Origin of the sequence: Micromonospora sp. NPDC049089, assembly GCF_040648775.1 — a bacterium.
In the GTDB taxonomy this organism is placed as follows: domain Bacteria; phylum Actinomycetota; class Actinomycetes; order Mycobacteriales; family Micromonosporaceae; genus Micromonospora.
In genome coordinates this window covers 1-41,889 of sequence record NZ_JBEZEH010000032.1, presented here as the reverse complement: position 1 = coordinate 41,889, position 41,889 = coordinate 1, and the positions used below count along the sequence as shown (strand labels likewise).

The window sequence follows — 41,889 nt, the reverse complement described above, 5'->3', positions numbered from 1 at the left end:
CGCGGTGCCGATCTTCGCCCTCTTCGCTGCCGGGGTCACACTGCGCGGCACCGACCTGGGCGCCCTGCTGAGCGACCCGATCGTGATCGCCATCGTCGCCGCCCTGGTGTTCGGCAAGAGCATCGGCATCTTCGGCTCGACCTACCTGCTGGCCCGGTTCACCCGCGCCGAACTGGACGAGGACATCACCTGGACCGACCTGCTCGGAATCGCCCTGCTGGCCGGCGTCGGCTTCACCGTCTCGCTGCTCATCGGCGACCTGGCGTTCGGGGCCGGAAGCACGGCCGACGACCGGGTCAAGGCCGCCGTGCTGCTCGGTTCGCTGATCTCCGCCGGGCTGGCCGCCACCGTGCTCAGCCGCCGAAACGCGGCGTACCGGAGGGTGGCGCAGCGGGAGCGGTTGGACGCCGACGGGGACGGCGTACCCGACGTCTACCAGCACCCCGACGCCCGCTGACCACGCCGGCGCTGCCCGACGGAACCATGGCGCCGAGGGGTGGCGCGGCGCGGGTTCGCCGTCGTGCCGCGCCGCCGCACCAACCGCGCGCGCTCGCGCTCAGTGGCGACGGTCGGCGGGCGGCAGGTCCTCGGTCTCCTCGACCAGTGCCTCGGCCGTCGGCCCGGTGAGGTCGTCGCCCGGCACCGCCACCGCCTCGACGCGATCCTGCTCGTCGGGCTTGCCGCCGCGCGGCGGCTCCGGGGCGGTGGCACCGCCGGCGTAGCCGTACTCGTTCGGTTCGTCGTGCCGGCTCATCTGGTCATCCTCCCGCTCTTCCCGTTTCACCTGTCGAGGCCAACGGTAGGTGGTGATCGTCCCCGGCGCAGCGCCCCGCTGATTGTCGACCGGACCACGGGGGTGAGCTGCCGAGCGCCGCCCCGAGCAGCTGACGCAGGGCGATGATCGCCACCGCGCCGGCCAGGCCGTTCCAACCCGGTTCGCCGGCGAGCCGGAGCAGGCCGGCCCCGACGAGCAGGTCCAGCAGTACCCGGACGCCGCTGCGCAGCGCCCCGGTGGTGAGCGTGGTGAGCACCCCGGCGACCAGCGCCAGGGCGGTGACCGTCGTGACCAGGGCGCCCATCACGCTCGACGCTCCCCCTCGGCCACCTGACGCTGCTCCTGACGGATCTCGCGGCCCAGGAAGTAGTTCAACGCCGTTCGGATCGTCGCGATGGCGGCCAGTTGGCCGATCTGCGTGAACGACGGGGACACCGCCGTACGCAGCACGTCGGCCGCCAACTGGAATTCCAGGCCGAGGGTCAGAAAGCGGCCCAGCGACAGCCGGATCGACGTGAAGCGGGCGGCGCTGCGGTGTCGCAGCCCTTCGACCACGAACCGCACCGCCGCCCACACCGCGCCAACGAAGATCACCAGCGCGCCGGCCACCTCGACCACGGCAACCAGCACCTGGTCGCCCTGACGCAACAACTCGGCCGGCTCCACCCCGGGCCGATACCCGCCCTCCGGGCAGCTAGTCGGCGCTCAGGTCAGCTCGTTCACCGCCTCCAGGATCAGCCAGAGACCCGAGATGGCGAAGAGGATCGCGGCACCGTACTTGATGGTCTTCTCCGGCAACCGCCGGCCGAGCATCCGGCCGACCAGGATGGCCAGCGCGTCCGCGGCCACCATGCCGATGGTGGAGCCGAGCCAGACGCCGAACCAGCCGTACTTGGTGGCGAGCGTGATCGTGGCGAGCATCGTCTTGTCGCCCAGCTCAGCGAGGAAGAACGCCACCGACACCGCCACCAGCGCGGTCTTGTTGGTCTTCTCCGCCTTGCGCTTCTCCTCCTCGGTGAGCTTGTCCCCGCGTAACGTCCACGCACCGAACCCGAGGAACGCCACGCCGGCGACCAGGGAGATCCACTCGGTCGGCAGCACCGCCCCGAGACCCGCGCCGATGGCGACCGACGCCAGGTGCACCACAGCGGTGGCGACCGTGATGCCGATCAGCACCGGAATCGGTTTGAACCGCGTGGCGAAGGTCAGCGCCATCAGCTGGGACTTGTCCCCCAGCTCGGCGACGAAGATGACGCCGAAGCTGACGACCAGCGCGGCGAAAAATCCCTCCATGACGTCCTTCCCGTTCACGCCGGGAGGAGGTACAGGGGCGCCCTCGACCCGGCTGCAACAGCCTGAGTCGAAGGTCTCGCCCGCCCCGAGAAAACCGGGGCCGCGTGGCCGGATGCGGAACGCACCAGTATGTCGACCACGACATTGGGGGCTACTCCCCTTCGCGCGTTCAGCCTATCGGATCACCCCCGGACCGGCCGAGCCGGGTGAACAGACTCACCGCGCCCGCGCCAGCGTGACACCGAAGAGCCCGTCCGGATCGGTCCAGAACTCCGCCGTGGCGAAGCCGGCCGCGGCCAGCTCCGCGGCGATCCCCTCCCGGTGGAACTTCGCCGAGACCTCGGTACGCAACTCCTCCCCCGCCGCGAAATCGACTGTCAGCCCCAGCACCCGCACGCTCATCGGCCGGGTCGCCCGCAACCGCATCTCGATCCACTCGTGGTCGGGATCCCACACGGCGACGTGCGCGAACGCGGCCGGGTCGAAATCGGCGCCCAACTCCCGATTGATCACGTGCAGCACGTTGCGGTTGAACTCGGCGGTGACCCCGGCGGCGTCGTCGTACGCCGGCACGATCACCGACGGGTCCTTCACCAGGTCCGTGCCGAGCAACAACCAGTCGCCGACCTCCAGAGCGGCGCGCATCGCCGTCAGGAACTCGGCCCGCTCGGCAGGCAACAGGTTGCCGATGGTGCCGCCGAGGAACACCACCAACCGCCGACCGCCGGTGGGCAGCCGGTCCAGTTGCCGGGTGAAGTCCCCCACGATGCCCCGCACCCGCAGGCGGGGATAGTCGGCCGCGATCTGGGCGGTGGACCCGCGCAGCGCACTGACCGACACGTCGAGGGGGACGAACGTGCCCAGCCCACCGCGGCGGGTGAAGGCGTCCAGCAGCAGCCGGGTCTTCTCCGACGAGCCGGAACCCAACTCGATGAGCGTCTTGGCCCCGGTCAGCGTCGCGATGTCGGGAGCGTGCACGGCCAGCACGGCCCGCTCGGCCCGGGTCGGGTAGTACTCGGGCAGTCGGGTGATCTCCTCGAAGAGTTCGCTGCCCCGGGCGTCGTAGAACCACTTCGGCGGCAGCCACTTCGGCTCGGCGCTCAGCCCGGCCCGGACGTCGTCGCGCAGGCCACGCTCCAGGTCGCCCTCTTCGAGGTAGATCTCCAGGGGTTCCGCTGTCATCGGTTCGCTCCTTTCGTTCGATCAGCCGTTTCGTGCCTGCCCGGCCCCGCTCACCGGGTCGGCAGTGGACGTACCCGCACCTCACCCGGGGTGGCGACGAGGAGGTGCCCCTCCGGCACCGACCGCCACCCGGGATCGTCGTCATGCGGTTCGGACGCGAGCAGCACCGAACCTGGCGACTCGCGCACCGACAACGCGTGCCCCGCCACGCTGGCCACCACCCGATGCCCGTCGGTGAGCAGCAGGTTGAGCCGCGACCCGGGGGCGGCGGCGGCGACCTCGGTCACCGTCCGCCCGAGCGCCTCTACCGGGTCGGCGCCGGCGCGCAACCGATGCCGCACCAGCGCCCAGAGCAGCGCCGAGTCGGTCGAGGCGTCCAGAGTGAGCAGGTCACGCACCGGCAGACCGGCGGCGAGCGGCACCACGGCGTCCGGCCAGCCGCGGACCACACCGTTGTGGCTGAACAGCCACCGCCCCTCCGCGAAGGGCGCCGCCGCACCGTCGAGCACCGCCATCCCGACCGTGGCCGAGCGCACCGCCGCCACCACCGCCGCGCTGCGGGTCACCGCCGCCAGTTGGGCGATGGTCGGGTCGCTCCAGATCGGCTGCGCCCGCCGGTACCGCACCGGCTCACCCTCACCCGGGTACCAGCCGACACCGAACCCGTCGGCATTGATCGTGCCGCCGCCACGCATGTCGCGAGGCGCCCAGGACTGCCGCACCAGCGAGTGCGGAGGGTCGAACAACAACTCGGCCAGGGTGACCGGCGGCCCCAGGTAGGCCAGGTGGCGACACATCAGCGCCCCCGGCCCGCCGCCGGGCCGCCGGTCGTGCGGCGACTCACCGGTACGACTCGTCCGGTCGCGCGTCCCGGGCGCAGCGGAAACCGCTGAAGATCTGCCGGCGGATCGGATAGTCCCAGTTACGGAAGGTGCCCCGGCAGGCAGAGCGGTCGGTGCCGAACGAACCACCACGCAGCACCCGGTGATCGCTGCCGAAGAAGACCTCCGAGTATTCCCGGTAGGGGAACGCGGCGAACCCCGGATGCCCGTCGAACGCTGTCGAGGTCCACTCCCAGACATCGCCGATGAGCTGGTGCACACCCAACGGCGAGGCGCCGCCCGGGTACGCGCCCACCGGCGCCGGCCACAGATGGCGTTGGTCGAGGTTGGCGTGCGCCTCGGTCGGGTCGTCGTCCCCCCAGGGGTAACGACGCGAGCGCCCGGTCGTCGGATCCCAGCGGGCCGCCTTCTCCCACTCCGCCTCGGTCGGCAGCCGCTTGCCCGCCCACGCCGCGTACGCCTGCGCCTCGTACCAGCACACATGAACCACCGGCTCGTCGGCGCGGACGCGCGCCCACTGACCGAAGCGCCGATACGACCAGTCGTCGCCGTCGGAACGCCAGTGCATCGGGGCGGTCAGCTGCTCCCGAACCCGATGCTCCCAGCCGGCATCGCTCCACCAGCGCTGTTCGGTGTAGCCGCCGTCGGCGATGAAGGCCGCGTACTGGCCGTTGGTCACCGGAGCGGCGTCGATGACGTACGCCGGGAGGTCGACCCGGTGCGCCGGACGTTCGTTGTCCAACGCCCACGGATCGGTGTCGGTGCCCATGGTGAACTCGCCGGCCGGCACCAGCACCTCCGCGCCGACCCGGACCGACGGCTCGGGCGGCGCCGGGGCGCGCAGCACCGCCGGCCCCGAACGCAGCTGGTGGGTGGCGAGCATGGTCTCGTCGTGCTGCTGCTCGTGCTGCACGATCATGCCGAAGGCGAACCCGTCGGCGACCAGCGGCCGCTCGGTGAAGGTCACCGCGTCGAGCAGGTCGTGCACCTTGTCCCGAACGGTGGCCAGGTAGGCGCGCGCCTCCGCGGGCGGCAAGAGGGGCAGCGCGGGGCGGTCCCGGCGCGGCTGCTTGAACGCGTCGTACAACTCGTCGATGTCGCACCGGACCGGCTCCCGGCCCCCGACGTCCCGGACCAGCCAGAGCTCCTCCTGGTTACCGACATGGGCGAGGTCCCAGACCAACGGCGACATCAGCGGTGAGTGCTGGCGCATCAGGTCGGCGTCGTCGACCGCCTCGGTCAGCACCGCGGTGCGGGCGCGGGCCCGCGCCAACTCCACAGCGATGTGGTCGCGCAACCGCTCGCCGTCGACCCGGCCCGCCTGCGGGCCTCGCACCACCGGCTCACTCCTCGCGCTCACTGGTGTCTCCTCTCCGCGGCGGCCAGCCGCTGGCGTAGCCCTCGCCGGATCTCGTCGTGGGTGCTGGCCGGCAGCTCCAGTCGTGGCATGGTGCTCACGGCCAGGTCGAGCAGGGCCGCCGCGGCAGCGGCCAGCGCCGGGTCGGCCAGGCCGTGTCGGGCGGCGGCCGACCAGCGGTGCGCCACCGGCGTGGCGATCGTGTACGCCTCGCGCACGGTGCCCGGGTCAGCGAACAGGGCGGTCAGCACCGCCAGTGGCAGCCGCCAGCCCCGATCGGGTTGGGCGTCGAGGTAGCGCAGCTCCAGGTAGCCGCGCGGCCGTACCGGCGGAAAAAGAGTGCTGACGTGGTAGTCGAGGTCATCGGTGGTGGGCGGTCGTGGCAGCGCGCCGTCGAGCCAGTCGGCGAAGGTCACCCCGGGCGGCGCGGCCCAGTCGGCGCCGTGTCGGCGCAGACAGAGCAGCGGCGCGGCGAGCACGTAGCTGATCCAGGAGTCGATCGGATCGTCCTCGGTTCGGAAGGGCGACCAGACCGGGCGGGTGCGAGCCGGGTCGATGGCCAGCCAGGCGGCCATCCGGGCGGAGGCCCAACCGGTGCGCCGCCCAGCGTGTCGGGTGGCGGAGGCGAACGCCGCGAGCAGTGGGGGCCCGACCGCGTGGGCCGCGGCCCACCGGGCAGGGACCTGGTCCGGCTCACCGGCGTCGAGGCAGATCTGCAGGCCGGCGGTGCTGTACATCATCGTGCGGCCGGCCGGGCCGTGGCGGTCGAAGGCTCCGCGCATCGCGCGGTAACGGGGAGTTTCCACCACCGGGCGGGGCCGTCGGTGGGGGTCGATGCCGCTGCTGCCGAGGATCAGCCCGGCGGCGGCCAGCAGGTCGGTGACCTGGGCGATGTCGGCCTCGGTGGCGCGGATCAACACGGCGACCGAGGGGCGGGGCGGGGTGGAGATCTCCAACTGGCCACCCGGCTCCAGGGTGACCATGCCGCCGTGCCGCAGCGGCTCGGCTGGGCTGGTGGCATCCAGCGTGGCGGGGCTGTGCCGCCCCAGCGCCGCCCGCAGCCGCGTCGCGTCGACGGGGCGGGCGGGATCGGCGGCGTCGTGCACTGTCCATTCCAGTTCGACGCCGGTGTGGATGGGTGGGCCGGTCTTGAAGCAGATCCGGGCGAGGTGTCGGACTGCGGCTGCGGACTCGCGCAGGATGGCGCTGCGGTCCAGGTCGGATGACGTCACCAAGGGTCGGGCCCCCTCTCCGTGTGCCAGGTCCGGCACACTCTGCCACCGTAAACCCACCCACCGACACCGTCGGAGGCGTGCACGGTGCCACCAACCTCTGTCTAACAGACGAATTTCCGAAGCAGGGCGGAACCAAACCGCTCCCACCCCCGACTGGTCAGCCGTCGGCGCGGTGGCCCGGTCCCGGCGGTGACGGCGGGGCTTTCCCCGAAGGGGACGGCCTGCGCTTCGCCGACTCGGAGGGTGTGACCTTCGCCGGCTCGGACGGCTTCGTCTCGGGTACCAGCCGCTGGCAGTACGCCTCGACCTCGGCAGGGCCGCCGGCGGCGGTCACCAGCTTCTGGAAACCCGGCGTGCGCAGTGCCTTCTCCCGCTGCTCGGGCTTCTTCGCCCGCCACGCCCGGCACAGTCCGTGCACCTGGCCGGCGGTGGTGGGACCGGCCGGCGGCGTGGCGGTGACCGACGGCGACGCACCCGGCGGCGACGCGAGGCCGGGACCCACCGACCGATCGGGCTCGGCCGACCGGGACGTGCCCTGGTGCGGCGAGGGTGACGGGCGCGACGGTGCCGGTGCGACCGGGTCCGGCCCCCGCTCCTGGGTGACCGCGGCGAAGGCGGCTCCGGCGGTGGCGGTGGCTGCCACCGCGCCGATCCAGGCCACCGCGCCGGTGGTCATCCGGCGACGGCGTGGCCGCTGCGGCACGGCCGGCGGGTTGACCCGGGCGGCCCGGAACGCGGCCACCGCGGCGTCCTCCCCGGCCAGTTCGCCAGGGCGGACGGGGCCGGCCGCCGCGGCGAGCAGCGCGGCCACCGGCTCGGCTGGGGGCACGTCGCGGGCGCTCAGGTGCGCCTCAGGTGAGTTCGCGTCCACTGCGGCGCGGGGGCCCTGATCCAGCGTGGCGTCCGGCCGGGCAGAGGCCGCGTCGAGCAGCCGCTCGGTGTCGGCGTGGTCGGCCCGCCGGAACGGGTTCATCGGGAGTCCTCTCACGTCAGCCGTCCACCGGTTCGACGTGCGATGCCCGCACGGCGGGGTTGCTCCCCACCCGCTGCGGTGGCACCCCCTCGACCCCGAGCGACGACTCGGCCGGGCTCTGCCGCTCCAACAGGACCGCGAGCCGGCGTAGGCCACGGTGGGCGGCGGTCCGCACGGCGCCGGCCCGGCGGCCCAGCACACGGCCGGCGGATCCCGCGTCCAGCCCGATCACGGCCCGCAGCAGGACGGCTTCGGCCTCCCGGGGCGGGAGGGTGGCGATCAGCGCGAGGGCGGTCTCGGTGCCGAGCGTCTCGCTGGCTCGCTCGGCGGTGTCCGCGTCGCTGGCGAGCTCGGCGAGCGCCTGCACCGGGACCGGGAGCGAGGGGCGGCGGCGCATCCGGCGCAGGTGGTCCATCGCGCGGTTACGGGCGATGGTGACCGCCCAGGCCCGGAACTCGCCCCCGGTGAAGCCGGGCAGGTCCCGGGAGATCTGGAGCCAGGTCTCGCTGGCGACGTCCTCGGCGTCGGCCCCGACGAGCGCGGTCAGGTACCGCAGCAGCCCGGGCTGGAGGCTGCGATAGAGAAAGCGGAACGCTTCCTCGTCCCCGGCCTGCGCGGCGGTCACCACCTCCGACAGGTCGGCGGTCATGCGCGGTCCACGCATCGTTCGAGGCGTGTCGGCCCGACCAGCCGGGCTGGCGCGCACCACGAGGCACGAGTCGTCCGCCCGATCAGCACCGGTACCGCACCGCCCTCCACCGCTCTGATTGTGCCCGCGACCACGATTGTCGGGGCGGCGTGTCCGGGGGCCGACGCCAGGGTGGTCGGTCGGCGCGCTGCGCGCCGAGGTAGCCGGGAGGGCCCGAGCCGGGCTAACGCTAAAAGGGGGCTCACGACGCGACAAGTCGGCGTCGTGTCACGGAAGAGTGACAATTATCAACCCGACTCGACGGCGCGTCGTCGTAACGGGCAGTACGCGACGGACGCCAAGCACGCCTGGAGGCGGTTTCTTGCCACCATTGACGACCTGAGCGACGGAAATAGTCGCTTTTCGTGACAGTGCACATCCACACCGTCACGAAGGGCTGGCGTCCACACAGGTCAGGCCGGATCAGCCGGTCTGAACCAGCCGACCGGCGGCCCTGCCACGGTGCGCCGCCCCGCGCCACTCTAGGTACGGTAATGCGGTGTTGTCATCGGAGGTCGTACTCAGCGGTCGCTACCGCTTGGACGAACGTGTCGCCACGGGCGGCATGGGCGACGTTTGGCGTGCCTCCGACCTGATCCTCGGCCGGCAGGTGGCGGTCAAGGTTCTCCTGCCGGCGCTGGTCTCCGATCCCGATTTCATCGCCCGGTTCCGGGCCGAGGCCCGGATCATGGCGGCGCTGCGGCACCCCGGCATCGTGCAGGTCTTCGACTGCGGTGCGGACGACCTCCCCGACGGCGGGCGGGCGGACTACCTCGTCATGGAGTTCGTCGCCGGCGAGCCGCTGTCCAAGCGGATCGAGGCGGCCGGGCGGCTCGACGTGGCCGAGACGATGTCGATCGTGGCCCAGGCGGCCGCAGCGCTCAACGCTGCGCACCGCGGCGGCATCGTGCACCGCGACGTCAAGCCCAGCAACCTGCTGGTGCAGGAGGACGGCACTGTCGTCCTGGTGGACTTCGGCGTGGCCCGCTCCACCGACATCACCAGCATCACCAGCACCAACGCGGTGCCGGGCACCGCCCTCTACATGGCTCCCGAGCAGGCCGCCGGAAGGCCGGTCAGCGGCGCCACCGACATCTACGCCCTGGGCGCGGTCACCTACTGCTGCCTGACCGGCAGTCCGCCGTTCACCGGCGACAATCCACTCCAGGTCGCCGTGCGGCACCTGGACGACGAGCCGCCGGAGCTGCCGCACGACATTCCGGAGGCGGTCCGCGCCCTGGTGTCGCGGGCCCTGGCAAAGGATCCGCTGGAGCGGTTCACGAGCGGAGCGGCGATGGCCGAGGCCGCTCGGACGGCGGTCACCGGCGGCGAGCCGCCGACCGCGATGGCCGGGCCGGTCGCGCTGCGCGACGCTGGGCCGGGCACCCGGGACGGACGTGCCGGCCGGGGCGGCGGTGGCGGACGGGCGCCAGCGACGGCGGGGTCCGCTCGTCGGCGCGGCGGCGGCCATGCTGGTCGCGCTGGTCGGGCTCGGCGCGGCGCTGGCCGCGACGCGTGACGTCGGCGACAACCCGGCGGTCAATCTGCCGGCCACCTCGCCGACGGTGGCGCCGAGCGGCCCCGTCGACCTGCCCGCGGCGAACGAGCAGATCACCAGCGTCGAGCCGGGCCGGCCGGACCGGCCGCACGTCCCCGGCAACTCCCCGTCGGCGTCGGTCTCCGCCACGCCGACCCCGCAGCCGAGCCAGACCGTCAACTCGCCGACGCCGTCGGTGGGCGTCACCTCGGCACCGCCGCCCACCAGCGCGGCGCCGACGACGGCCGCGCCGCCGACGACCAGCGCGCCCGCTGATCCACCCGCCACCTCCAGTGCGCCGGTCGAACCGGAGGTGCCGGCGGGCGGTTGATCCGACCGCCGCGCCGACCCCCGCCAGTCCCATCAGCACCGATATCCCCAAAACGGACTTACGGCGCCGAAGACGCCTCTAGGCTCTCAGCAGGCTATTTACACCATCTGCCGCGGGAGCCTGGGTGAGCGCTGAAAAGCTGGTCGTGATCGGTCAGGGGTACGTCGGACTGCCGCTGGCCATGCGGGCCGTCGAGGCGGGCCTCGATGTTGTCGGTCTCGACGTCGACGCCGACCGGGTGAAGCGTCTCGCCTCCGGCGAGTCGTTCGTCGAGGACATTCCGGCCGACCGGCTGGGCCGCGCGTTGGGCAGCGGCCGCTACCACCCGAGCACCGAGTACACCGACGCCGCCGGGTTCGACATCTGCGTCATCACGGTGCCGACTCCGCTGCGCGACGGGACCCCGGACCTGAGCTTCGTCGAGCAGGCCGGCACCGGTATCGGCCCGTACGTACGCCCGGGCTGCACGGTGATCCTGGAGTCGACCACCTATCCGGGCACGACCGAGGAGTTGCTGCGCCCGCTGTTGGAGTCGGCGAGCGGCCTGACCAGCCCCGGTGACTTCCACCTCGGCTACAGCCCTGAGCGGATCGACCCGGGCAACCCGACCTGGCGCCTGGAGAACACCCCGAAGGTGGTCTCCGGTGTGGATGCGGCGGCGCTGGCCCGGGTGGACGCGTTCTACCAGCGCCTCGTGGAACGCACCGTAGCGGTGGACTCCACCCGCGTCGCCGAGCTGACCAAGTTGATCGAGAACACCTTCCGCCAGGTCAACATCGCGCTGATCAACGAGCTGACCATGCTCTCGCACCACCTCGACATCGACGTCTGGCAGGCGATCGACGCCGCCTCGACCAAGCCGTTCGGCTTCATGCCGTTCCGACCCGGCCCCGGCGTCGGCGGGCACTGCCTACCGATCGACCCGTGCTACCTGTCCTGGCAGGTCAAGCGCCGTCTCGGGCGGCAGTTCCGGTTCATCGAGCTGGCCAACGACGTCAACCACGAGATGCCCGAACACGTCGCACAGCGAATCATGGGAGGGCTGAACCGGGACGGCCGGGCCGTCAGCGGCGCCCGGCTGCTGCTGCTCGGTCTGGCGTACAAGAAGAACACCGGCGACATGCGCGACTCCCCCGCTGCGGACGTGGCCCGTCGCCTGCAGTCTCTCGGCGCCGAGGTGCACGCCGTCGAGCCGTACGCCGAGGCGCACCAGATCCCGGCCGGGATCACAGTGGTCAAGCTCAGCGAGCGTGAGGTGCGCGCGGCCGACGCGGTGGTGGTGGTCACCGACCATGACACCTTCGACTACGACCTCGTGGTCAGGCACGCGCGCTACGTCTTCGACACCCGCAACCGGTGCGTCGGCCCGACGGTCGAGCGCCTGTAGACCCGGCACCGCTGGCCGGTCCCGCCGCCGGGGAAGATGGCGGGACCGGCCGGCGGATGTCCGTCCGGTCCCTGGGCTCTGACCCGGCCGGTCCGGACCCCGGCGACCGGGTCACTGGTCGGCGAGCGCCTCGACGACCGGGCGGGACAGCGCCCGGCGGGCCGGCAGCACCGAGGCGAGCAGGGCGGCGAGCACCGCGACACCGAGGATCAGCCCGAGCTGGCCGAGCGGCAGCACCACGTGGAAGTCACCGCCGAGGCGGTCCAGCAGGGCCATCGCGGAGGCGCTGACTCCGGTGCCGAGTCCGACTCCGAGCACCGCGCCGACCAGCGCCATCAGCACCGCCTCGACGGCGAGCACCGCCCGCATCCGCCCCCGGGTGAGCCCGACCGCCCGCAGCACGGCGTTCTCCCTGGTCCGTTCGACCACGGACAGGCTCAGGGTGTTCGCCACGCCGACCAGAGCGATCACGACGGCCAGACCGAGCAGCGCGGTGACGAAGGCGAGCAGCATGTCCACAGTCCCGGTGAGCATCTTCTTGTAGGCGCCCTGGTCCATCAGGTTCACGGTGGGGTAGCGGCCCAGCACCACAGTGATCGCGTCGCGGGCCCGCTCGGCGCTCACCCCGGCGGCGGGGTCGATCTCGGCCAGGTAGCCGCGTCGGGCGGGGAAGAGCGCGGCGAAGTCCTGGTCGGACAGGTCGATGACGTGACCCGCTGGCACCTCACCGTCCGGGGTGTCGTCGGTGACCACGGCGGCCACCCGGAACGCTTTCCCCCTGACTGTCACCGAGGAGCCCACCTCCCAGCCGCGGGCCCGCGCCAACTCGCGGTGCACCAGCACCTGCCCCGGCCCGACCCGCTCGGCGTCGCCGGCCAGCACCCCGCTCAGGGTCCGGCCCACCAGCGCCGGGTGGGCCGCGCGGATCTCGACGTCGTCGGCGACAGTGCTGCGCTGCTCGTGCACCACACCCAGTTCGGGACGGGAGGCCAGCTCACCGACGAGCGCGGCCGGCAGGTCCTGACCGATTCCGCTGACCACGAAGTCCGTTCCGATCTGGGCGTCCACGCTGCGCTCGATGCCGTCCTTGGTGCTGCGCGCACCGACCATGAACGCCGAGACCAGTCCAATGCCGATCACCAGCGCGGTGGCGGTCGCGGCGACCCGCCGTGGGTTGCGCACCGTGTTGCTGACCGCCAGTTCGCCGACGGCGCCGAGCACTCGTCGGACCGGCCAGCCGAACACCCGGGCCAGCGCGGGGACGAGCACCGGCCCGAACAGCACGATCCCGAAGAAGGTGAGCACCCCACCGACGGCCACCAGGAGCAGCTGACCGGCGCTGGCGGCGCCCGCGAGGGCGGCCACACCGACGGCGAGGACCACCGCGCCGATGCTCAGCCGCGCCCGGCCGGCACCCCGGCTGGGCTGTACCGCGGCGTCGGTGAGCGCGGCCACCGGGGCGATCCGCGTCCCCCGCCAGGCCGGCAGGAGGGCGGCGCACACGGTGATCCCGGTGCCCAGCAGCAGGCCGGTGAGCACTGTCGAACCGGTCACGGTCAGCCCACCGGTGACCGGCACGTCCAGGTGGGACAGCACCAGCCGCAACCCGGCGGCGAGGGCCACCCCGAGCAGCACCCCGAGCGCGGAGGCGACCAGCCCCAGCACCGCCGACTCCAGCAGTGTGGACCGGAAGACCTGTCCCCGGGTGGCACCGATCAGGCGCAGCAGCGCGGTCCGTCGGGTGCGCTGGGCCAGCACGATCGCGAAGGTGTTGGCGATCACGAAGCCGGCCACCACTATCGCGACCCCTACGAAGATCAACAGCAGCATGCGGAACTGGTCCACGTTGCGCACCGCGTCCTCCACTGCCTCGTCGAGGATCTGCTGGCGGCTCTTCACAGTGGCTTCGGCGCCGGACACGGCGCGTACCTTCTCGGCGAGCGCGGCGACGTCGGCGCCCGGTCGGGCCGCCACCATGATCCGGCCGTAGCCCCGCTCGCCGGTGAGGGTCAACGCGTCCGGCCCGACCAGGCCGACGAACGGACCGCCGACGTCGCGGGCGGTGCCGGCCACGTCGACGGTGCCCACCAGGGTGTACGGGCGGGCCGCCCCACCGGTGGCGCCGATCCGGACCGCCGCGCCGAGCCCGAAGCCCTGCTCGGCCGCCGTCGGCGCGTCGAGCACCACCTCCCCGGCCCGGTCGGGCAACCGGCCGGCCACCACGTCGTACGAGCGCAGCGCGTCCTCGGTCGGGATCGCGACGAGCATGGTGAAGCCGAGCACCGGCCGACCGTCGGCGCCGACGATCCCGGCGGTGTTGGTCAGCTCACCGGCGGCGGCGGCCACCCCGTCGACCGCCCGCACCCGGTCGACCAGCGCCGGGGGCAGCACCTCGCGGCCCGCCGAGTAGACCCCCAGGTCGGTGTGGCGGTCGAAGGTGCCGGCCCGCTCGTACGCCCCGGTCCGCATCCCGTCGACGAAGATCATCGTGCCGGCGACGAACGCGACGCCGAGCACGACGGCGAGCGCCGAGAGCAGCATGCGCAGCGCCTCGGCGCGCAGCGAACGCAGGGTCAGGCGGATCATGCGGGGCTCCCGGTGCAGGTGGCGGATCGGACCCCTCCGACGCTATGGCCGGTACCGGTCTGTCGATCTCCACCTGTGCGCTCGACCTGCGTGCGCCCCGGGTCGCGGTGCGAACGCCGGCCGCTACGACCCAGGTCGTACGCGGAGTCATCCGCCGGGCGTGACCAGCCCGCTCTCGTACGCCAGGACCACCGCCTGGACCCGGTCGCGCAGCTGGAGTTTGCCCAGGATCCGCCCGACGTGGGTCTTCACCGTCGCCTCGGCCACGTGCACCCGGGCGGCGATCTCCGCGTTGGACAGCCCTTGGGCGACCAGCAGCAGCACCTCCCGTTCCCGTTCGGTGAGCTGCGCGAGTCGAGGGTCGGCGCTGGGGGCGGCGCCGAGCTGCCCGGCGAACCGGTCCAGCAGGCGACGGGTGATCGACGGAGCCACCACCGAGTCACCCTGGGCCACCACCCGGATCGCGGCCAGCAGCTCCTCCGGCGGGACGTTCTTGAGCAGGAAGCCACTCGCCCCGGCCTGGAGCGCCGCGAACGCGTCCGCCTCGGTGTCGAAGGTGGTCAGCACCAGCACCCGAGGGCCACCCGCTGGCCGCTCGGCGCAGAGTCGACGGGTCGCCTCCACCCCGTCCATCGTGGGCATCCGGATGTCCATCACGACCACGTCGGCCTCGGTGCGGGCGAGCACCCGCAGGGCGTCCGCACCGTCGATGGCCTCCCCGACGACCTCCAGGTCGGGCTGGGATTCCAGCACCATCCGGAACCCGGCGCGGACCAGCGCCTGGTCGTCCACGATCACTACCCGGACCGTCATGCCGCGATCACCTCCGTTGCCCTCTCTGACGGTAGCGGCAGCCGGACCTCGACCTGCCAGCCCCCGGTCGGCCGGGGACCGGCGGTGAGGCTGCCGTCGTACACCGTCACCCGCTCCCGCATGCCGAGCAGGCCGTGACCGCCGGACGGCGCCGGGCTGACCAGCGGGCGGCCGCGACCGTCGTCGACCACCCGGACCACGACGGCCTCGGCGGTGTACGACAGGACGACCTCGACGCCGGCGCCGACGCCGGCGTGCTTGAGCGCGTTGGTCAGCGCCTCCTGCACCACCCGGTAGACGGTCAGCTCCAGGCCCGGTGGCAGGGCCGGTGGCACACCGGTGACGGTGCTGCGGACGTGCAGACCGGCGTCGTCGAACCGGGCCAGCAGGTCGGGCAGCTCGGCCAGCGCGAGGCGTCGGTGCTCGGGGTCGGCCGCCACAGCGAGCCCGTCGGTCCCGTCCGCGCCGGCGGGGCCGGCGTCGCGGAGTACGCCGACCAGGCGGCGCATCTCTTCGAGGGCCTGCCGGCCGGTGTCCGCTACCACCTTCACGGCGGTGCGCGCCTGGGCGGGGTCACGGTCGAGCATGAACCGGGCCCCGTCCGCCTGGACGATCATCACGGCCATGCTGTGGGCGACCACGTCGTGCAGCTCACGGGCTATCCGGGTGCGTTCCTCGGCGACCGCCGCCCGGGACTCGGCCTCCCGCTCGCGTTCCAGGGTGGTGGCCCGCTCCTCCAGGCTGAGCACGTAGAGCCGGCGGGTCCGCACGTTCAGCGCGACCAACCACACCGCGCCGGTGACCAGCGCGTACCACAGCGCGGTCACCCACCACTGGATGACGTTGGGGGTCTGCGCGGCGGCCAGCAGCACCCCGACGGCCGCGACAGCGCCGGCCAACACGCCGTCGCGCAGCCGCCGGCCGTACTTCACCACGCTGTAGAGCGCGATCAGGACGGCCACGTCGTAGATGAGTGGACCCCAGCGGGCGATGACCTGGATCAGCGCGAGCGCCGCGACCGCCACCGTCACCGCGCTCGGGTGGGTGCGGCGGAACAGCAACGCGACCGCCATCCCCAGGCCGACCGCCGTGGCCGCCCAACCGCCCGGCTGGTTCACCGCCGCGGCCAGGGAGACGAGGACCACCAGCGCGGCCACGGCCACGTCGAAGGCGACGCCGCGCAGCGGGCGACCGAACAGGGTGCGTGTCACGGTCACCCAGCGTACGTGCCGGGGCGCTAGGACTCAGCCGCCGAGGACCTCGCGCATGCGGTCGATCTCGACGGTCTGCTCGGTGGCGACGGAGTTGGCGAACTCGTTGAGCGTCAGGTCGGAGCCGACAGTGAGCAGGTTGGTGGCCATCTCGATGGCGCCCTGGTGGTGCTCGGTCATCATCCGGACGAAGAGCGTGTCGAAGTCAGCGCCACGGGCCGCCGCGAGCTGCCGCATCGCCTCTGGCGACTGCATGCCGCGCATGGTGCCGTGGTCGTGTCCCTGCACCTCCGCCGGGAGGCCACGGGTCTGCAGCCAGCCGCGCATCATGCCCATCTCCGGCCCCTGGCTGGCCCGGATGCGCTCGGCGATCGCCCGGACGTCGGGGTCGGCGGCCCGGTCGGGGGCGAGCTCCGCCATCGCCAGGGCCTGCGCGTGGTGCGGGATCATCATCCGGACGAACCAGACGTCCAGCGAGTTGTGCGGGGCGGGACCGGCGTCGCGGACCTCGTGCGCCGGGCGGGTGGCCGCCGTCTCGCCTGGACGGCCGGGCGCGATGACGGTCAGGTCGGTGGGGACGGGGCTGGCCGGGGGCGACGCGGCGGAGGTGGCAGGGGCGGAGACCGGCCGCGGTGCGCTCGTACCGGTGTCGCCGTCGAGGCGGATCACCATGAACACCACCAGCGGCAACACGAGAGCCAATGTGACGACGGCCAGGATGCGTGCGCGCCGGTTGGTCATGGGCCACTCCCTGCAGTCGAGGTCACCGCGATGCTATCCATTGAAGAACCCGCTTTCATGTGATCCAGCTCACATCGACGATCTTCGTCGGACGGTAACGTGTCAACCATCGTCTCCCCCTTGCGAAGGGCCCCGCCGATGATCAGATTCCACAAGCCACGGTTACGACAACTGCGTGTCGTGGCGCTCGCCACGACCGGCCTCCTCGTCGCCAGCGCCCTCGTCGCCCCGGCGAGCAGCGCCCAGACGGTGCCGCAGGCGGCCCCGGCTCCCGCGCTCACCAACACGATCCCCGGCGTCGACGAGATCGTCAGCAGCCCCAACCTGCGCCAGATCGCCAACCTGCCCAAGGTCGCCCCACTGGACGCGACGAACAGCGACATCGCCTTCCAGGGCAAGTACGCGTTCGCCGGCAACTACAACGGCTTCGTCATCTACGACATCTCGCGGCCCAGCGCGCCGACGGTCAAGGCCCGGGTGCTCTGCCCGGGGTCGCAGAACGACATCTCCGTCCACGGTGACCTGCTCTTCCTCTCCACCGACTCGTCGCGCAGCGACGACTCCTGCAACAGCACCACGCAGGGAGCGGACGTGAAGGGCTCGTGGGAGGGCATCAAGGTCTTCGACATCAAGGACAAGGCCAACCCGCGCTACATCAAGTCCGTCGAGACCGCCTGTGGCTCCCACACCCACACCCTGGTGCCGGGCAAGGACCGCAAGGCCGTCTACCTGTACGTCTCGTCGTACAGCCCGCGGGCCGAATTCCCGGACTGCCAGCCGCCGCACGACTCCATCTCCATCGTCAAGGTGCCGCTGAAGAAGCCGACCGACGCGGCAGTGGTCGCGACGCCGAACCTCTTCCCGGACGGTGGCTTCCCCGGCAGCCCGACCGGCTCGGCGACCACCGGTTGCCACGACATCACCGCCTACCCGTCGAAGGACCTGGCCGCCGGCGCCTGCATGGGTGACGGCATCCTGCTCGACATCAAGAACCGCGAGGCCCCCCGGGTCATCAACCGGGTCCGGGACGAGACCAACTTCGCGTTCTGGCACTCGGCCACCTTCAACAACTCCGGCACCAAGGTGATCTTCACCGACGAGCTGGGTGGTGGCGGGGCGGCGACCTGCAACGAGGCCGTCGGCCCGAACCGCGGGGCGGACGCCATCTACGACATCGCCGGCCGCGGCAACGCCCGGACGATGACCTTCCGCAGCTACTACAAGATCCCCCGGGCGAACGCCGACACCGAGAACTGCGTGGCGCACAACGGCTCGCTCATCCCGGTGCTCGGCAAGGACATCATGGTCCAGGCGTGGTACCAGGGTGGCATCTCGGTGTTCGACTTCACCGACTCGGCCAACCCGAAGGAGATCGCCTTCTGGGAGCGCGGCCCGCTGTCGGCCGACACCTTCGTCGGCGGCGGCACCTGGTCCGCGTACTACTACAACGGCCACATCTACTCGAACGACATGGTGAAGGGCCTGGACGTCCTGGAGCTGAACGACTGGCGTACCTGGTCGGCCAAGCTGACCCGTTACCAGGAGCTCAACGTGCAGACCCAGCCCAGCTACCTGGGCTGGTAGGCACCGCGCACCACACCGGGCCCGGTCCCCGATCGTCGGGGGCCGGGCCCGGCCCGTGTCCGGCGGCAGGTCGCCACGGTGGGGCTGGTCACCAGGGCGTGGGGTTGCCGGGCACCTGGTCAGACCCTGTGTCAACGTGAACAGTTGTGACAGTCGCAGCCCCGCCCGAACCGACCACGCGTTGGCGGCCCCACCCGCTGGACGTGGTGGCGGCCGTCCTCGCCGTCGTCGGGGCGGCCTGCGCGCTGAGCGGGCTACTCCCCCGGGCGGAGACCACCGCCACCCTGCACCGGATCCTGCCGCTGCTGCTGTTCCTCGGCACCGTGATCGTGCTCGCCGAGCTGACCGCGGTGGCCGGTGTCTTCGACGTGCTGGCCAGCCGACTGGCCATCGCCTCCCGGGGCAGGTGGGCCGCGCTGTTCCTGCTCTGCGGCGGTCTCGCCACGCTGACCACCCTCGTACTCAACCTCGACACCACAGCCGTACTGCTCACCCCGGTGCTGCTCGCGCTGGCCCGCAACCTGCGGATCCCCGCCGCCCCGCTCGCCGTCACCACGGTCTGGCTGGCGAACACCGCGAGCCTGCTGCTTCCGGTGTCCAACCTGACCAACCTGCTCGCCGCCGACCGGGTCGGGCTGGCACCGCTGACGTACGCGGCTCGGATGGCGTTGCCGCAGCTCGCCGCCGTGGCGGTCACCATGGCCCTGCTCTGGGTCCTGTGGTGGCGGCGGGAGCGGCCAGCCGGTGGGCGCTTCGTCCCGCCGACCCGGCACGTACCGGCCGACCCGGTGCTGCACCGTACGGCGCTCGCCGGTTGCCTGATCTTCGTCGCCGGCATCCTCGCCGGCGTGGAGATCGAGATCGCCTCCACCGTCGGGCTCGCGCTGGTGCTGGTCGGGTTCCTGGTCCGCTCCCCCGCCACGCTGCGCCCGGGGCTGGTCCCCGTGCGCCTGCTGTTCTTCGTCACCGGCCTGTTCCTGGTGGTGCAGACCCTCGGCCGGCACGGGCTGGACGACCTGGTCGGCACCCTGGTCGGCGCCGACGGCGGCGCCCTGGGCGCCCTGCGCGCCGGTGGCACCGGAGCGCTGCTCGCCAACGCCGTGAACAACCTGCCCGCCTACCTGGCCGGCGAGTCGGTGCTGCCGGCCGGTGACCACACCCGCCTGCTGGCCCTGCTGATCGGCACCAACGTCGGCCCGCTGGCCGCCCCCTGGGCGTCACTGGCCACCCTGCTGTGGTTCGAGCGCTGCCGGGCGGCCCGGGTCGCGGTGCCGGTGACCCGCTTCGTGCTGACCAGCACCCTGCTCGCGGTCACCGCGACGCTCGCCGCGGTCGGCGCGCTGCTGCTGGTGAGCTGAGCGCTCAGTCGCGGTACACGGCGACCTGAAGCTCGGTGACGCCCTTCTCCGGGGTGTCCGGGCAGTAGTCGAGGTAGACCTCCCGGGCGAAGCCGTCGGTGCGGTAGCCGTTCGCCTCGATCCACCGGGCGAGCGCCTGCATGCTCGGCTCGACGTCGTCCATCGCCCCGTGATGGATGGTCGTCGCGGCGGTGCGCAGCTCCGGCAGGTCACGCACCGTGACGTCGGGCGCCGCGGACGGCTCGACGTCGACGAGCACACCGGCGTGGACGACGACAGCGTCGCCGCCCGGGTCGACGGGCTCGTACCAGGCGATGCTCGGCCCCGTCGGGGTGATCCCGGCGGCGGTCAGCCGACGGAACAACTCCGGGTAGAGCGGCTGGATCACCGGGCCGATGTCCTCACCCTGGTAACTAGGCGCGACGGCGATCAGCTCCGCCACGCGGACCGGCGCGATCTCCTTGAGGACGACGTCCTGGGCGGTCATCCGACCCTCCGACTCGATCATCCGAAGCCTCGCCTCGACGGCCGTGAGCCGGGCCGTGTCGGCGGCCAACTGTTCCGCCAGCTGGCTCCGGCGCAGCCGCAGCATGCCGCGCAGCTCGGCCACGTCGACGGCGTCGTCGACGATGGAGCGCACCTGTTCGAGGGTGAGGCCCAGCTCCTTGAGGGCGATCACCCGGTTGAGCCGGCGCAGCTGGTCGGCGCGGTAGAAGCGGTAGCCGGTGTGCGGGTCGACGCTGGCGGGGGGCAGCAGGCCGATGCTGTCGTAGTGGCGCAGCATCCGCACCGACACCCGGCCGAGTCTGGCGAAGTCTCCGATGGTGAACATGGCCCCCTCACACTCGTCCCTGACACCGTGTCAGAGTCAAGCGTGGCGTGCGGGGCAGCCGTCAGTGGCGGGCGGGGCGCGGGCCGACCAGCCGGCGGACCATCGGAGCGGCGTTCCACTTGGCCGCGCCGACCAGGTCGCGGGCGTGCTCCAGGACCGTGTAGTCGGGTCGGGTCAGCCCGTCGGCGATGGCCCGGTCCAGGTCGTTGCCGCAGCGGCTCAGCACGGTGTCGAAGTCCCGGCGGACCGGCTCCTGCAGGTCGTAGCCGAAGGAGCGGTGCAGCCGGGCGAAGAGCGGCTTGTACAGCCGGACCCGCTCGTGCAACCCCGACGAGTACGACATCGGGTTCTTCGGACGGCGGAGGATGTAGTCCGGCAGCACGTCGGCGAACGCCCGCCGGACGATCCACTTCTCCTGCCCGTGGCGCAGCTTCAGATCCACCGGCAACCGCATCGCCAGCTCCACCACGCTGAGGTCGAGGAACGGCACCCGGGCCTCCACGCCGTACGCCATCGCGGCCCGGTCGACGCGCTGCAACTCGGTGCGGCACAGGTTGCGGATCCGGTGCAGGAACAGTCGGCGGGCCGCCGCCGGGGCGACCTGGTGATACATCGGGTACCCGCCGAACAGCTCGTCGGAGCCGTCGCCGGTCAGCACCACCTTGATGCCCAGATCGCGGAGCCGCCGGAAGATCGGCACCGAGACGACCGCGTTGATGATGTCGCCGTACTCGGTCAGCTCGGAGATCCGGACGGCCTCGCGGACGTCGGCGAGCCGGATGTCGCGCGGGCGCAGTTCGACCACCACGTGTGGCACGTCGAGGTCGGCGGCCAGCCGCCGGGCGTACGCCACGTCGGGGCTGTCCGCGACGCCGACTGTCACCGCGACGCAGTCCGGGTGAATGTCGCGGACCTGCCGCAGGGTCAGCGAGCTGTCCAGGCCACCGGAGAGCACCACCCCGACGGTCAGGTCGGTCTCCACCCGCATCCGGATCGAGTCGCTGAGCGCGGCGCGGACCAGCAGCGCGGCCTCGTCCGGGTCGTCGATGACCGGCAGGCCGTCGGCGATGGTGAGCAGGTCGACGTACGGGCTCAGTCGCACGTGCCCGTCCGCCTCCGCCCAGCCGTGGTGCCCGGGCGGCACCTCGGCGATCGGGGTGCCGTGCCCGACGAGTGCCTTGACCTCGGAGGCGAGGTGCAGGCAGCCGGGTCGACGGGACCAGTACAGCGGCTTGACCCCGAGCGGGTCGCGGGCCAGGTACGCGCGGCCGGTGGCCCGTTCGACGACCGCGAAGGCGTACTCGCCGCGGAGTCGGGTTGCCGCCGCCTCGCCCCACTGCTGGAACGCGGCGAGCAGCACCTCGGTGTCGCTCTCGGTGCGGAAGGTCTGCCCCAGGCGGGTCAGCTGCGCCCGCAACTCCCGGTGGTTGAAGATTTCGCCGTTGAAGCAGAGCAGCCACCGCTCGTCGGTCGACGTCCACGGCTGCACCGCCCGGTCCCGGTCGACGATCCGCAGCCGCCGGGTGCCGGCGAGCAGCCCGCTCTCGGACCGGGTCTCGGTGACCTCACCACGCGGGGCCAGGGCGGCGAGCATCCGCCGGAAGGTCGCCGGGTCGGCCTCGGGGCCGATACTCAACGCGATGCCGCACACCGGCTCAGACCCCCATCTCAGCCTCGTAGGACCGGCGTAGACGACGCCGGGCGGTGGGCGCGAGACAGAGGTGCCAGGCCTGCCCCTCGTCGATCACGTTCAGCTCACCGGCCTCCTGCCGGCTCAGCAGCAGTTCCGCCAGGGCCTCGCGCGCGCCGAAACGCTCGAACCAGGCCAACTCGACGTCGGCCGAGTAGCCGAGGCAGTGCCCGCTGGGCAGCATCGCCGCGTAGCCCAGACGGCGCAGCCGGTACTGGTGTTCTGCGCTGCGGACCAGGCTGGTCACCCAGAGCGGCGGGGTGGCCGGCGGCGCGACGGCGGAGAACTCCCGTCCGATGTCGTTGAGCAGCGCCACCACCTCGCGCCGGGCGCGGCGGAACAGCAGCCCCGCGGTGCGCGGGGTGGCGTCGGGTCGCAGCCGGCGACGCAGCCCGCGGGCGGCCCGGCCCAGTATCGTGGCGGGCTGCTCCTGGTAACGGAAGCGCAGCAGGTCGCGGCGGCGCAACCATTCCAGGTCGACCAGCTCGGGACTGCCGTTGACCTGGTCGTCGGTGACGAAGGTCGGCGCGTCCTGCCACCACAGCACGTCGATGCGGGAGAGCAGGTAGATCCGGACCAGCGCGCTGAGGTCGGTCGCCGACGTGCGCTCGTTCGGTTGGTAGCGGGCCATCTCCAGCAGCAACGTCTCGCGCGCGCCGATCAGCCCCTGCGGGGTGGCGTCGAGGACGGCGGCGAGCGCCGGTTCCCGCAGCCGCTCGTCGATGAGCACCTGCCGGGCCCGGGTGCTCGCCGCGTCGGCCAGTGCGCCGACCTCGACCAGCAGTTCGGCGACGGAGGCCCGGTAAGCGGGCAGGTCGGGGGCGGGGGCGGACACGCGGCGGGGGGTCGCACCGGAGGGTCGACGGCGGGCCGGGGCGGTGGGCGACGGAGGCGAACCGGGCTGCTGTCCCGGGCTACGGCTGGGCACTCGCATGACGGGTCCCTCTCTCCGGTCACGGCACTGGGTAGGTTCGCCCTGAAACACACCGTAATCATCGGGACCGGAACGGACCGAACATTCCTCCTATCTCCCCTCGAAGGGTGCGCGGACGACGCACCGGCCCCAGGCGGTGGCACGGTCAATGTGGTGCCTTTGGAGCATGAGCCAAGCCAAGCCAAGCCCTCCCCGCACCGCGAGCGCTCAGGCCGCCGCTGTCAGTCGCCGCCCCTGGGCACCAGGGCCTGCACCTCGGCGTACGACGGCAGTCCTCCCGCAGCGGTGGGCCCGCCGCCGCGGACGGCGTCGGCGGCGGCGAGCGCGGCGCCCAGCGCGGCCCGGAACAGCAGCGAGCCGGTGCTGACCCGGGCCACCCCGGCCCCGCCCAACTCAGCCAGCCCTGGGCCGCCCGGCTGGTACAGCGCGTTCACCGGAGCGTCGATCCGCTCGGTGAGGACGCGCAGGGTGGCCAGGTCGGCGGTCCCGGGCACGAAGATCCCGTCCGCACCCGCCATCCGGTAGGCATGTGCACGGGCGAGGGTCTGCGGCAGTGGTTCGTCCACCCCGAGCCACCAGGTGTCGGTGCGGGCGTTGACGAACAGCTCCGGCACCGCCGCCTTCACCGCCACAATCTTGGCAGCGGCGACCTCGGTGTCGGCGAGGGTGCCGTCGGCCCGCCCGTCCTCCAGGTTGATCCCGACCACGCCGAGCCCGGCCAACTCCCTGACGTACTCGGCGACCTCGGCCGGGTCGTCGCTGAATCCGGCCTCCACGTCCACGCTGAGCAGTACCGGCAGCTGAACCAGCCGGCGGGCCAGGGCGAGGGTCTCCGCTGCGGTGGCCGCGACGCCGTCGGGAAGGCCGGCGGTCGCGGCGACCCCGAGGCTGGTGGTGCCGATGGCCGGATGTCCACGCGCGGCGAGCGCCGCCGCCGAGGCGTGGTCCCATGCGTTGGGCAGCAGCAGGGGGCGGCCGGCGCGGTGCAGGGCGTGGAACGCGGCCTGACGTTCGATCATCGGGCGCTCACCTCCAGGGTTGTCGGCACCCGCAGGGTCGGGTGCGGTTCGTAACTCATCGGGGTGAGGCCGCGCCGGCAGCGTTCCCGCAGCACGTCGAGCACACCGGTGGCCAGCGCGAGGGCGTGCCGGTCGCCGGGGCAACCCCGCTCCCCCGTCCCGAAGGTCAACTGCCCGGCACCGGGCCGACCGGGCCGGAACGTCGCGGGTTCGGTGAACACCTGCGGGTCACGGTTGGCCGCGTCGAAGCGCAGCAGCACCGGGCTTCCGGCCGGCAGATCCCGCCCGCCCAGCCGTACCTCGTCGACGGTGACTCGTCGGGTGGCCCGGACCGGCGGGTCGAGGCGCAGCACCTCGGCCAGCAGGTCGGCGGTCCGTGCCGTGGTCGGCACACCCGGGGGCAGCAGGTGATGGGCGGCGGCGCCGATCAGGCCGGCGGTGGCATCACACGCCTGGACCAGCAGACCGATCAGGTTCGCCCGTACCTCCGGCGGACCCTGCGGCGCGAGCGCCAGCAGCGCCGTCACCGCCCCGTCGGCCCGCGCGGTCAGGGCCGGGTCCACCCCCGGGTGGTACGCCGCCGCGACGACCGCGACCGCCGTCCCGACGGCTGCCGGATCAGCGAAACCGAGGCGATCGGCCAACGTCCGCAGCGGCACCGGCCGGGCCAGTTCCCGCATCACGTCGACGCTGTCGCCGGCACGGTCGAGAACGGCCACGGTCAGCCGCACCGCATCCAGTCGCAGGTCGTCCGGGGCCAGCGGGGCCAGCGCGCGCACTGCGACCGCCCGACGGTCGGCGTGCCGTAGCGGTGGACTGAAGCGGCTGACCGTGGCGCGCAGCCAGGCGAGGGTGCCGGGCGGACCGGTGTCGACGGCAGGCACCTGGAACGCCGGGTCGGTCAGCGCGGCGCGCACGTCGGCGTGCCGGGTCACCCACCAACCGCGTTCCGGTTCGAACGAGGGCGGTCCACACGAGGGTGTTCCCGGGGCGGGCGCGATATGCGGCCAGGTGTCAGTCACCGCCCGACCGTAGGGCGCGAACCGTTCGCCCCACACCGAACGATCCCGCCACTGTCACCCGCTGCTCGCCGGTCAGGCGCGACCGCTCGTGGGCGGCGGGACTACCGGCGGGTCGAGGGTGTGTTCGGGGATGGCCAGGGCCGCGGCCAGGCCGGGGCGGCCGGTGGGAGTCAGACGGACGGCGCGGCCTATGCCCTGGCTGATCCAGCGCAGCTCGGTGAAGCGGCGGCAGAGCGCCGCGCCGAGCGCCCCGGCCAGGTGCGGGCGGCGTTCGGTCCAGTCCAGGCAGTCGCGGACCACCGGGCGGCGGGCGACGCGCAGCACGTCCACGGGTACGCCCAACCCGGCCGCCCAGGCCCACCCGTCGGGCGTGAGCGCCAAGCCACTGGCCCGGTCGAGTCGGCGCTCGCTGAGCAGCGCGTCGTACATCAACACGCCCAGCCGCCCGGCGAGGTGGTCGTAGCAGGTCCGGGCGTACACCAGGGAAGCGCTCGCGGTCGCCGCGCGCAGCGACCCGGTCGGTGTGGGCGTGGCCGGGGCGTGCCCGGCCAGGTCCTCGATGAGCTGGGCCACCGACGGCCCGGCCAGCCGCAGGTAACGGTGGCGGCCCTGCCGCTCCTCGACGAGCAGCCCACCGCGGACGAGTCGGGTGAGGTGGTCGCTGGCCGTCGACGGGGCGACGCCGGCGCGCCGGGCCAGCTCACCGGCGGTCCATGCCCGCCCGTCGAGCAGCGCCAGACACATCCCGGCGCGGGTGCCGTCGGCCAGCAGGGCCGCCAGCTCGGCCATCCCCCGACCGTCGGTGCCAACGCTCATCGCCCCAGTGTAGGAAGCAGGCGCCGAGCCGATGAACAACGACCCGGGGGCCTCCGTCACGTGGACGAAGGCCCCCGAGCTGGTGGTGCCGAGGCTCAGGACTTCGGCGTCGGAATCAGGTGTGCGGTGAAGCTGACCGCCGACGGGCTGGCCTTCGCTGCCGCCATCCCACCGGGGGCGGCGAACCGCCGGTCCAGCGCGATGGTGGTGTTGTTCCGGTTGCGGTAGACCACCACGAAGCCGGTTCCGCCGGAGTTCTGGATCGGCGCGATGGTGGGATCGGTGGCGGCGGTGGCGGCGGTCGGGTCGCTCGGGTTCTCGTACAGGCGCAGCCACTCACCAAAGGTGCTGGAGCCCTGCTCGGTCTCGTACACCCGGTACATCTCGTTGTCGGGCCCGCGGGCGACGACAGCGATCCGGCCCAACGCCGGGTCGAGGATCGCGGCCGGGGAACCGGCTGCGGTGAACGTACCCACCGTCTGCCAGGTCGCCGGCCAGGCCCCACCCAGTTCCTGCTTCTTCATGATCAGCGAACCGTCGGCGGCACGGGCCACCACGGCGGTCCGGTAGCCCTGGTTGATGAAGGCGGCTGGCACACCGGTCACGTTTCCGCCGAGGTCGACCCACGCACTGAGGGTGCCGTCGGTGGAGTAGAGCGCGGTCTTGATGGTGCCGGTCATGGTGGTGGCGACCAGTCGGACACCGGCATCGACCTTCACCAGAGTGACGCCGCCGGTGAGGTCGACGTCACCGAGGCTCTTCCACGACGCAGCCGTCCCGGTCTGTCGGTAGTGCCAGAGGCGACCATCGACGTCCACGGCGAAGAGCACGCTGGTGCCGTCGGCGAGGGTGACCGAGGCGGGCCGGCCCACCATGGTGCCGCCGAGGTTCCCGGTCGTCGCCCAGGTCGCGGCGTTCGCCGCCGTCTGGGCACCGGTCCACACGGTGCCGGTGGTGTGCAGGGCGCTGATCTGCACCTGCTTGGTGCCGTTCTGCACATTCAGGGCGGGCTGCCCGGTGAACGCCTCCGCACCGAACTGGGGAATGTGCTGGACGCTGCTGAAATCGTCCGGGTTCTGCTGGTGGACGACCCGCACCTGCCCGGTGTTGTCGGTGTGCGCGTAGACGATGACCCCGAGCGAGCTGCCGTCGCTCGGCTCCCCCTGCAACGCCGTCGAGCGGGAGAAGGACTCGGTCGGCAGGAACGGCATCGGGTCGGCGTACCAGCCCTGCAGGTCGACCACGATGTGCACGGTCCCGCTGCTGGCGTTCCTGATTTGGACCTTCCCCTCGGTGCCCAGCTTGGTCACCACGATGCTGGACCGGGCGACGTGCGCGGCGGGGAAGTTCGTCGTCGACGCAACGTTCAAGGCGCTGCCCAGGGGCGTGACGTTGAAGAACCCGTCAACAGTCGGGGCGACCGCGTGCACATTGAGGACGGCCGCGGCGATGCCACGGGTCGGCAGGCCGTTGGTGCCCGCGACCGCGACATCGACTGTGCCGTAGGCGGGCACCGGCTGGGCGCCACTGGGGAAGCGGCTGTCGTACAGGGTGGTCGCCGGAACCGTGCGCAGGCCGGCACCGGTGGTCGGGCTGCCGGTCCAGTAGCCCTGGACGGTGATGGCGACGTGCACGGCCTGCCCGCGATTCTCCAACACCACTGCGCCGCCGGCACCAGGGTTCAGCTTGACGACCATCCCCATCGAGGTGGCGCCCTTGGCGTAGTCGATGCCGGTCTCCGCAGCCGTGCTCGATCCGACGGTCAACCAACCGTTGCCGGTCGCGCCGACGACCACGACGTCCAACATGACGGCCGTCGCGGAACTGGGCACGAGCCCGCTGCCGGAGATGTTTGCGGTACGCGTTCCACGGGTGGGCATCGTGCCGGCGGTGATTCCCTGTCCGGTCCGGCTGTCGACCACCCGAGTGTGGTTCACCGGCACGAAACCGGAGCCGATGCTGCCGGTGGCGGTGGTGAAGTAGCCCACCACGTCCACGCGGATGTGGACGTTGCCGCCCGCGTTGCGCACCGCGAGCTTGCCGTTCGTGCCGGGCTTGACCACCGCCGAGTTCGTCATGACCTCACCGATGGAGGCGTTCATGGCCGAAGCCTTCGGGTCCGTCAGGTCCGGGTAGATGGTCAGGAACGTGTTGGCGGTCGGGTAGATGGCCGTCACGTCGACCATCAACGCGCTGACCCCGCTGCTCGGGATACCGGCGATGCCTACGGCGTTGAACGTGGTGACGGACTTGGCGCCCCGAACACCCGTGGTGCCGCCGGTGCCGTCCCGGGTGTCCAGAAGGGGCACGCTGTCGATCGGCACGAAATCACCACCCCTACCGGCCGCGTCCGCGTGCGCTGTTGCAGGGCCGAGAACCACTGCCGCCATCCACGCCGTGAGAGCTAGAACAAGGCCGAGCGGCCCAAATAGCCGCAGTTTTCGCCGTTCTTGATGACCCATATTAACTCCCCGAGACTAAAGCGAACAATTCAACTCGAACATGTTGGCGCAGACCGCCTCAGCTTGCGGCTACTGGCGTGACGAAGCCTATCGAGGAAGCGAATACTTCACCAACTTCGGGCAATACCCTCAGGAACTCCCCGCACAATTTAAATCGAGGGACACGCAAATCCTGAAACGGCGTAGCCAAACACAACAGTGTTCGCCTATTTGGGAAAAAGGGAAATAACTTCCTCAACTCCCGACCCGGGATCGACTACCGCGTCAAAGTTGTAACTGTCGTCGCAGAGAATCACGGCACGGTCGTCAGGCACCAAGCGTCGGTACCAGGCGACGAATTCCGCTACCGGTCGCTCTTGTCCGTCCAGATAAATACACTGTCCAGACTCGTGCGCCGATCCCTCAACTTGATCCTTCCCGGCACCATGGATCCAGCTGACCTCGCGGGCAGGATCCTGCCCGTCTACCGATTCAACCACCACGACCGAAGGCCAGTCGTTATGCAGCGCTTGGATAAGGTCTGCTCCGCTCAAGGACCACTCATCATCCTGAATCAACGCTAGATACACTACATGCCCTACCTAACGACAACTTCGCCTGGAATGCCGAACTTACTCATGACGCCCTCGAAATAGGGTACCGCACCGGATTCATTAGTGATAACCCGGAGGCTCTCGAAAGGATTGGCAGGATCGGCAATCACGTCGGCGTACCTGCTGAACTCACTCTCGGTCTTTGCGTTGATGAAGCCCCTAATCTTGTCGGGTATCCCTGAACCTGGAACAAAGGGACTGCGACCGGGGTTGCCGACATACTTTGCATCCAGCAAGGTGCTAATTCCTTCAATGCCATCCGCCCAGACCCGCGCGCCGCCGCCAACGCACAACTGCTCACAGGGGCCGGTGTGAGCCACCTGATACGCCTGACTCGGGCCACTGCCCACAGCGGCTCGCGTATTAACAACTCCGGGCCGAAGGGGGCCCATACCACAGTTGTGAACAAGGACTGGAGAGTCGCCGGCAAGCACATAGTAGGTGTGGATGGCATCGACGGTCAGGTTGTGGACCTGGCGATATTCCGTCCACTTTCGAGTTGCAACAACGGATGCTGGCCGGTGGTCGGCCGTTTCGAAGATGTAGCCGCTCTCCAGGTCCTTCGCTTCGACCCACCGGTTTTGATCGGCGACCCAGAACGGGTGGCCGGCCGTAGCGGTCACCTTCTCCGTCCGATCACCCTGCTTGCCATCGGTGTCGACAGTTATCTCGACAAGATCCTTACTGCCTGCACCGACGATGAGCGCGGTAACCGCACGCTCCTCCGTACGTCCCGTCGTGGGATCGGTTGCGAGAACCTTGTCTCCAACCTCCACCTGGTCGATTCGCTTGGAGCTGCCGTCCGCCATCAGCACCCGGGTTTCGCCGGTGAAGCTGTTGCTACCGCACTTACCAAGCAGGCCCCGACCAATGCTGCGGGCCTCGCCCATGCCCGCGTTCAGCGCCTTGCTGCCGGCCGACCGGAGCCCCCCGCTCAGCCCGCGGATACCAGCACCCAACGCCTGGCCGCCGATGGACCCAAGTGCACCACCGAGGGCGCCGGTGAGGCCGCCCATGGCGGTGGCGCCGGCGAGGTCCCAGCCGCGCTTGCCGTCCATGTAACCGGTGACCGCCGAGCCGACCGCACCGGCGAGCGCCCCGCAGGCCACCGCCCCGACGCCGGTCCAGCCGATGGCCGCGCCGCAGCCCAGGCCGACGATGGCACCGACGGCGAAGCCAGCGATCTCGGCGGCGTGATCCTCGACGAACTGGGTCGCCTTGTGCCACATCTTCTCGGCGCCCTCGACGAGCGGCGTCAGCTTCTGTGCGGCCGCCAGCCATAGGTTCTGGCTGTACTTCTTTGGGTCCTGAATAGCCATGGTGGTGACCGCGACGACGCTCGCGGCCATCTTGAAGCCGGTGGAGACCACCTTGCCGAGCGTGATGAGTGGCTTTGTCAGGGCCTGGATCACCGGCAGCTTGGTGAACTTGACAGCTTGTTGGATGGCCGACTTCGCGGCGGCGGTCACCGCGACCTTGGCCTGATAGATACGCTGCGCGATGAGTTGCTTCTGTTGTTTTGCCCAGTCGGCGGCGCGAGCGACCTGGTTGAGTCCGGATTGGATCTTGCTGCCGACGTAGCGGACGGCGTTCATCGTCTTCTCGCCGATCCACTTCGCGGTGCTGGAGATGACCCGGCCAACCGCCTTGAGACCGGACACGGCGAGGTTGTAGCCGTAGGAGATCACGCTCCTGGCGCCGTTGTAGATCGAGGCGCCGATGTTGTATGCCGTGTTGACGACATTGGACGTGATATTCACGGCCGCGCTGGCGGCGCGCTTCATCCAGCGCGGCCAGTGGCCGTCCGGGTCGTCGAAGTCCAGCGGGGCGCCAGCACCGTAGGTGTAGCGGTTGGCCAGGATCGAGTCGCCGGAGGTGTAGTTGACGCTGTCCCGCGAGGTGAACGTGCCGGTGCCGGGCTGGTACCAGCGGGCGCCCATGTCGACCTGCCCGGTGTCCGGGTCGGTCCAGTCCCCCTGGAAGCCCAGCCGGCCGGTGCTGCCGGTGCTGGTCACCTTCTTGCCGAACGGGTCGTACGCGGTGGAGTCGTTGAGCGTGGACAGTTGGGTGTCGGCCGGGTTGATGGCCGCCACCACGTCACCGTGGGCGTCGGTCAGCGACAGCCGTTTGTTGGCACCCTGGACGGTGGCGAGCAGCTCGTCGTTAGGGCCGCGACCGTAGTACTCGTATCCGTCGTGCACCACCTCGTCGCCCAGCCCGCCGTAGACGAAGGAGTTGCCGGTGCGAGACGCGACCCGGTCCAGGCCGTCGTAGGTGTAGGTCTGGTTCTGCGCCCCGGTGAGCCGGTCGAAAGCGTCGAACGAGAACTGTTCGGCCAGGCCCGAGCTGGTGCGGGTCCGCAGGGTGCCCCGCGCGGTGTACGCGTAGGTGTAGTCGCCGTCGGAGAGCAGCCGGTTGCGTTCGTCGAAGGTCGCGCTCTTGGATCCGGCGCGAATCCGGTTGCCGCTGGCGTCCCAGGCGTACGTGACGGTCCCGGCCGGGCTGGTCCAGGAGATCAGCCGGCCGGCCTTGTCGTAGTCGTAGGTGTTGGCGCCGGCCCCGGCGGTGCCGGTGGTGTTCTTGCTGGTGAGGTGGCCGTTCAGGTCGAAGCCGTAGGTTACCGAGGCCACCGTCTGGCCGCCCGCGTTGCGCAGCACGTCGCTGGCGACCCGCCCGTAGTCGTCGTACCCGAAGGTGCGGACGCGGCCGGCGCCGTAGTCGACGGTCTTGACGTCACCGGCGGCGTCGTAGCCAAGCTTCTGCTGCTGGCCGGTGATGCTGTCGGTGAGCGTGTCGAGGCGACCCTTGACGTAGCCGAAGCTGGCCGTGCCGGTCAGGTCGGTGCGGCTGGTCACCCGGCCGTCGTCGTTGTAGTCGAAGCTCGCCGTGCCGGACGGGCCGGCGGTGGACAGCAGACCACCCCTGTCGTTCCAGTTGTACGTGTTGCTGCCACCGGGGGCGTTGACGCTCTTCAGCCGGCCGTCCTGGTCGTAGTCCAGGGTCCGGGTCGCGGTAGGGGTGTCACCCCCGGAACCGGTCTCCTCTGTCAGGCGGCCGGCCGCGTCGTAGGTCCGCATGCGGCTCACCCCACCCGGGGCGCTGAGCCGCACCGCGTTGCCGTCGGCGTCGTACGCGACGGTCCAGGTGCGGTCCGCGGCTGTCGGGTGGGTAGCCGTGGACGGCTCGATCGCCGACTCGGGCAGACCCAACGTGTTGTACGTGTAGATGGTGGAGTTGTTGCGGCCGTCGGTGTAGCGGGTCCGGTTACCGGCGGCGTCGTACCCGAAGGTGGTGGTGATCGGGTCGGCGTCGGTCGGCTCGATCTGCTTGACGAGCTGGTCCGCCGCGTCGTACTCGTAGGTGGTGACGGTGTTGTAGGGGTCCTTCGACGAGGTCATGTTGCCGGCCACGTCGTAGCCGTAGCTCTGGGTGCGCAGGACCGTGCCGTCGGCCTTGAGGTTCACGGTGCTGGTGCGGTTACCCAACTGGTCGTAGCCGCTCCGGGTGGTGCGGCCGAGGCCGTCGGAGACCCGGACCTGGCGGCCGGCGAAGTCGTACCCGAAGATCATGGCCTCGCCGGTCGGGGCGGTGCTGCGGGTGATGTCGCCGGCCCCGTTGAAGGTGTTGACAGTGGTCGCCCCGGTCGGGGACGACGACGAGGTCAGGTTGCCCGCGTCGTCGTAGACGAGCTTGCTGACCAGGTTGCGGGTGGTCGGCCGACGCTCGACGACGGTCTGGGTGACCTGCCGGTCGAGGTCGTCGTAGGTCGACTCGACCCGGGCACCGGTCGGGCCGGTGACCGACAGGACCTCGCCCGTGCGGGTGTAGGTGTAACGGGTAAGTGCGCGGTCGTCGTTGGTCTTCGACGGTTCGTCCCGGATGGTCAACCGGTTGAGCTGGTCGTACGTGTAGTTGGTGATGCCGGCCGGGTCGGTCTCCTCCAGCACGTTGCCCAGGGCGTCGTAGCGGCGCTTGTGCTCCGGGGTGACCGGCTGGGTCACACCGGGCGCGAGGTACATCGGCGCGAGGCTGCGCACCACCCGGCCGAGCTTGTCGTACTCCGAGGTGGAGACTCGCCCGAGCGGGTCCTTGACGGCGACCTGCTCGCCAAAGGTGTTGTAGCCGACCGAACTGGTCGGGTTGGTGGAGACGGCGGCGTTGCCGTCGCTCTCGGCCAGGACGGTCGGGCCGCTCTGCCCGACCTGGCGGCCCAGCTCGTCGTAGCGGAAGGTGCTGGTGAACTTCGCCTTGTCGGCGCCGCTCACATTGCCACGCGGGTCGGTGACGGAGGTACGCAGGCCGCGCCTGTCGTACGTGTAGCTGGTCACCCGGGTGCTGCTGCCGGCGGTGACCTTCTCGGTGAGCACGTTGCCGGCGTCGTCGTAGGTGTAGTCGACGACCTCGGAGGTGGCCAGTACCTCCCAGTTCAGGTTCGACGGGTTTCCGGTCCGGACCGTCTGCTTGACGTTGCCGTTGTAGTCGTAGGTGAAGGTGTTGGTCCGGCGCACCCCCGTCGGATCCAGCACGGTGCTCTTCACCTTGCCGGCCTCGTCCGGCGTATGGTCGGTGATCTGGGTGCCGTTGGCCCCGACCTTGCGGGTCACGTTGCCGGCCCCGTCGTAGGTGTTCTCCTCCACGACGTAGTCCCGCTTGGAACCGTCAGGGTTGCGGAAGTCCTTGAGGGTGATCTTCTCCAACAGGTCGTCGCGGTAGTACTTGTACTCCAGTCGCCGACCCATTGCGTCGGTGTCGCTGGCCAGCCGCCCGGCGAAGTCGTACGAGTAGGAGTGCAGGACCAGGTAGTCGCCGGTGCCGGTGCCGGGGGTGCCGGCCGGGTCACTGCGCCAGTCCCGCAGCCGCACCTCGGCCACCTTGTTCTGAGCGGTGTACGCCCAGTCATAGCGGTTGCCGTTGGCGTCGGTCATGGTCGTCTTGTTGCCGAACCTGTCGTACCCGTAGCTGGTTTCGTTGCCCTCCGGGTCGACGACCCGGACCGGCCGTCCCTCGTCGTCGTACTCGGTGCTGGTAACCCGCTCGGGGTCACCACCGAGCAGGTCGCTGACGGTGACCTTGGTGGGGTTGCCGTCGGCGTCGTACTCGTTGACGGTTCGGCTCTGGTGCTGCTTGCCGGTGACGGCGTCGGTGGTGACCGGGCCGGTGACGGTGGCGACCCGCGAGTGCCCGTCGTAGGTGATCGTGGTGGTGACGCCCGCGGGATAGGTGTCGGAGATGACCTTCTCGGTGATCCGTCGGCCGAGCGCGTCGTAGGTGTACTCGGTCACCAGCCCGGACGGCTCGGTCACCTTGTACAGGTCACCGTTGGCGTAGTACGCGTAGCTGGTGGGCTTGGTCTGCCCGTTGGTGATGCTGCTGGCCAGCAACCCGGCCGGAGGGATGCCGTTGACACCGGCCTCGCCGCCGCTGGTGTAGGTGTGGGTGACCTTGCTGAGGTCCGGGTTGGTCTGGGTGAGGAGCTGACCGGTGCGCTCCCGGTACGTGAAGGTGGTCAGGAACTTGTTGTCGGTCGGGCCGCTGGAGCGGCCGTCGCGCTGCTCCACCGCCAGGTCGATGCGCGGGTCGAACGGGTCGGTGATGGAAGCCGGATAGGTGTAGTAGTTCGTGAAGCACTGGGTGGACGTACGGCAGCTCTTGCGGGTGGCGAGACGCCCCCGGCTGTCGTACGTCATCTCCACCGTGTCACCGTTCTCGTTGGTGACCTTGCTCTGCTGGCCGTCCGCGTTGTAGGAGAACGAGCGGATGGCCATGCCGTCCAACGGGTGCCGCACGAAGATCGGCCCACCGGCGTCGCCAGGGATCACGGTGCAGAAGGCCGGGTCGTTCGGGTCGGGCTGGGTGCAGACCTCGGTGGGCGGCGGGCTCGGCGTCGGGCTGGTCTGCCCGGGGCGGTCCTCCTCGCGGGTCTCCAGTCCGAGCGGGGTGCCGGAGCGCAGCAGTCGACCGGCGAGCGCGTCGTACTCGTACAGGTAGGGGCGGTTGGCCGGGTCGAGGACCTGGACGCTGCGCCGCAGGTCGGTGTCGCCGCCGTAGACGGTTGGCTGACCCACCTTCCAGGTGCCGCCGTTGTCGTCGGTGTACTCCTTGACCCGGTCGGTGGCCGTGTCGTACTCGACCTCGGTGGCGACCCGGCCGCTGGGCAGGGTGACCCGGGTCAGCTGCTGGGCGGCCGGCTTCGCGTACTGGAAGTGCGCCTTGGCCGTGTCCGGGCCGATCGGGCGCGAGTAGACGGCGACCTCGTCGATGGTGCCGGCGAAGTAGCGCTGGGCGGTGCCGCCCCAGGCCGGCCAGGAACTGGGCGTGGTTGCCGAGGCGAGGCCGACCTGGTTGAAGGTCAGCAGCGAGTGCTCGATCGGCTGCCCGGCCAGGTCACCGACCTTGACCCCGTCGAGATACATGGTCTGGGTGTTGGCCATCGCGGAGAGCACCACATGGTGCCACTTGTTGTCGTTGACAGTGATGCCCGAGGTGATCGGTGCGATCGTGCCCGTGGCGAACTGGCCGCGCAGCTTGCCGTCGGTGCCGGTGTAGAGCAGCGGGACGCCGCTGGTGGCGGCGGTGCCGACGGCCTTGTCCTGGTAGCCGATGAGCGGGCCACCGGTCTGGGTCAGGCCGATCTTGAACCACAGCTCCACGGAGACGTCGCGGCTCTTCTTCACCAGCCCCTTGGGCAGCTCGAGGTAGGCCGAGGTGCCGTTGAAGGCCGCGGCGGTGCCGTTGGTGCCCTCCAGCACACCGGGCTGGCCCAGGGTGACGTTGTTGCGGTACGTGCCGGCGTCCTTGCCCAGGTTGATCGCCACGTCGCTGGCCGCGCCGGTGCCCTCGGCCTCGCCGAGGTGGTAGTACGAGTCGGGCTTGGCGTCAAGAACGGCGGTGCGGTAGTGCGAACCGGCCGCGTAGGCATAGTTGGTGCAGGCGGACTCCGGGCCGCAGACCTTGGTCAGCAGGTCACCCTCGTAGGTGTAGTTCCAGGTCAGCTTCGCGCCGTTGACCTGGTCGGTGCTGACCGTGGCGATGCGGTTGCCGTTCCAGGTGAAGGTCAGCGAACGGCCGGCGGTGTTGCTCTGGCTGTTGGAGACCTGGGCCCGGGCGAGCTTGCCGGTCATCGGGTCGAGGGTCAGGTTGACCGAGTGCCCGGAGTTGTCGGTGATCTTCTGAAGTTTGTAGAGCAGGGAGAACTGGTACGTGCTGCCGGTGCGGTCGACAAGCTTCCAGTTGCTGCTGTCGACGGTGAGCTTCGCGACCCGGCCCGGCGGCGGCGCGTACGTGCCGTCCGGGTTCTTGCCGAACCGCACCTCTTGGCCGTCCGGGTAGCGGACCACCACGTTGCCGGAGCCGTCGTTGTCAGGGACCAGCGTCATGTCGTACCGGCTGGACCAGCCGGCGCCGAAGACACCGGTCGTGCGGGGGTCGAGGCTGTTGTAGGTGCGGACCAGGTTCAGCTCCGGACCGACGGTCACCACCGTGGCGTCCACGGCGGAGGTGGCGAAGTTTCCGGTCTGAGCGTCGAACTCGCGACCCTGCTCGGCGTTGGGCGAGGTGGCGATCCGGGACAGCAGGTCCGGTTGTGGCACCGAACTGAGCATTGTCGAGTACGGCGAGATGACCTCATTGGCGCTGTCCTTGACGAAGGAGCGCCACAGGTAGCTCTTGCCCCAGACCATCCGGCCGGCGGGCACCACCCAGGACTGCTTGGCCTGGTAGCCGGAGTTGGTGCAGTTGGTCGCCGCACCGGCGTCGGTCTGGTCGCAGATCTCGAACTTGAAGGACAAGGTGGCACCGGGTGCGGCGTCGGTGTCCACGGCCCGGGCCCAGAGCAACGGGGTGAGCGTCGGGGCCTGGTACCCGTTCTCCGGGTAGAGCTCCTGCACGACCGGCGGAACGTCGAACACCTGGAGCACGATCCGACCGGGTGGCACCTGGTGGTCGGTGAAGACCGCTCCACCGGTACGCACCATGGTGAAGTCGAGGAAGTAGGAGCCGGGCTCCAACCGCTTGACCGTCGCGTCGAGGGTGACCTTCGCGCCACGGGCCAGGGTGGAGGGCAGGTTCGCCGCCCGCTGCTGGGTCACCGCGGCGCCGGTCTGCGCGTTGTAGACCCGGTACGCGAGGTAGTAGTTGGCCGGCGTCCACGCCTCGGCACCGAGGTTGGTGACCGTCACCTTCACCTTGCCGTCCTGGTTACGAAGGACGGCCGGCTCCGGAGTGGGCTTCGGGATCGCGTACCCGGCGTTGTACGGGCTGTGCGTGACGTAGAGCGCCGGCGGGTTCGCCGTGCCGGTACCGGCGAACTTCTTCCACGCCGAGGTGTCGGTGGTGGACGCGCGCAGCGAGAGACCGTTGTTGGCCTGCTGGCCGTTGGCCCAGCGCTGCACGAGGTTACGGCCGCCGACGCCGAGGTCGAACATCTCCCCGGCTGCCGGGCAGGCGGACTGGGGCTGGCCGAGGGCGACGTACCCGTGGGCGAACGAGCGGCTGACCAGCGCGCCACCCACTGCCGGCCCCGGGTATGAGTAGCCGGTGCCGGCCGACCAGGACCCGGTGACCGGGTGGACGCTGACCGCCCGCGCTTTGCAGGAAGCCGCGTCGAAGTTGACAGCGGAGAGCGCCGCCCCGTGGATGGTGTGGTTCTGGAGTCGGCTGACCAGGTTGCCGAACTTGAGGTAGGCCGCCGCGTTGGACCCGCCGGAGCGACCGACGAGCAACTCGCTGCTGCCGGACGTGGAGCTGTCTCCGTGCACGTACATGCTGCTGTCGGCGTTGATCGCAGCGACCGGCGGGCCGACGGTCGGGTCAACCTCGACCGGGTACTGCCGGGCCGGGTCGGCCAACCACGCCCGGTCGGGAGTGACCTTCAGCGCCGTCTGCCCACCCGTGGTGACCAGTTCGTACGCCACCTTGGTGGAGGTGGCGGGACCGGCCGTGCCGGTGCCGGCGTCCACCATGTAACCCGCCGGGATCACGCCGCGTTCACGCCCGTCGCGGTCACTGAGGACGATCTGACCGTCGACCAGCTTCGCGGTGAGGTTGCGCAGGCTCAGCGGGAACACGAACGAGGCGGGTGCCTTGGCCGAGCGCAGGACCAGGGTCTCCTTCACGCCGCCGGCCCGGGGCTCCAGACGCAGGTCGACGTCGGGGCGTACGCCGGGGTAGGTGACGGCGTTGCCGTCCACCCGGCCCGGCGCGTTGGACGCCTCGGCCAGACCGAACCCGAACTCGGTGTCAGCGTCGAAGCTCAGCCGGGCCACCTGACTCGCGGCACCGTTGCCGGCGAGGCGCAGACCGACCGAGTCGGCGGCGATCCCCCACCCGTCGGCGGTCGGCACCAGGGCGTGGTCGATGGGCGACCAGGTGCCGTCCGGCTTGCGGTAGTTGATCGGGGAGGAGGAGAACTCGGTGGTCTGGGTGCCGTCGGCGTTGTCGAAGACCCGCTGGTTGACGTCGCGCTCGGCCGGTCGTTCCCGGCTGGTTCGCTTGTCGAAGCCTGGGGCGTCCTCGACGGGTGCCGTCGCGACGGACGCCTTGTTGCGCCCCGGGGCGGGCTTGTCGGCGAGCTTGTGCAACGGGTACTGCCCGCGCATGGACTTCGGCAGGTCACGGTTGGGGCGTCCGGGTGTCACGTGAGCCTTCCCAGCCGCCGAGCCCCATGCCTGGTTCGGCTTCGCGCCGCCGCCACCCCGACCGGCGGAGGCCACACCGTCCCGGTCGCGGGCACCGCCCGCCGGCAGCGCCGTCACCCCGCTGCCGCCCAGGTTGAGCATCAGCACACCGGCCAGAGCGGCGGCCAGGACCGACCGGGTGGTGCCGGAGCCGAACATCGAACGTTGCCGGGGTAGCCGACCACGCAGATCGGTCAGCCGACCGCGCGGGTCGGGCAGACGGCGAATGCTGAAGGACATGGTCACCCCTGGATCGAGGACGGGCTACGAGGCGGAGACAGGCACGTGCCGGCCGCGAGACCTGCGAAGGCCCCACGAAGCCGGGTGTGGATCGCCGCTACCTCTTCACGGGCACGGCGTTACGACGCCGACTCATAGGTCGACGAGAATGTCAGAAAAGAGAAAGAGACAACTCGGGTGGACGGAATTCACGCGGGAGCGGAGCGCCCAACAATATTCGTGTCGCCTCGGCACGGCAGAATGCCGCCAAGTCAGCGGTCACAGCTTCACACCCCCGTGTGCTGCTACTCATCGATATGCCGCTGTAGGTTGCAGCACGCTCGATCGGCTGTCAAGCCGGAGTGGCGGCAACCTTCCTCATTTGCGCTACGACCTGGGGAGACTACTTTCCGTTAAGACTTCGACCATTTATAGCCTTAAGTCCGTTTGCTCCCTGCTCCGACCCGCCCCGAATGTCCATCATGGATGTTCCCGGACTTCTCGAACCGGGCCGAGCTTCCGCGCTTGGCAGGCGGCCCACGGTCGTGCATGATGGGCCGCGACCGTGGCGGATGGATCACTCACCGCGCACAGTGGACCCTCTGCGAATGTGGCGATCACCACAGACTGATCAATTCATTGCGGTCATTTTTATTCTTCTCGGGGGAGGATCACACAAACGTGTCCCAGTTAACCAAAGAGTCCACACCACGGACGTCTTCTCGGCGTCGGTCGCTGGCATTGACCGCCGCAGCGCTCATCGGCGCCGCCGGCCTCGTGGCACCGCTGCCGGCGTCTCCCGCGCAGGCGGCCACCGACGCCTTCAGCTGCACAGGGGCCGCGGCGTTCTTCAACTCGACAACGGCCGGCACGCTCTCCCGCCGCCAGTACAGCACCCCGGGCAAGGACGGCGGCACCTGGACGGCCGCTTCCACCGTCGGCCCCGGCGGTTGGCAGACGTTCGGCCGCCTGCTGGGTGGGCCGGACGGCCGGGTCTACGGCATCAACTCGACCGGACTCAACCGCTACCGATGGACGGGCAGCGACTGGGAACCCGTCGACGGCAAGCAGAACTGGATCATCAGTTCGAGCTTCACGAACTACGCGACAGCCAGCTACCGCAACAAGATCACTGTGGATCAGATCGGCGACTTCTACGCCGTCGACGCCCAGGGCAAACTGCGCTGGTACCGGTTCGACGAGCCGACGCGGAAATGGACCATCGACGCACGTGTCATCGACTCCGGCTGGGACCGGTACAACCTGATCGTGGCCGGTGCCCCCGGCGTCCTCTACGGCCGCACGTCCGACGGCAAGCTCTACCGACACCGGTTCGACCCGGCGAGTCAGCGGTGGCTCCTGCGGGACCGTCAGGTCGGTTCGAGCGACTGGCAGGGGTTCACCAAGGGGCTCTTCTCCGCCGGCGGAGACACGCTCTTCGGCATTCAGGCCGACGGTGATCTGTTCCAGTACCGCTTCCGCGAGGACAACCTGTCCTGGGCACTGACCGCGGACCAGATCGGCAACGGGTGGGCCGGCTTCCCGAACGTCTTCACCACCACCAACACCTGCCGGCAGGGGGCGATCACCAGCCCCGCGCTGCCCGCCACCCCGGTGCAGCAGAACGCCCCGTTGGCGGTCGTGCAGGCCCCGCCCGCCGGCACCGCGCTCGGCAGCCTGGAGATCGCCTACACCGACAACATCGGTCAACTGCGACACGGACGCGCGAACCCGGACTCGCTGTATTCGATCCAGTGGTCACCGGCGCCCGGCACCGAGGCGTACACGGGTAAGCCGTCGCTGGTCTCGGACGCCCAGAACCGGGTCACCATCGTTGCCCACGAGACCACCAGCAACGTGGGTTCGTTGACCCAGAAGACGCCGGCCATGCCGGACTGGAATCCGTGGCTCGCCCTCGGTGGGGCGATGCGCTCGGAGCCGACCGCCGTCCGGCTCTCCGACGACACCCGCGTGGTCTTCGCTCTGGACGCCGAGGGCGCACTGTGGCACCGGCGGCAGGACGGCACGGCCGGCGATCTGTTTCCGTGGACGCCGCTCGGTGGCACCGGCCTGACCGGGACGCCGGTTGCCGTGCCGGGCGCCGACGGCACCGCCACACTTCTGGTGGCCAACGCTGCCGGCACCCTGCAGGCCGCCACGTACAAGGGTGGCGCGCTGACCTCCGCCTGGACGGGGCTGGGTGGCACGGGCTTCGTGGACACGCCGAGCGTGGTGACACTGCCGGGCCGTCGCCTGATGGTGTTCGCCCGCCACACCGACGGAGTGGTCAAGAGCCAGTTGCAGAACATCGACGGCACCTGGCCCGGCACCTGGACCGCGGTGGGAGCCAGCGGGATCACGCCGGTCGGCTCCCCGTCCGCCGTCCTGAGCCCCAACACCGGCCGCGTCTCGGTGTTCACCCGGACGACCGACGACACCATCCAGCACAGCCGACAGACCGCCGCAGGCTCCACCGCCTGGGGCGACTGGGCCACGGCGACGGTACCGGACGAGACCTATCCGACCGACCCGACGGCATTCGTCTTCCAGAACTCCAACGGCATCCGACTCGGTTTCGTGAGCCGGACCGCCAACGGTTCGGTTCGGCTCTACGACACCGACGAGTCGGCTGCGTCGATCGCCACCCGGGCCGCCCCGGCGGCGGGCATCTCGTTCACGAGGCAGGAGATCCCGCAGCCGCGCGACAACTGACCAGGATGGGGCCGGCGGCCGTC

The 41,889-nt window shown here is 70.9% G+C and carries 28 protein-coding genes and 1 pseudogene; 6 read left to right on the top strand and 23 right to left on the bottom strand.

Going from position 1 to position 41,889, the window contains the following annotated elements:
* Positions 1–457 (top strand): Na+/H+ antiporter NhaA (locus AB0B48_RS08475; protein WP_357197853.1); only part of this gene is annotated, 457 nt, incomplete at its 5' end.
* Positions 458–556: 99 nt separating this feature from the next.
* Here AB0B48_RS08475 and AB0B48_RS08470 read toward each other — a convergent pair.
* The 10 genes from AB0B48_RS08470 to AB0B48_RS08425 form a co-directional block, all read right to left on the bottom strand.
* Positions 557–754 (bottom strand): hypothetical protein, encoded by a 198-nt coding sequence (locus AB0B48_RS08470; protein WP_355009870.1) that lies wholly within the window; start codon positions 752–754, stop codon positions 557–559.
* Positions 755–758: 4 nt separating this feature from the next.
* Positions 759–1,079: a hypothetical protein gene (locus tag AB0B48_RS08465; protein WP_357197849.1), complete on the bottom strand. Its 321-nt coding sequence runs from the start codon at positions 1,077–1,079 to the stop codon at positions 759–761.
* Positions 1,079–1,441, bottom strand: a complete 363-nt coding sequence (locus tag AB0B48_RS08460) for a DUF1622 domain-containing protein (protein ID WP_357197846.1) — start codon at positions 1,439–1,441, stop codon at positions 1,079–1,081. The genes AB0B48_RS08465 and AB0B48_RS08460 overlap by 1 nt, the downstream gene beginning before the upstream one ends.
* Positions 1,442–1,480: 39 nt before the next feature.
* A complete protein-coding gene (locus AB0B48_RS08455; RefSeq protein ID WP_030338044.1) occupies positions 1,481–2,068 on the bottom strand; it encodes a TMEM165/GDT1 family protein in 588 nt (195 codons plus the stop codon).
* A 216-nt stretch (positions 2,069–2,284) separates the two neighbouring features.
* The gene (egtD, locus tag AB0B48_RS08450) at positions 2,285–3,250 is read right to left on the bottom strand and encodes an L-histidine N(alpha)-methyltransferase (RefSeq protein ID WP_357197841.1); all 966 of its coding nucleotides are present in this window, start codon (positions 3,248–3,250) and stop codon (positions 2,285–2,287) included.
* A gap of 50 nt (positions 3,251–3,300) precedes the next feature.
* Positions 3,301–4,047 carry an ergothioneine biosynthesis protein EgtC gene (gene egtC, locus AB0B48_RS08445; RefSeq protein ID WP_357197838.1) on the bottom strand — a complete coding sequence of 249 codons (747 nt, stop codon included), beginning with the start codon at positions 4,045–4,047 and terminating at the stop codon, positions 3,301–3,303.
* A gap of 43 nt (positions 4,048–4,090) precedes the next feature.
* Positions 4,091–5,428, bottom strand: coding sequence for an ergothioneine biosynthesis protein EgtB (gene egtB, locus AB0B48_RS08440; RefSeq protein WP_357197856.1), 1,338 nt, complete (start codon positions 5,426–5,428; stop codon positions 4,091–4,093).
* A 20-nt stretch (positions 5,429–5,448) separates the two neighbouring features.
* A complete protein-coding gene (egtA, locus tag AB0B48_RS08435) occupies positions 5,449–6,684 on the bottom strand; it encodes an ergothioneine biosynthesis glutamate--cysteine ligase EgtA (RefSeq protein ID WP_357197834.1) in 1,236 nt (411 codons plus the stop codon).
* A gap of 157 nt (positions 6,685–6,841) precedes the next feature.
* The gene (locus AB0B48_RS08430; RefSeq protein ID WP_357197831.1) at positions 6,842–7,657 is read right to left on the bottom strand and encodes a hypothetical protein; all 816 of its coding nucleotides are present in this window, start codon (positions 7,655–7,657) and stop codon (positions 6,842–6,844) included.
* A 16-nt stretch (positions 7,658–7,673) separates the two neighbouring features.
* Entirely contained in the window at positions 7,674–8,306 is a 633-nt protein-coding gene (locus AB0B48_RS08425; RefSeq protein ID WP_357197828.1) for an RNA polymerase sigma factor, read from the bottom strand.
* Positions 8,307–8,844: 538 nt separating this feature from the next.
* On the opposite strand from AB0B48_RS08425, the pseudogene AB0B48_RS08420 reads away from it, so the two are divergent.
* A pseudogene (locus tag AB0B48_RS08420) lies at positions 8,845–10,213 on the top strand (protein kinase).
* 124 nt (positions 10,214–10,337) lie between these two features.
* Positions 10,338–11,600 (top strand): nucleotide sugar dehydrogenase, encoded by a 1,263-nt coding sequence (locus tag AB0B48_RS08415; protein ID WP_357197825.1) that lies wholly within the window; start codon positions 10,338–10,340, stop codon positions 11,598–11,600.
* A 111-nt stretch (positions 11,601–11,711) separates the two neighbouring features.
* On the opposite strand, the gene AB0B48_RS08410 is transcribed toward AB0B48_RS08415, so the two are convergent.
* The 4 genes from AB0B48_RS08410 to AB0B48_RS08395 form a co-directional block, all read right to left on the bottom strand.
* A complete protein-coding gene (locus AB0B48_RS08410) occupies positions 11,712–14,186 on the bottom strand; it encodes an ABC transporter permease (protein WP_357197822.1) in 2,475 nt (824 codons plus the stop codon).
* A gap of 147 nt (positions 14,187–14,333) precedes the next feature.
* Entirely contained in the window at positions 14,334–14,999 is a 666-nt protein-coding gene (locus tag AB0B48_RS08405) for a response regulator transcription factor (protein WP_357197819.1), read from the bottom strand.
* Positions 14,996–16,216, bottom strand: a complete 1,221-nt coding sequence (locus AB0B48_RS08400) for a histidine kinase (RefSeq protein ID WP_357197816.1) — start codon at positions 16,214–16,216, stop codon at positions 14,996–14,998. Before AB0B48_RS08400 ends, AB0B48_RS08405 begins: the two co-directional genes overlap by 4 nt.
* A 27-nt stretch (positions 16,217–16,243) precedes the next feature.
* Positions 16,244–16,951 carry a DUF305 domain-containing protein gene (locus tag AB0B48_RS08395; RefSeq protein WP_357197813.1) on the bottom strand — a complete coding sequence of 236 codons (708 nt, stop codon included), beginning with the start codon at positions 16,949–16,951 and terminating at the stop codon, positions 16,244–16,246.
* Positions 16,952–17,089: 138 nt separating this feature from the next.
* Between AB0B48_RS08395 and AB0B48_RS08390 the strand changes: the two genes are divergently transcribed.
* Positions 17,090–18,535 (top strand): hypothetical protein, encoded by a 1,446-nt coding sequence (locus AB0B48_RS08390; RefSeq protein WP_357197810.1) that lies wholly within the window; start codon positions 17,090–17,092, stop codon positions 18,533–18,535.
* 146 nt (positions 18,536–18,681) lie between these two features.
* Positions 18,682–19,893: an SLC13 family permease gene (locus AB0B48_RS08385; protein ID WP_357197807.1), complete on the top strand. Its 1,212-nt coding sequence runs from the start codon at positions 18,682–18,684 to the stop codon at positions 19,891–19,893.
* A 4-nt stretch (positions 19,894–19,897) separates the two neighbouring features.
* Here the strand turns inward: AB0B48_RS08385 and AB0B48_RS08380 are convergent, their stop codons facing one another.
* The 9 genes from AB0B48_RS08380 to AB0B48_RS08340 form a co-directional block, all read right to left on the bottom strand.
* Positions 19,898–20,725, bottom strand: a complete 828-nt coding sequence (locus AB0B48_RS08380) for a MerR family transcriptional regulator (protein ID WP_357197804.1) — start codon at positions 20,723–20,725, stop codon at positions 19,898–19,900.
* Between the two features lie 61 nt (positions 20,726–20,786).
* Positions 20,787–22,376: an asparagine synthase-related protein gene (locus AB0B48_RS08375; RefSeq protein ID WP_357197801.1), complete on the bottom strand. Its 1,590-nt coding sequence runs from the start codon at positions 22,374–22,376 to the stop codon at positions 20,787–20,789.
* A 4-nt stretch (positions 22,377–22,380) separates the two neighbouring features.
* Complete coding sequence (locus AB0B48_RS08370) at positions 22,381–23,349, bottom strand: DUF5715 family protein (RefSeq protein ID WP_357197798.1); 969 nt, start codon at positions 23,347–23,349, stop codon at positions 22,381–22,383.
* 221 nt (positions 23,350–23,570) lie between these two features.
* Positions 23,571–24,368, bottom strand: coding sequence for an isocitrate lyase/phosphoenolpyruvate mutase family protein (locus AB0B48_RS08365; protein WP_357197795.1), 798 nt, complete (start codon positions 24,366–24,368; stop codon positions 23,571–23,573).
* Entirely contained in the window at positions 24,365–25,390 is a 1,026-nt protein-coding gene (locus tag AB0B48_RS08360; protein WP_357197792.1) for a cytochrome P450, read from the bottom strand. The genes AB0B48_RS08365 and AB0B48_RS08360 overlap by 4 nt, the downstream gene beginning before the upstream one ends.
* A gap of 72 nt (positions 25,391–25,462) precedes the next feature.
* The gene (locus tag AB0B48_RS08355; RefSeq protein ID WP_357197789.1) at positions 25,463–26,206 is read right to left on the bottom strand and encodes a winged helix-turn-helix domain-containing protein; all 744 of its coding nucleotides are present in this window, start codon (positions 26,204–26,206) and stop codon (positions 25,463–25,465) included.
* 95 nt (positions 26,207–26,301) lie between these two features.
* A complete protein-coding gene (locus tag AB0B48_RS08350; RefSeq protein WP_357197786.1) occupies positions 26,302–28,530 on the bottom strand; it encodes a hypothetical protein in 2,229 nt (742 codons plus the stop codon).
* Between the two features lie 344 nt (positions 28,531–28,874).
* Positions 28,875–29,201: a hypothetical protein gene (locus AB0B48_RS08345; RefSeq protein ID WP_357197783.1), complete on the bottom strand. Its 327-nt coding sequence runs from the start codon at positions 29,199–29,201 to the stop codon at positions 28,875–28,877.
* 44 nt (positions 29,202–29,245) lie between these two features.
* Positions 29,246–39,175, bottom strand: coding sequence for a LamG-like jellyroll fold domain-containing protein (locus AB0B48_RS08340; RefSeq protein WP_357197780.1), 9,930 nt, complete (start codon positions 39,173–39,175; stop codon positions 29,246–29,248).
* 720 nt (positions 39,176–39,895) lie between these two features.
* Between AB0B48_RS08340 and AB0B48_RS08335 the strand changes: the two genes are divergently transcribed.
* The gene (locus AB0B48_RS08335; RefSeq protein WP_357197777.1) at positions 39,896–41,866 is read left to right on the top strand and encodes a tachylectin-related carbohydrate-binding protein; all 1,971 of its coding nucleotides are present in this window, start codon (positions 39,896–39,898) and stop codon (positions 41,864–41,866) included.
* The last annotated feature ends 23 nt before the right edge of the window (positions 41,867–41,889 follow it).

What these genes read in the sequence shown, in the direction of transcription:
- AB0B48_RS08340 (WP_357197780.1), bottom strand. Translation starts at nt 39,175, where the DNA reads ATGTCCTTCAGCATTCGCCGTCTGCCCGACCCGCGCGGTCGGCTGACC.
- egtD (WP_357197841.1), bottom strand. Translation starts at nt 3,250, where the DNA reads ATGACAGCGGAACCCCTGGAGATCTACCTCGAAGAGGGCGACCTGGAG.
- AB0B48_RS08410 (WP_357197822.1), bottom strand. Translation starts at nt 14,186, where the DNA reads ATGATCCGCCTGACCCTGCGTTCGCTGCGCGCCGAGGCGCTGCGCATG.
- AB0B48_RS08365 (WP_357197795.1), bottom strand. Translation starts at nt 24,368, where the DNA reads ATGATCGAACGTCAGGCCGCGTTCCACGCCCTGCACCGCGCCGGCCGC.
- AB0B48_RS08405 (WP_357197819.1), bottom strand. Translation starts at nt 14,999, where the DNA reads ATGACGGTCCGGGTAGTGATCGTGGACGACCAGGCGCTGGTCCGCGCC.
- AB0B48_RS08390 (WP_357197810.1), top strand. Translation starts at nt 17,090, where the DNA reads ATGATCAGATTCCACAAGCCACGGTTACGACAACTGCGTGTCGTGGCG.
- AB0B48_RS08455 (WP_030338044.1), bottom strand. Translation starts at nt 2,068, where the DNA reads ATGGAGGGATTTTTCGCCGCGCTGGTCGTCAGCTTCGGCGTCATCTTC.
- AB0B48_RS08425 (WP_357197828.1), bottom strand. Translation starts at nt 8,306, where the DNA reads ATGACCGCCGACCTGTCGGAGGTGGTGACCGCCGCGCAGGCCGGGGAC.
- egtC (WP_357197838.1), bottom strand. Translation starts at nt 4,047, where the DNA reads ATGTGTCGCCACCTGGCCTACCTGGGGCCGCCGGTCACCCTGGCCGAG.
- AB0B48_RS08465 (WP_357197849.1), bottom strand. Translation starts at nt 1,079, where the DNA reads ATGGGCGCCCTGGTCACGACGGTCACCGCCCTGGCGCTGGTCGCCGGG.
- AB0B48_RS08470 (WP_355009870.1), bottom strand. Translation starts at nt 754, where the DNA reads ATGAGCCGGCACGACGAACCGAACGAGTACGGCTACGCCGGCGGTGCC.
- AB0B48_RS08370 (WP_357197798.1), bottom strand. Translation starts at nt 23,349, where the DNA reads ATGCGAGTGCCCAGCCGTAGCCCGGGACAGCAGCCCGGTTCGCCTCCG.
- AB0B48_RS08355 (WP_357197789.1), bottom strand. Translation starts at nt 26,206, where the DNA reads ATGAGCGTTGGCACCGACGGTCGGGGGATGGCCGAGCTGGCGGCCCTG.
- AB0B48_RS08430 (WP_357197831.1), bottom strand. Translation starts at nt 7,657, where the DNA reads ATGAACCCGTTCCGGCGGGCCGACCACGCCGACACCGAGCGGCTGCTC.
- AB0B48_RS08395 (WP_357197813.1), bottom strand. Translation starts at nt 16,951, where the DNA reads ATGACCAACCGGCGCGCACGCATCCTGGCCGTCGTCACATTGGCTCTC.
- AB0B48_RS08380 (WP_357197804.1), bottom strand. Translation starts at nt 20,725, where the DNA reads ATGTTCACCATCGGAGACTTCGCCAGACTCGGCCGGGTGTCGGTGCGG.